Annotated in this window: 42 protein-coding genes and 1 pseudogene; 24 read left to right on the plus strand and 19 right to left on the minus strand. The window is 72.2% G+C overall.

The window, feature by feature from the left end:
- Positions 1-239: 239 nt before the first annotated feature.
- Positions 240-2456 carry a germacradienol/geosmin synthase gene (locus tag AB8A24_RS24340; RefSeq protein ID WP_369477662.1) on the plus strand — a complete coding sequence of 739 codons (2217 nt, stop codon included), beginning with the start codon at positions 240-242 and terminating at the stop codon, positions 2454-2456.
- A gap of 55 nt (positions 2457-2511) precedes the next feature.
- On the opposite strand, the gene AB8A24_RS24345 is transcribed toward AB8A24_RS24340, so the two are convergent.
- The 7 genes from AB8A24_RS24345 to AB8A24_RS24375 form a co-directional block, all read right to left on the minus strand.
- On the minus strand, positions 2512-3744 hold the full coding sequence (locus AB8A24_RS24345) for a GNAT family N-acetyltransferase (protein WP_369477663.1): 1233 nt from the start codon (positions 3742-3744) through the stop codon (positions 2512-2514).
- Positions 3745-3846: 102 nt separating this feature from the next.
- Positions 3847-5109: a YncE family protein gene (locus AB8A24_RS24350; RefSeq protein WP_369477664.1), complete on the minus strand. Its 1263-nt coding sequence runs from the start codon at positions 5107-5109 to the stop codon at positions 3847-3849.
- Between the two features lie 130 nt (positions 5110-5239).
- Positions 5240-6391, minus strand: a complete 1152-nt coding sequence (locus AB8A24_RS24355; RefSeq protein ID WP_328961078.1) for an XdhC/CoxI family protein — start codon at positions 6389-6391, stop codon at positions 5240-5242.
- 102 nt (positions 6392-6493) lie between these two features.
- Positions 6494-7957 carry an NCS2 family permease gene (locus AB8A24_RS24360; protein WP_328961079.1) on the minus strand — a complete coding sequence of 488 codons (1464 nt, stop codon included), beginning with the start codon at positions 7955-7957 and terminating at the stop codon, positions 6494-6496.
- 313 nt (positions 7958-8270) lie between these two features.
- Positions 8271-10673, minus strand: coding sequence for a xanthine dehydrogenase subunit D (gene pucD, locus AB8A24_RS24365; protein ID WP_328961080.1), 2403 nt, complete (start codon positions 10671-10673; stop codon positions 8271-8273).
- A gap of 2 nt (positions 10674-10675) precedes the next feature.
- Positions 10676-11293, minus strand: coding sequence for a (2Fe-2S)-binding protein (locus tag AB8A24_RS24370; protein WP_328961081.1), 618 nt, complete (start codon positions 11291-11293; stop codon positions 10676-10678).
- A 2-nt stretch (positions 11294-11295) separates the two neighbouring features.
- The gene (locus AB8A24_RS24375; RefSeq protein WP_030715117.1) at positions 11296-12192 is read right to left on the minus strand and encodes a xanthine dehydrogenase family protein subunit M; all 897 of its coding nucleotides are present in this window, start codon (positions 12190-12192) and stop codon (positions 11296-11298) included.
- Between the two features lie 253 nt (positions 12193-12445).
- Here AB8A24_RS24375 and AB8A24_RS24380 point away from each other — a divergent pair, with 253 nt between their 5' ends.
- Both AB8A24_RS24380 and AB8A24_RS24385 read left to right on the plus strand, forming a co-directional pair.
- Entirely contained in the window at positions 12446-14125 is a 1680-nt protein-coding gene (locus AB8A24_RS24380; protein ID WP_030715121.1) for a PucR family transcriptional regulator ligand-binding domain-containing protein, read from the plus strand.
- A gap of 165 nt (positions 14126-14290) precedes the next feature.
- On the plus strand, positions 14291-15082 hold the full coding sequence (locus AB8A24_RS24385) for a hypothetical protein (protein ID WP_266377914.1): 792 nt from the start codon (positions 14291-14293) through the stop codon (positions 15080-15082).
- Between the two features lie 144 nt (positions 15083-15226).
- Here the strand turns inward: AB8A24_RS24385 and AB8A24_RS24390 are convergent, their stop codons facing one another.
- On the minus strand, positions 15227-15892 hold the full coding sequence (locus AB8A24_RS24390) for a GntR family transcriptional regulator (protein WP_369477665.1): 666 nt from the start codon (positions 15890-15892) through the stop codon (positions 15227-15229).
- A 139-nt stretch (positions 15893-16031) separates the two neighbouring features.
- Between AB8A24_RS24390 and AB8A24_RS24395 the strand changes: the two genes are divergently transcribed.
- Together AB8A24_RS24395 and AB8A24_RS24400 are read left to right on the plus strand one after the other, a co-directional pair.
- Positions 16032-16892, plus strand: coding sequence for a (2Fe-2S)-binding protein (locus AB8A24_RS24395; RefSeq protein ID WP_328961082.1), 861 nt, complete (start codon positions 16032-16034; stop codon positions 16890-16892).
- A gap of 208 nt (positions 16893-17100) precedes the next feature.
- Positions 17101-18159, plus strand: coding sequence for a DUF2637 domain-containing protein (locus AB8A24_RS24400; RefSeq protein ID WP_030715134.1), 1059 nt, complete (start codon positions 17101-17103; stop codon positions 18157-18159).
- A 42-nt stretch (positions 18160-18201) separates the two neighbouring features.
- On the opposite strand, the gene AB8A24_RS24405 is transcribed toward AB8A24_RS24400, so the two are convergent.
- Both AB8A24_RS24405 and AB8A24_RS24410 read right to left on the minus strand, forming a co-directional pair.
- Positions 18202-18660 (minus strand): ATP-binding protein, encoded by a 459-nt coding sequence (locus tag AB8A24_RS24405; RefSeq protein ID WP_328961083.1) that lies wholly within the window; start codon positions 18658-18660, stop codon positions 18202-18204.
- Positions 18661-18789: 129 nt separating this feature from the next.
- Positions 18790-19404, minus strand: a pseudogene (locus AB8A24_RS24410) (thiamine pyrophosphate-dependent enzyme); the annotation flags it as partial.
- Positions 19405-19522: 118 nt separating this feature from the next.
- Between AB8A24_RS24410 and AB8A24_RS24415 the strand changes: the two are divergent.
- Entirely contained in the window at positions 19523-19738 is a 216-nt protein-coding gene (locus AB8A24_RS24415) for a hypothetical protein (protein WP_266377925.1), read from the plus strand.
- A 91-nt stretch (positions 19739-19829) separates the two neighbouring features.
- Here the strand turns inward: AB8A24_RS24415 and AB8A24_RS24420 are convergent, their stop codons facing one another.
- Both AB8A24_RS24420 and AB8A24_RS24425 read right to left on the minus strand, forming a co-directional pair.
- Complete coding sequence (locus AB8A24_RS24420; RefSeq protein WP_369477666.1) at positions 19830-21281, minus strand: protein phosphatase 2C domain-containing protein; 1452 nt, start codon at positions 21279-21281, stop codon at positions 19830-19832.
- Positions 21282-21383: 102 nt separating this feature from the next.
- Positions 21384-25154 carry a S8 family serine peptidase gene (locus AB8A24_RS24425; protein WP_369477667.1) on the minus strand — a complete coding sequence of 1257 codons (3771 nt, stop codon included), beginning with the start codon at positions 25152-25154 and terminating at the stop codon, positions 21384-21386.
- A 198-nt stretch (positions 25155-25352) separates the two neighbouring features.
- Here AB8A24_RS24425 and AB8A24_RS24430 point away from each other — a divergent pair, with 198 nt between their 5' ends.
- The 4 genes from AB8A24_RS24430 (at position 25353) to AB8A24_RS24445 (ending at position 27655) form a co-directional block, all read left to right on the plus strand.
- Positions 25353-26330 (plus strand): helix-turn-helix domain-containing protein, encoded by a 978-nt coding sequence (locus tag AB8A24_RS24430; RefSeq protein WP_328961086.1) that lies wholly within the window; start codon positions 25353-25355, stop codon positions 26328-26330.
- A gap of 24 nt (positions 26331-26354) precedes the next feature.
- Positions 26355-26837 carry a DUF456 domain-containing protein gene (locus AB8A24_RS24435; RefSeq protein ID WP_328961087.1) on the plus strand — a complete coding sequence of 161 codons (483 nt, stop codon included), beginning with the start codon at positions 26355-26357 and terminating at the stop codon, positions 26835-26837.
- Positions 26838-26954: 117 nt separating this feature from the next.
- Positions 26955-27140 carry a hypothetical protein gene (locus AB8A24_RS24440; RefSeq protein WP_328961088.1) on the plus strand — a complete coding sequence of 62 codons (186 nt, stop codon included), beginning with the start codon at positions 26955-26957 and terminating at the stop codon, positions 27138-27140.
- 143 nt (positions 27141-27283) lie between these two features.
- Positions 27284-27655, plus strand: a complete 372-nt coding sequence (locus AB8A24_RS24445) for a PPOX class F420-dependent oxidoreductase (protein WP_033217969.1) — start codon at positions 27284-27286, stop codon at positions 27653-27655.
- A 77-nt stretch (positions 27656-27732) separates the two neighbouring features.
- Here the strand turns inward: AB8A24_RS24445 and rsgA are convergent, their stop codons facing one another.
- From rsgA to AB8A24_RS24470, 5 genes are all read right to left on the minus strand, one after another.
- The gene (gene rsgA / locus AB8A24_RS24450; protein ID WP_328965815.1) at positions 27733-28824 is read right to left on the minus strand and encodes a ribosome small subunit-dependent GTPase A; all 1092 of its coding nucleotides are present in this window, start codon (positions 28822-28824) and stop codon (positions 27733-27735) included.
- A 94-nt stretch (positions 28825-28918) separates the two neighbouring features.
- Positions 28919-29059, minus strand: a complete 141-nt coding sequence (locus tag AB8A24_RS24455; RefSeq protein ID WP_328961089.1) for a hypothetical protein — start codon at positions 29057-29059, stop codon at positions 28919-28921.
- A 68-nt stretch (positions 29060-29127) separates the two neighbouring features.
- Positions 29128-29982 carry a hypothetical protein gene (locus tag AB8A24_RS24460; protein WP_328961090.1) on the minus strand — a complete coding sequence of 285 codons (855 nt, stop codon included), beginning with the start codon at positions 29980-29982 and terminating at the stop codon, positions 29128-29130.
- Positions 29979-30635, minus strand: a complete 657-nt coding sequence (locus tag AB8A24_RS24465; protein ID WP_328961091.1) for a response regulator transcription factor — start codon at positions 30633-30635, stop codon at positions 29979-29981. Before AB8A24_RS24465 ends, AB8A24_RS24460 begins: the two co-directional genes overlap by 4 nt.
- Positions 30623-31900 carry a histidine kinase gene (locus AB8A24_RS24470; protein ID WP_328961092.1) on the minus strand — a complete coding sequence of 426 codons (1278 nt, stop codon included), beginning with the start codon at positions 31898-31900 and terminating at the stop codon, positions 30623-30625. The genes AB8A24_RS24465 and AB8A24_RS24470 overlap by 13 nt, the downstream gene beginning before the upstream one ends.
- A 175-nt stretch (positions 31901-32075) precedes the next feature.
- Between AB8A24_RS24470 and AB8A24_RS24475 the strand changes: the two genes are divergently transcribed.
- Together AB8A24_RS24475 and AB8A24_RS24480 are read left to right on the plus strand one after the other, a co-directional pair.
- Entirely contained in the window at positions 32076-32516 is a 441-nt protein-coding gene (locus AB8A24_RS24475) for an LPXTG cell wall anchor domain-containing protein (protein WP_369477668.1), read from the plus strand.
- 186 nt (positions 32517-32702) lie between these two features.
- Positions 32703-33104, plus strand: coding sequence for a VOC family protein (locus tag AB8A24_RS24480; RefSeq protein ID WP_328961094.1), 402 nt, complete (start codon positions 32703-32705; stop codon positions 33102-33104).
- On the opposite strand, the gene AB8A24_RS24485 is transcribed toward AB8A24_RS24480, so the two are convergent.
- The gene (locus tag AB8A24_RS24485) at positions 33035-33784 is read right to left on the minus strand and encodes a helix-turn-helix domain-containing protein (protein ID WP_369477669.1); all 750 of its coding nucleotides are present in this window, start codon (positions 33782-33784) and stop codon (positions 33035-33037) included. The genes AB8A24_RS24480 and AB8A24_RS24485 overlap by 70 nt on opposite strands.
- Before the next feature lie 201 nt (positions 33785-33985).
- Between AB8A24_RS24485 and AB8A24_RS24490 the strand changes: the two genes are divergently transcribed.
- Positions 33986-34816 (plus strand): class I SAM-dependent methyltransferase, encoded by an 831-nt coding sequence (locus AB8A24_RS24490; protein ID WP_369477670.1) that lies wholly within the window; start codon positions 33986-33988, stop codon positions 34814-34816.
- Positions 34817-34874: 58 nt separating this feature from the next.
- Here AB8A24_RS24490 and AB8A24_RS24495 read toward each other — a convergent pair whose 3' ends face one another.
- On the minus strand, positions 34875-35990 hold the full coding sequence (locus tag AB8A24_RS24495; RefSeq protein ID WP_328961097.1) for a YihY/virulence factor BrkB family protein: 1116 nt from the start codon (positions 35988-35990) through the stop codon (positions 34875-34877).
- Between the two features lie 17 nt (positions 35991-36007).
- Between AB8A24_RS24495 and AB8A24_RS24500 the strand changes: the two genes are divergently transcribed.
- The 11 genes from AB8A24_RS24500 to AB8A24_RS24550 form a co-directional block, all read left to right on the plus strand.
- Complete coding sequence (locus AB8A24_RS24500; RefSeq protein ID WP_266481729.1) at positions 36008-37651, plus strand: acyl-CoA dehydrogenase family protein; 1644 nt, start codon at positions 36008-36010, stop codon at positions 37649-37651.
- A 359-nt stretch (positions 37652-38010) separates the two neighbouring features.
- A complete protein-coding gene (locus tag AB8A24_RS24505; protein WP_369477675.1) occupies positions 38011-39276 on the plus strand; it encodes a GAF domain-containing protein in 1266 nt (421 codons plus the stop codon).
- A gap of 5 nt (positions 39277-39281) precedes the next feature.
- Positions 39282-39845, plus strand: coding sequence for a GNAT family N-acetyltransferase (locus AB8A24_RS24510; RefSeq protein ID WP_369477671.1), 564 nt, complete (start codon positions 39282-39284; stop codon positions 39843-39845).
- A 287-nt stretch (positions 39846-40132) separates the two neighbouring features.
- On the plus strand, positions 40133-40216 hold the full coding sequence (locus AB8A24_RS24515) for a putative leader peptide (RefSeq protein WP_312847410.1): 84 nt from the start codon (positions 40133-40135) through the stop codon (positions 40214-40216).
- Positions 40217-40431: 215 nt separating this feature from the next.
- Positions 40432-42138 carry a nitrite/sulfite reductase gene (locus AB8A24_RS24520; RefSeq protein ID WP_328961099.1) on the plus strand — a complete coding sequence of 569 codons (1707 nt, stop codon included), beginning with the start codon at positions 40432-40434 and terminating at the stop codon, positions 42136-42138.
- Complete coding sequence (locus tag AB8A24_RS24525) at positions 42135-42323, plus strand: hypothetical protein (protein ID WP_328961100.1); 189 nt, start codon at positions 42135-42137, stop codon at positions 42321-42323. The genes AB8A24_RS24520 and AB8A24_RS24525 overlap by 4 nt, the downstream gene beginning before the upstream one ends.
- Complete coding sequence (locus tag AB8A24_RS24530) at positions 42320-43033, plus strand: phosphoadenylyl-sulfate reductase (protein ID WP_266377971.1); 714 nt, start codon at positions 42320-42322, stop codon at positions 43031-43033. The genes AB8A24_RS24525 and AB8A24_RS24530 overlap by 4 nt, the downstream gene beginning before the upstream one ends.
- A 35-nt stretch (positions 43034-43068) precedes the next feature.
- The gene (gene cysC, locus AB8A24_RS24535; protein WP_266481733.1) at positions 43069-43614 is read left to right on the plus strand and encodes an adenylyl-sulfate kinase; all 546 of its coding nucleotides are present in this window, start codon (positions 43069-43071) and stop codon (positions 43612-43614) included.
- Positions 43611-44549 carry a sulfate adenylyltransferase subunit CysD gene (gene cysD / locus AB8A24_RS24540; RefSeq protein ID WP_369477672.1) on the plus strand — a complete coding sequence of 313 codons (939 nt, stop codon included), beginning with the start codon at positions 43611-43613 and terminating at the stop codon, positions 44547-44549. The genes cysC and cysD overlap by 4 nt, the downstream gene beginning before the upstream one ends.
- A gap of 2 nt (positions 44550-44551) precedes the next feature.
- The gene (locus AB8A24_RS24545; protein WP_266377979.1) at positions 44552-45892 is read left to right on the plus strand and encodes a sulfate adenylyltransferase subunit 1; all 1341 of its coding nucleotides are present in this window, start codon (positions 44552-44554) and stop codon (positions 45890-45892) included.
- 215 nt (positions 45893-46107) lie between these two features.
- Positions 46108-46523: ABC transporter substrate-binding protein (locus AB8A24_RS24550; RefSeq protein ID WP_369477673.1), on the plus strand; the 416-nt coding region annotated here is incomplete at its 3' end.

The raw sequence follows: 46523 nt of genomic DNA on the forward strand, positions 1-46523 counted from the left end.
GCCCCATCTTTTTCCCGGCTCCCGTCCCGTGAAGGTCCCCCGCTCGACCAGCGGGGACCCTTCTTCGTCCCCACCGTTATCCGGTGCGAGACGCCCGCGCCGGCCGAAGCCCGGATCCTCACCTGAAGCGGTGAACTGCCCCTTATCCCGGGGTCACCAGGGGTAGGGCACTGCTGATCTCGTGCGGGGGTCCGGGTCGACCGGGCCCCCGCACCCATGGACGAAAGGCCGACCCCGCCGTGACGCAGCCGTTCCAACTGCCGGATTTCTATGTGCCCTATCCGGCACGACTGAACCCCCACCTGGAGGACGCGCGGGTCCACACCAAGAAGTGGGCGCGCGCCTTCGGGATGCTGGAGGGTTCCGGCGTCTGGGAGGAGAACGACCTCGACTCGCACGACTACGCGCTGCTCTGCGCGTACACCCACCCCGACTGCGACCGCGACGCGCTGGCCCTGGTCACCGACTGGTACGTGTGGGTGTTCTTCTTCGACGACCACTTCCTGGAGATGTACAAGCGCTCGCAGGACCGTGACGGCGCCAAGCAGTACCTCGACCGGCTCGCCGCCTTCATGCCCATGGACCTGTCCGACGGGTTCCCCGAGCCCACCAACCCGGTGGAGGCCGGGCTCGCGGACCTCTGGGCCCGGACGGTTCCCGCGATGTCCGCTGACTGGCGGGAACGGTTCTCCTTGTCCACGAAGAACCTCCTCGACGAGTCCATGTGGGAGCTCGCCAACATCAACATCGGGCGCGTGGCGAACCCGCTCGAATACATCGAGATGCGCCGCAAGGTGGGCGGCGCCCCCTGGTCGGCCGGTCTGATCGAGTACGTGTCCGCCGAGGTCCCCGCACGCGTCGCGCACTCCCGCGCGCTCGGCGTGCTGCGCGACTCCTTCTCCGACGCCGTGCACATCAGGAACGACATCTTCTCCTACCAGCGTGAGGTCGCCGACGAGGGCGAACTCTCCAATGCCATCCTGGTGTTGGAGACCTTCCTGGGCTGCACCACCCAGGAGGCCGCCGAGGCCTCCAACGACCTGCTCACCTCCCGCCTCCACCAGTTCGAGCAGACCGCGATCGGCGAGCTGCCGCAGCTCTTCGCCGACCACGCGCTGGACCCGACGGAGATCGCGGCCGTCCTCGCCTACGCCAAGGGCCTGCAGGACTGGCAGTCCGGCGGCCACGAGTGGCACATGGTCTCCAGCCGCTACATGAACAAGGAGGCCCGGCCCACCGCCCCCACCACCCTGCCCTTCCTGCCGTCCGGGCTCGGCACCACCTCGCTCGACCTGCGGTCCGTGTTCACACGGCGCTCGATGGAGCTGCGCCACCGCTCCTTCACCCATGTCCCCTTCGAGCGCACCGGCCCCTCCGTCATCCCCGACATCTACATGCCGCACCGGCTCACCCTCAGCCCGCACCTGGCGCACGCGCGCGAGGAGTCCGTGGCCTGGTCCCGGCGGATGGGCCTGCTGGACCCGCAGCCCGGCGACCCCGGCTCCGCGATCTGGACCGAGGAGCGGCTGCGGGGCTTCGACTTCGCCGTCTGCTCCGCCGGGATCGACCCCGACGCGACACCGGAGCAGTTGGTCCTCAACGCCTGCTGGCTGACCTGGGGCACGTACGGGGACGACTACTACCCGGTGGTCTTCGCCCAGAGCAGGAACCTTCCGGCTGCCAAGGCGACCACCGCCCGGCTGATCTCCATGATCCCGGTCGACCACGCCGAACAGCCCGAGCCGGTGACCGCGATGGAGCGCGCTCTCGCCGACCTGTGGGTGCGCACCAGCGCCGCCATGTCCGCCGAGCAACGCGCCGAGTTCCGGGCGACCTTGGTGAACATGCTGGAGAGCTGGCTGTGGGAGGTCGACAACCAGATCCAGAACCGCGTCCCGGACCCGGTGGACTATGCGGAGATGCGCCGCCACACCTTCGGCAGCCACCTCACGATGTACCTGTGCCGGCTCGGGCACCGGGGCCGGGGCATCCCCGAGGAGATCTACGCCTCCGGGACCATCCGTTCCCTGGAGAACGCGGTCGCGGACGCCGCCTGCATGATCAACGACATCTACTCCTACCAGAAGGAGGTGGAGGTCGAAGGTGAGGTCCACAACTACATCCTGGTCACCCGCACCTTCTTCGGCATCGACTACCCGCAGGCCCTGCGCATCTGTCATGAGCTGATGACCCGGCGGACCGAGGAGTTCGAGCACATCGTGGCGACGCAGCTGCCGCTGCTCTACGACGACTGGAAGCTCGACCGGCCGGCCCGGCAGGCCCTGGACGCGTACGTGGGCGAGCTGAAGGACTGGCACGCCGGCATCCTCAACTGGCACCAGAAGATCCGCCGTTACCGCCCGGAGGACCTGCACGCGCGGCCCGACCTGCTGTCCACGGCCGTCCTGGGCGCCGGCTTCGGCATGTCGGCCGCCCGGATCTCGCTGCCCGCCTGATCCCGGCGGTCGGGCCGGCGGGGCACGGGCACGCCCCCGCCGGCCCGGCCGTACGTCAGAACTCGTCGCTCGTGTGCGGCAGTACGGCCGTTCGCAGGGCCGCGTCCAGCGCCGCCGCCGAGCCGGGGGTGTGCTCCCGTACCAGCCCGGAGGCGACGAGTTCCTCGACGCGGGTCCCGCCGAGGTAGCAGGCGGCCAGTTCGCGTGCGTCCAGGGCCAGGTCGGCGGCGGAGTCGGCGTGCTCGTACGTGGCCCCGTCCGGCCCGGCCACCAGCCGGAACCGCCCGGCGTTGGCGGGCATGCGCACGTCGTGCACCTCCAGCACCACCTCCACCGGCGCCGCCCAGGAGCGCTCCGTCAGCGCCGCCCGTACGTCGACCAGGCGCAGCCAGAGCGCGGGGAACTGGGCGGTGACCCGCACCTGGTCCCGGTCCGCGGCGAAGTGCAGCAGCGGGTCGTCGACCGGACGGCCCCACGCGCGGACCTGCCCGGTGAGGTCGAGGGAGGCCACGCACTCCCAGAGCGCGGCGGCGACCGCCGGGGTGTCGGCCTCCAGCTCGTCGACCCGGACCAGGCCGGGCACCCGGGCGGCTCCGGCGCCGTCCTCGGGCTTCGTGCGGTAGAGCACGTATCCGGCGATGGGCTGGTCCGCTTCGCCCAGGACGATGATCCGCGGCGGGCTCAGTTCCTCGTCCTCCTCGTCCTGTTCGGCCAGCCACTCCTGGGACCAGCGCTCCGCACTGCGGGTGGGGCGGCCGGCCCGGCCGGCGCGGGCGGCCTCGTGGAAGGGTCCGACCACGGCGACGGCCTCCTCCGGGTCGACCAGGCGCAGCGGGCGCCGGTCCGGGTCGATGCGCAGGGCCAGCGGGCGGGTGGAGTCGATCTCGATGGTGAGGCCGGTGGTGGCGCTGCCGTAGCCGAACCGCCCGTAGATCGCGGCCTCGGAGGCCCAGAGGGCGGCGAGCGGGCTGCCCGCGTCGGCGGTCCGCCGCAGCATCTCGGTCATCAGCCCGGTGAGCACGCCGCGTCGGCGGTGGGTGGGGGCGACGCCGACGAAGGTCAGCCCGGGGCAGGGCAGGTCCGCCCCGGGCACCGAGAGCCGGAAGTCGTGCGCGGCCATGAAGCCGGCCAGGACCGTGCCGTCGTAGGCGCCGATCCGGTCGCAACTCGCGAGCAGCGCGTGGTGTTTCTCCCGGACCTCCTTCTCGGGCCGGTCGTGGAAGACCAGGTAGGCGAGCTCCAGAGCACGGTCGATGTCGGACTCGGGTACCTCGCGGATGTCCACCATGATCGCGAGACTAATCGGTCATCGCGGGACCGGTCACCTCATAGCATCCGGATCGGCCCGGTCGGCCGGATCGGCCCGGTCGGCAGGACGGCCAGGATCCCGCTACCGTGCCGCGGGGCCGGTCCAGCCGGTCGGGACGTGGCCGAGCCGGACGCGCTGCGGATGGTCGCCGACGGGTACGGAGACCCGCTTGGCGCCGGTGGCGAAGTCGATGGCCGTGACCCGGTCGGCGCCGCTCTCGGAGATCACGCAGGCGCTGCCGTCGCCGGAGACCGTGGCCCAGTACGGCTTGGCGGCGGGCACGAGCGGCCCTTCGGCGAGGGTGGCTCGGTCCACGACGGTCGCGTAGTCGTCCATGGTGCCCGCGACGCAGAGCTTCGCCCCGTCGGGACTCATGGACATGCCGTGGTGGCGGGAGTCGTTGACCCAGGTGGTGCGGTCGGTGCTGGTGGCGGGGTTCATCGGGAGGGTCTTGAGGCGGGTGATCCGGTCGGAGGGGACGTCGTACTCCAGGAAGCCGTTGAAGAAGGACACCTGGAAGTAGAGCTTCGACTCGTCGGGGCTGAAGGACACCGGGCGGACGGCGTCGGACAGGTCGCTGCGGCCGAAGGCGTCCAGCCGCTCCCGCATGTCGATCGCCCGGACGGTGCGGAAGGTCTGCGCGTCGACGACGGTGATCTTGCGGTCGCCCTTCGTCCAGTCCAGCCAGGGCGCGTCCAGGGCGGTGTTCACCTCGCCGATGGAGCTGTTCCACAGGAAGCGGCCGTCGCGGGTGAAGGTGTTCTCGTGCGGCTTGTCCCCGGTGCCGAAGGAGCCGACCTGCCGCCCGGTGGTGATGTCCAGGACGTGCACGGTGTTGGAGGTGGAGGCCGAGACGGCGACGCGGGTCCCGTCCGGCGAGACCGCCATGTGGTCGGAGCGGTATCCGGACACGGGGAAGCGCCAGTTGACGCGTCCGGTGGCCACGTCGATGGACACGACGTCGGCGAAGCTGGGGCGGGAGACGACGACGGCGGAGCCGTCCGGGGTGGTGAACATGTCGTCGACGAACTGGTCGTGCCCCTCGCCCGCGCTCTCCCGGATGCCGAGGAAGAAGGCGAGCTTCACGGGGTTGAGGTAGATCTCGCGCAGCCGCTCCGCCTTGTCGGGGACCACGTCGATCCGGCCGACCTTGGCGAGATCGCCGGTGGAGGCGAGGACGTCGGCGGTCCCCTCCCAGTTGTTCCCGACGAAGAGCACCTCGCGCAGGCCGCCACCCGCGGCACCCGCGGCGGCCGGGGCCGCGGGCGCCGCCGGGGCCGGCGTGAAGGCGGTGAGCAGGGTGGCCGCGGCCAGCAGGCCCAGGGTTCGCACGGTACGCAACATCCGCTCAACTCCGGTACGGGGAAGGGATGGAGAGGGTGCCTCCTATTACCGGCGGGTAAGATAGGGGGAACGCCGAAAGGGCGCAACCCCCACGGGGTGCGCCCTTTTCTCACGTTCGGCCGTCACGCCTTCAGGCGACGGAACCGATCCGGTCGAGCGTCGTGTGCGAGAGGTCCGGGTGGATCGGGATGTGCGCGCCGGTCAGGGCCGCGCCGGTGCCGCCGCGGCGGTTCGCGACGATCTCGGCGGCGATGGACAGCGCGGTCTCCTCCGGGGAGCGGGCGCCGAGGTCCAGGCCGATCGGGGAGCGCAGCCGGGCCAGTTCGAGCTCGGTCACCCCGACCTGACGCAGTCGCTCGTTGCGGTCCTCGTGGGTGCGGCGGGAGCCCATGGCGCCGACGTAGGCGACGGGCAGTTTGAGGGCCAGTTCGAGGAGCGGGACATCGAACTTGGCGTCGTGGGTGAGCACGCACAGGACGGTCCGGCCGTCCACGGCCGTGCTCTCCAGGTAGCGGTGGGGCCAGTCGACGACGATCTCGTCCGCCTCGGGGAAGCGGGTCTTCGTCGCGAAGACGGGCCGCGCGTCGCACACGGTCACCCGGTAGCCGAGGAACTTGCCGATCCGTACGAGGGCGGAGGCGAAGTCGATGGCACCGAAGACGATCATCCGCGGGGGCGGGACGCTGGACTCGACGAGGACCTTCAGCGGCTCGCCGCAGAGCCTGCCGTCGGCACCGATCTCCAGCACGCCGGTCCGCCCGGCGTCGAGCATGGCGCGGGCCTCCTCGGCGACGGTGCGGTCCAGCTCGGGGTGTCCGCCGAGGCCGCCCTGGTGGGCTCCTTCGGTACGGACGAACACGGCGCGGCCCATGAGCTCGGCCGGGCCCTGCGCGATCCGGGCCACCGCCGCGGCCTCGCCGCGGGCGGCGGCGGCCAGGCCGGCCGCGAAGACCTCCCGTGCGGGAGAGCCCACGCGGACCGGGGTGACCAGGATGTCGATGATTCCGCCGCAGGTCAGGCCCACGGCGAAAGCATCGTCGTCGCTGTACCCGAAGCGCTCGTGGACGGTTTCGCCGTCCTCCAGCGCCTGCCGGCACAGCTCGTACACCGCACCTTCCACGCATCCACCGGAGACCGAGCCGATGGCCGTGCCCTCGCTGTCGACGGCGAGAGCGGCCCCGGGCTGCCGGGGCGCGCTCCCGCCGACCGCCACCACGGTGGCGACGGCGAAGTCACGCCCCTGCTCGACCCACCGGTTCAGCTCTTCGGCGATGTCCAGCATGGGGGCCTCCTCGGAGGTTCGGTTCCAGTATCGGATACGCGCATCGGTTGCGCGGATCGGCTACGTGGAGGTGCGGTCACGTGATGATCAGATGGTTCCGGGTCAGCCGACCCCGAGCCAGTGCTCGATCGGGTTCAGGGCGAAGAACACCACGAAGATCGCGGTCAGTGCCCACATGAAGCCGCCGATCTCCCGGGCCTTGCCCTGAGCGATCTTGATGGCGACGTAGGAGATCACACCGGCGGCGACGCCGGCCGTGATCGAGTAGGTGAACGGCATGATCACGACGGTCAGGAAGACCGGGATCGCGGTCGCGCTGTCGGCCCAGTCCACGTGGCGGGCGTTCTGCATCATCATCGCGCCGATGACGACCAGGGCCGCGGAGGCGACCTCACCCGGGACGATCTGCGTGATCGGGGTGAAGAAGAGGCAGGCGGCGAAGAACAGGCCGGTGACCACGGAGGCGAGGCCCGTGCGGGCACCCTCGCCGACGCCGGTCGCGGACTCGACGAAGACGGTCTGGCCGGAGCCGCCCGCGATGCCACCGATGGCGCCACCGGCGCCGTCGATGAAGAGCGCCTTGGACAGACCCGGCATGCGGCCCTTGTCGTCGGCCAGCTTGGCCTCGGTGCCGACACCGATGATGGTGGCCATGGCGTCGAAGAAGCCGGCGAGCACCAGGGTGAAGACGATCATGCCGACCGTCATGTAGCCGACATCGCCCCAGCCGCCGAAGGAGACGTCACCGAAGAGCGAGAAGTTCGGCATCGAGACCGCGGAGCCGTCCAGCTCCGGCGGGCCGTTCTTCCAGGCCTTCGGGTCGATGTCCACGACGGCGTTGAGGATCGCGGCCAGGACGGTACCGCCGACGATGCCGATCAGGATCGCGCCGGGCACCTTGCGGGCCTGGAGCATGAAGATGGCGACCAGGGTGATGCAGAAGAGCAGCACGGGCCAGCCGGACAGCTCACCCACCGCACCGAGCTGGACGGGGGGACCGAACTCCGGACCCTTGCCGACGAAACCGGCCTTGAAGAAGCCGATCAGGGCGACGAAGAGGCCGATGCCCATGGTGATCGCGTGCTTGAGCGCGAGGGGGATCGCGTTCATGATCATCTCGCGGAGGCCGGTGACGACCAGGAGACAGATCACGACACCGTAGACCACACACATGCCCATGGCCTGCGGCCAGGTCATCTGGGGGGCCACCTGCGAGGCCAGCACGCCGGACACGGAGAGACCGGCGGCGAGGGCGAGCGGCACCTTGCCGACGAAGCCCATGAGGAGCGTCGTGACGGCTGCGGCGAACGCGGTGGCGGTGATGATCGCCGACCCGTCCATCACCGTGCCGCCGATGTCCTTGCCCGACAGGAGCAGGGGGTTGAGCAGGAGGATGTACGCCATCGCCATGAAGGTCGTGATACCGCCACGAACCTCGTTGCCGACGTTTGAGCCTCTGTGCGTTATATGGAAATACCGGTCGAGCCAGGACCGTCCGGCGGGCGGCTGGGAGCCGTCGCCGGCGTCCTCCGCGGTGGTCTTGGGCTCTACTGACGATTGGGTCATGGTGCCTAACTCCCAAGGTTCAAAGGGGCACCCGCTTGGAGATTGGAGACGCGGGATTTGGGATGCTGCGTTTGGCTGCACGACCCGGGGTGACGGCCCGAGGCGACGCGAATGTTCACTGCGTTTACTGCGGGTAGTGCGGGGGTGACCGCTGGTACTACGAGGGTTCTTGCAGGGGTACTGCCAGGTGAAGGGACCGCGAGCGGTGCGGTACTTCGTACGTCCTCCGGGCGGTGTGGCGTGAAGTGTGACGTTCCCATGCACACCGCCCGGAGAGTCTGAGGGGGCCGGGAGGCCCCCGGACCACGCCGTCCTAGAGGGTCCCGGTAAGGGCTTCCGGACGGATCGGCGTCTTGTTGATCTCCAGACCCGTCGCCTGCCGGATCGCCGCGATGACGGCCGGGGTGGACGAGAGGGTCGGGGCCTCGCCCATACCGCGCAGGCCGTAGGGGGCCTTCGGGTCGGCGAGCTCCAGGACGTCGACCGGAATGGTCGGGGTGTCCAGGATGGTCGGGATCAGGTAGTCCGTGAAGGAGGGGTTGCGCACCTTCGCGGTCTTCGGGTCCACGATGATCTCTTCCATGATCGCGACGCCCAGACCCTGGGTGGTACCACCCTGGATCTGGCCGACCACGGAAAGCATGTTGAGCGCCTTGCCGACGTCCTGCGCGGTCGCCAGCTCGACGACCTTGACCAGGCCGAGCTCGGTGTCCACCTCGACGACCGCGCGGTGCGCGGCGAAGGTGTACTGGACGTGGCCGTTGCCCTGGCCGGTGACCAGGTCGAAGGGCTCGGTCGGCGCGTGACGGAACTCGAGCTCGAGGTCGATGGCCTCGTCCTCCAGGATGTCGGCGATGTCCGCGAGGACCTCGCCGCCGTCGGTGACGACCTTGCCGCCTTCGAGGAGCAGCTCGGCCGTGGCCCACGCCGGGTGGTACGAGCCGTTCTTGCGGCGGCCGATCTCCAGCAGGGCCTCGCGGACGGCCTCGCAGGTGTTCTTCACCGCGCCACCGGTCATGTACGTCTGCCGGGAGGCGGACGTGGAACCGGCGGAGCCGACCTGCGTGTCGGCCGGGTGGATGGTCACCTGCGTGACACCCAGCTCGGTACGGGCGATCTGCGTGTGGACGGTGATACCGCCCTGGCCGACCTCCGCCATGGCCGTGTGGACCATCGCGACGGGCTCGCCGTTGATGACCTCCAGGCGCACGCGGGCGGTGGAGTAGTCGTCGAAGCCCTCGGAGAAGCCGACGTTCTTGATGCCGACCGCGTAGCCGACGCCGCGCACGACGCCCTCACCGTGGGTGGTGTTCGAGAGGCCACCGGGCAGCGCGCGGACGTCCGCGCTCTCACCGGCGGACTCCCACTGGCGCTCCGGCGGCAGCGGGCGGGCCTTGACCCGGCGCAGCAGCTCGGCCACCGGCGCCGGGGCGTCCACGACCTGGCCGGTGGGCATGATCGTGCCCTGCTCCATGGCGTTCAGCTGGCGGAACTCGACCGGGTCCATGCCCAGCTTCGCCGCGAGCTTGTCCATCTGGGCCTCGTAGGCGAAGCAGGCCTGGACGGCGCCGAAGCCGCGCATCGCGCCACAGGGCGGGTTGTTCGTGTAGAGCGCGATCGCCTCGATGTCCACGTCCTCCAGGACGTACGGACCCACCGAGAGGGAGGAGGCGTTGCCCACGACCGCCGGGGAGGCGGACGCGTACGCGCCGCCGTCCAGGACGATCTTGCACTTCATGTGCGTGAGCTTGCCGTCCTTGGTCGCGCCGTGCTCGTAGTAGAGCTTCGCCGGGTGACGGTGCACGTGGCCGAAGAAGGACTCGAACCGGTTGTAGACGATCTTGACCGGCTTGTTCGTGGCCAGGGCCAGGAGGCAGGCGTGGATCTGCATCGAGATGTCCTCGCGGCCACCGAAGGCTCCGCCGACGCCCGAGAGCGTCATACGGACCTTCTCCGGCGGGAGGCCCAGGACCGGGGCGATCTGCTGGAGGTCCGAGTGCAGCCACTGGGTGGCGACGTAGAGCTCGACGCCGCCGTCCTCGGACGGCACGGCCAGACCGGACTCCGGGCCGAGGAAGGCCTGGTCCTGCATGCCGAAGGTGTACTCGCCCTCGACGATGACGTCGGCGCGCTTGCGGGCCTCGTCCACGTTGCCGCGGATGATCGGCTGGCGGTGCACGATGTTCGGGTGCGGGACGTGACCGATGTGGTGGTCGTCGCGGCCCTCGTGGATCAGCGGCGCGTCCGGGGCGAGGGCGGAGGCCTCGTCCGTGACGAGCGGCAGCTCACGGTAGTCGATCTTGATCTTGGCGGCCGCGCGGCGGGCGGTCTCCGGGTGGTCGGCGGCCACGAGGGCGACCGGCTCACCGTGGTGACGTACCCGGCCGTTGGCGAGCACCGGGGTGTCCTGGATCTCCAGGCCGTAGTTCTTCATCTCGGCCGGCAGGTCGTCGTACGTCAGCACCGAGTACACGCCGGGCATGGCGAGCGCCTCGGAGATGTCGATGGAGACGATCTCGGCGTGGGCGACGGTGCTGCGCAGCGTCTGGCCCCAGAGCATGTCCTCGTGCCACATGTCCGAGGAGTAGGCGAACTCACCGGTGACCTTGAGGGTGCCGTCCGGGCGGAGAATCGATTCGCCGATGCCGCCCTTGTTGTGCTTCTGGGTGACGTTCGTCGGCGTACCGGCGGGCACGGTGCGGGTGTTCTGCGCCATGGTCAGACCGCCTCTCCCTGACGGGCGGCCGCGAGGCGGACCGCGTCGAGGATCTTCTCGTAACCCGTGCAGCGGCAGAGGTTGCCGGACAGGGCCTCACGGATGTCCTGGTCGGACGGGGAGGAGTTCTCCTCCAGGAGCGCGTCCGCCTGGATCAGCAGACCCGGGGTGCAGAAACCGCACTGGACGGCGCCGGCGTCGATGAACGCCTGCTGGACGGTGGAGAGCTCCACGCCCTCGCCGGTCTGCGAGTCAGCCGCTCGACCGGGCCCGTGCGCCTGCCACTGCTTGGCCGCGTCCAGGGACACGCCCTTGCCGCCGCAGCCGCCACCGGTGCCGCAGGCACCGCCGTGGCCGTGCTCGTCGCGCTGCTTGGAGAACTCCGCCAGGCCCTCGACGGTCACGACGTCGCGACCCTCGACCTGACCGGCCGCGACCAGACACGAACAGACCGGCACGCCGTCGAGACGGACGGTGCAGGAACCGCACTCGCCCTGCTCACAGGCGTTCTTGGAGCCCGGCAGGCCCAGGCGCTCACGCAGGACGTAGAGAAGGGACTCGCCCTCCCACACATCGTCGGCTTCCTGCTGACGGCCGTTGACCGTGAAATTGACGCGCATGATTACGCAGCCCCTTCAAGCGAGCGGCCGTTGCCGGTACCGCGGTACTGCTCCCAGGTCCAGACGAGCTGGCGGCGAGCCATGATGCCGACCGCGTGACGGCGGTACTTCGCCGTGCCGCGGACGTCGTCGATCGGGTTGGCCGCGCCGGAGGCGAGGTCACCGAACTGCTTGGCGATCGACGGGGTGATGACCTTGCCGGACTCCCAGAAGCCACCCTCTTCGAGCGCGGCGTTCAGGAACTCCTCGGCGGCCTTCGCCCGGATCGGGGTCGGCGCGGCCGAACCGATTCCGGTGCGGACCGTGCGGGTCTCGGGGTGCAGGGCCAGACCGAACGCGCAGACCGCGATGACCATCGCGTTGCGGGAGCCGACCTTGGAGTACTGCTGGGGGCCGTCCGCCTTCTTGACGTGAACGGTCTTGATGAGCTCGTCGGCGGCGAGCGCGTTGCGCTTCACACCTGTGTAGAACTCGTCGATCGGGATGAGGCGGGAACCGCGTACGGACTCCACCTCGACCTCGGCGCCCGCCGCGAGCAGCGCGGGGTGGGAGTCGCCGGCCGGCGAGGCGCAACCGAGGTTGCCGCCGACACCGCCGCGGTTACGGATCTGCGGGGACGCGACCGTGTGCGAGGCGAGCGCGAGTCCCGGGAGCTCCGTGCGGAGGTTCTCCATGATCTGCGTGTACGGGACGGAGGCGCCCAGGCGAACCACATCCTCGCCGACCTCCCATTCCCGCAGCAGACCGATGCGGTTCAGGTCCAGGAGGTACTCCGGCCGGCGGTGGTCGAAGTTGATCTCGACCATCACGTCGGTGCCACCCGCAATCGGCACAGCTGAGGGGAACTCGGCCTTAGCGGCGAGCGCCTCCTCCCAGCTGGCGGGGCGAAGGAAGTCCATGAGCGGCTCTCTTCTTCTTCATCGTGTCGTTTACTTCAAGCCAGGAGGCCTGAGAGTCCTCGACTGGTCGTTCACGTGCTGTTAACGCGGTGTGGACCCAGTACACAAGCCGCTCGCCCCCGGGTGCAGTCACTGAAACCATGAAGGAGTTGGCTGACGGCCTCCCTCGTCTTGTAGATTCGTATGAAAGGCAGGATGCGACGACCTGCCCGATTTCCAACGGCAACATTCGAGACAGATCGGCGGCGACATCATGCGGCTGCGCGCACTGCTGGAAACCGAGGCGCTGGGGCTGCGGCTGCTCGGCGGCGAGGGTGAACTCGACCGGACGGTCCGCGGGGTCATGACGACCGACCTACGCGATCCCAGCCGATATCTGTCAGGGGGCGAACTCGTCCTGACCGGCCTGGCCTGGAGACGAAATTCAGCCGACTCCGAGCCATTCGTACGAATCCTGGCGAGCGCGGGCGTCGCCGGGCTCGCCGCGGGCGAGGCGGAACTCCAGGCCATTCCCGATGATCTCGTTTCGGCCTGTGTGCGCAATCGGCTGCCGCTGTTCGCAGTGAACGAGGACGTTGCATTCGCCACGATCACGGAGTACGTCGTCCGGCAGGTCTCGGGCGAGCGCGCCGGGGACCTCGCGGCCGTCGTGGACCGACACCGCCGACTGATGACCTCGGGTCCGGCCGGCGGCGGCCCCGACGTGGTGCTCGATCTGCTCACCACCGACCTCGATCTCCGGGCCTGGGTGCTGTCCCCCACCGGCCGGCAGATCGCCGGGGCGGGTGAGCCGCTGGCGCCGGGCGTGTGCGCAGCACTGGCGAGCGAGCACCTTGCGGCGGTCCGGACGGGCCGTAGGGGGCCGCATCGGATCTCCATCCAGGGTATTACCTACTCGCTGTTCCCGATCAGGGGACACGGGCGCGGGGCCGCCGGTCCGGGCGCCCGGGACGTGCGCGAGACGGTGCTCTCGGACTGGCTGCTGGCGGTCGAGGCGGACGCGGGCGACTGGCCCGCCGAACGCCTTGACCTGCTGCAGGGCGTCACCCAGCTGATCGCCGTGGAGCGGGACCGGCGCGACGCGGCCCGCACCGTGCGCCGCCGTCTCGCACAAGAGGTGCTCGAACTGGTCCAGACGGGTGCCCCGCCCGCCGAGATCGCCGCCCGTCTGCGGGTCGCGGCCCCGGTGCTGCTGCCCGGACTGGGCGCCGCCCCGCACTGGCAGGTCGTCGTGGCCCGGGTGGACTGGGAGGGCGGGGACATCCCCGGCGGCCCGGTGGCCCAGTCGCTGCTGGAGGAGATCCTCGTCGACCCGTCCGTCTCGGGGCCCGAGCCCTCGGACCGGATCGCGGTCGCCCACGCGGGTGACGAGGCCATCGCCCTGGTCCCGCTGCCCTCGCTCTCCGGGGACGCCGGGGAGGACAAGGGCCCGGACTCCGCCCTGCACGCCGACGAGCTGCTCGCGACCGTACGGGACCCCCTGGCCGCCGGTCTGGCCGACGACGGCCGGCTCACGCTGGGCGTCAGCGCGGCCGTGCACTCCGCCGAGGGGCTGCGCGGGGCGCTGGAGGAAGCCCGGCACGCCCGCCGGGTGGCCGCGGCGCGTCCGGGCCGGGTCTGCGCGGCGGGTCACCACGAGCTGGCCTCGCACGTGCTGCTGCTGCCGTTCGTCCCGGACGACGTCCGCCGCGCCTTCACGGCCCGGCTGCTGGACCCGCTGCGGGACTACGACCGGCGCCACCGCGCGGAGCTGATCCCGACGCTGGAGGCGTTCCTGGACTGCGACGGTTCCTGGACCCGCTGCGCGACGCGGTTGCACTTGCACGTCAACACGTTGCGCTACCGCGTCGGGCGAATCGAGCAGTTGACGGGGCGGGACCTGTCCCGGCTGGAGGACAAGCTCGACTTCTTCCTGGCACTGCGGATGAGCTGAGAAGATCCGCCCCGGGGCCGCCGGGTTCGGCCACGGGGCGGCTGATGATCCGTCCGGACTTTGTGAAAGAGTTCACCCAACCCCTTGGCCGATGCCGTGGATCCGTGCTCTCATTTCGCCCCAGGGCTCAACGATGTGCTGCTTGCTTGCTTTGGGGAGGGCAATGTGGCGGACACCGCCATGTCGGGTGCCGGAACAACCGGAGGAGACGACCCCCTCCAGCGGGCGATATGGCGGCTGCGCTCGCGCGGCTGTTGGACCGATGCGGCGGCGCTGCTGACGCCGCACATCGGCAAGACCGGCAGTGCCGGGGCCGCCGTGCAACGGACCGCGCTGCTGGTGGAGCGCTGCCTGTTCACCGGGCAGGGCTGGGCCGAGGCCGAGGACGCGCTGCGGATCGCCGAGGCGGTCTCCCAGGACGACGACGACCGGGGCGCGGCCGCGTGCGAACGGGGCCAGCTGGCGTACGCCGCCACCGTGCTCGGCGTACGCGACCGGGCCGACGAGGCCCGCTCCGCGCTGGGCCGGGCCGCGGCCCTGCTGTCCCCGAACTCCCGGACCCGCCCGCTGCTGGACTTCCGGCGGGGACTCGTCGCCGAGCACCTGGCGGACGCGCCGCAGTCGGCCCGGCCCGCCTACCACCGGGCCCACGCGGGGGCGGAGGCGCACGGGGACACCCTGCTGCTGTCCTTCACCTGGCGGCACCTGGCCGCGCTGGCCCTGCGCGACGGGGAGGTGGCCGAGGCCCGCAAGGGCTTCGCCGAGTCCCTGCGCATCCGGGAGGACCTGGGCTTCCTGATCGGCACGGCCCCGGCGCTGGCGGCGCTGGCCGAGGCCGAACCGGAACCGGAGGCCACGCGGCTGCGCGCCGAGGCCCGCCGTCTGTTCCATCTGCTGGGCGGCATCCCCACCTGGCTGGCGGACCAGCTCCACCCGACCACCTCGCCTGCGGCGTAGCTTCCGGTACCCGCACGGCGCTCCGCGCCCGCGCCTCGAATGCCGGCGGGGCCAAAAGTGCGCGGCGCAGCCGAATCCAGCCTCACCGGCGGCCGATCCGGCCCCACCGGTGTTCGAGGCACGGGGTCCGGGGCGGTGCCCCGGTCAGGCCGGGGAGCCCGCGAAGTGTTCGCGGACCAGGGACTCCACCACCGGGAGGTCCCGCGCGATCAGCGCCTCCAGCAGCGCCGAGTGCTCCGCCGCGTCGGCGACGAGATCGGCCCGCCGGACCCGTGGAGCGCCCGGCAGGGGCCACTGGGCCCGGCGGTGGAGTTCCTCCGCCACCTGCACCAGCTGGTCGTTGCCGGCCAGTCGCAGCACCGCCCGATGGAAGTCCCGGTCCGCCTCCGCGTACCCCGGCAGGTCACCGGCCGCCGCTGCCTCGGCCGGGGCCGCGGCGCCCGGACGCAGGGCCTCCCAGTCGGCCGCGGGCACCGTGCGGGCCAGCCGGAGCATGACGGGGACTTCGAGCAGCGCCCGTACCTCGGCCAGCTCGGCGCATTCCCTCGGGGTGCGCGAGAGCACGCGGAAGCCCCTGTTCGGGAGGCATTCCACCGCCCCCTCCACGGCCAGCTGCTGCATCGCCTCGCGCACCGGGGTCGCGGAGACCCCGAACCGCTCCCCCAGGGCCGGGCCCGAGTAGATCTCCCCGGGCACCAGCTCTCCGTCGATCAGGGCCGCGCGCAGCGCGTCGAGCACCTGACCGCGCACCGAATGGCGCAACACCTTCTGCCTTTGTGCGGGTACCCGGGCGTGGGCCGTTTCGTGCACGCGGTCCTCCTCCGGGTCTCGACCTGCCCTTGAGAATAAGTGACGGGACCCGCCGGGAGGGGGTGCGGATCGATCCGAATCAGGTAAGGTAAGGCTAACCTGTTAATGATCGTGTGATTCTGTGATTCGGTGGCCCGTCATGACCGTCACGACCTTTCCGGCTGTCACATCCGCCCCGCCCGGCTCTGCGGTGACGGATGCGTTCGCCAGGCTGGCCGAGGCGTACAGCGGGCTGCGGGTGATCGAGCGAACCGCTGACGAACCCCTCCCTCGCGGTGCGGGATGGGTCGGCGCGGACGAGCTCGCCGCCGGCGGGCCGGCCCTGGACGCCTTCCTCGCCTGGGACAACGCCCAGGTCCTGAGGGACTACGGGACCCAGGCCCGGCCCGATGTGATCGCGGGCTTCGGGCTGCACCGGTACGCGTGGCCGGCCTGCCTGTTGATCACCCTCCCGTGGTTCCTGCACCGGCGGGTCCCGCGGTTCCCGGTCACCGAGGTGGCCTTCCACCGGACCCTCGGCCGGCTCAGCGTGCGCGTCGGGGAATTCGCCTGCCTGCCGGACGATCCGGCGGCCGCACTCCCGGGGGCCCGTGTCGTGCCCGACGAGGAGGCGCTGCGCGAGGAGGTGCGGGCTGCGGTGGCCCAGCACCTCGGACCGCTGCTGGAAGGTTTCGGCCCGCGCATGCGGCGTGGCCGCCGCGCCCTGTGGGGCATGGTGACCGACGAGGTCGTCGAGAGCCTCTGGTACATCGGCAACCTGCTCGGCGAGGAGCAGCGCGCCATGGCCGAGCTGGAGGCGCTGCTGCCCGGCTCGACGGCCCCGTACACCGGGGGCGCGGGCTTCCGTACGCTCACCGGACCCGAGGGCGAGGAGCTGCCCACCCGGGACCGGGCCGGCTGCTGCTTCTTCTACACCATCCGCCCCGAGGACACCTGTGTCACCTGTCCCCGGACCTGTGACGCCGACCGCGTCGCCCGCCTCGCGGCGACCGCCGCCTGAACCCACCCCGTACGACTGACCGCAATCGAACACAACTCAGCTCGTACGGGCTTCAGTTCGAGTCACAACACCCTATCCGGCGGGCCCCGCCCCCCGATGGCGTCCACTTGCCCCGAAACCCGCGTGCACGGCTCACCGGCTACGCCACTATGGCGCCCGGAAAGCCGCACAGCCGCATAGCCGCATACGCGAGGCAAGGGACATCCGCATGAGACTGACCGACATATCGCTGGACTGGCTGCTGCCCGGCAGCCTGCTGATCCTGGGCGTACTTGCGGCAGTTGCGGTACTGGCCCGTGGCAAGCGCGAGAGCGAGAAGGCCGCGGCCGACGACAGCTGGGAGCGCAGCGAGGAACGGCGGCGGCGCAAGGAAGCCGTCTACGGGACCGCTTCGTACGTTCTGTTGTTCTGCTGCGCGGCGGTCGCCGCCGCGCTCTCCTTCCACGGACTGGTCGGATTCGGCCGGCAGAACCTCAACCTCTCCGGAGGCTGGGAGTACCTGGTCCCCTTCGGCCTCGACGGCGCGGCGATGTTCTGCTCGGTGCTCGCCGTACGCGAGGCCAGCCACGGCGACGCGGCCCTCGGCTCGCGCATGCTCGTCTGGCTGTTCGCGGGCGCGGCCGCCTGGTTCAACTGGGTGCACGCCCCGCGGGGCATGGGCCACGACGGGGCCCCGCAGTTCTTCGCGGGGATGTCGCTCTCGGCGGCCGTCCTCTTCGACCGCGCCCTCAAGCAGACCCGCCGGGCGGCGCTGCGCGAACAGGGCCTGATCCCGAGGCCGTTGCCCCAGATCCGGATGGTCCGCTGGCTGCGGGCCCCCCGGGAGACCTTCGGCGCCTGGTCGCTCATGCTGCTGGAGGGGGTGCGCACCCTCGACGAGGCCGTGGACGAGGTGCGCGAGGACAAGAAGGAGCGGGAGCAGGACCGGCACCGCAGGCGCGATCAGAACCGGCTGGACCGGGCGCGCATCAAGGCGCTGGGCCGGCAGAACCGGGCGTTCGGGCGGTCGCGCGGCCGCCAGGTCGAGCTCCCGGAACTGACGCAGGGAGCGGGCTCCGCGCCGGTCGGCGCGGAGCCGGCCATACCGGAAACAGGACAACTGCCCCTACGCCGCCGGCCCTCCCTGCAAGCCGTCAACCGAACCGAATCCACTGACGTGACCGGCACCCGGACGGTGGACCTCACCGCCGAGGACGACACCCAGACCATTCCCCGGCTGGACTCGCTGGAGCGCAAACTGAAGGACCTGGAGCAGCAGTTCGGCTGACCCGGTCCGTGACATACGGGAAACCCCGTGGGGCCCGCCTGATCAGGCGGGCCCTGCGTCATGCCGTGCGTCATGCCGTGCGTCGAGCTCGAACCACACCACCTTGCCGCTGCCCAGGGCGAGCGCGTCCACACCCCAGTCGTCGGCGAGCGCCTGCACCAGCACGAGTCCCCGGCCGTGCGTACCGTCGTCGGCGGTCGGTACGTACGGCCGGGGACGGCGTGCGGCGTAGTCCCGGACCTCCACCCGTAAGCGGGTGGCGGCGAGACTCGCGTGCACCTCGGCGCCCCGGTCGGTATGGACGAGCGCGTTGGTGACGAGCTCGGTGATCAACAGTTCGGCCACCTCGGCGGCCTCGGTCCGGCACCGGTGGCGCATCAGCTCCCTCAAGGCCCGCCGGACTTCGCCGATCGCCTTCAGATCGGCCCGGCGTACGCTCTGGGTGATCCGCAGCGTGTCCACCGCTTCCCCGTCCCCGTCGGCGGACGGCTCACGCGGCACCGGCCTCCCTCTCCCCCACAGCTTCCCGTTCTTCGCCCCCACCCGCACGGCGATGTCCCTCCCGTGTCCACGCTCTCGAACAGGTCTACGGGATGCATGCCCCCCGGGCGGTTCCGCACTCCTGCGGGCTTACGGGCGGGGCACGTTGCGGAGGTTGGATCGAGCCATCCGGATCATGCGGCCCCCTTCGCCGCCCACACGATCTTGCTGGCGGACCGTACGCATCCGGTCGCCGTCCCGACCCTTTTCTTCGGCGGAATCGACAGGGCCGCCGGGTCCGTCACCACGCCCCCCGGAGCATGCCCCGGGTGCCGGAAAACGGGCCTCGAAGCGCCTGTGAGCTGCTCGGGCTTCGCCACCCGGACCCCGCACGCGCCCGCCGCCCGCGCGAGCGCCGCGAGGCCCGGGTCCGGGTGCGTCGTCCCGTGGGCGGGCAGGCCGGAAACCGACATCTCCAACTCGACGATCCCTAGGGCTGAGTTGATGAAGAGGACCACTTTGACGGGCAGGTGGTACTGCACCAGGGCGAGGAAATCTCCCCTCGGCATCGAGAAACCACCGTCGCCCGACATCGACACCACTTGACGGTCCGGCCGGTGAAGGGTGCGCCGACGGCCTGCGGAGGGCCGTTCGCCCTGGAGCCGTGGCCCGAGCAGCCGAGGATGCGCCGTTCGCCGTTCGGGAAAGATAGCGCGCCGCCCACACATTGCACATGCCGATGCCGACGGTGAACACGGCGCGCTCGCCGCCCGGCACTCCCGACAGGACTCACCCGAATGGAGTAATCCAGCGCGCCACCCAGATGGATGAAGATCAAGCTGGTGAGTGCCCCAACCGAGGCAATCCGTGAAAGGGAAACCACATGCGCATTCGACGAACTTTCGCCGCCGTCATCGCCACGGCAGCCCTCGCCGGACTCGGCCTCACTGGCGCTGTCACCGCGTCCGCCGCCCCTACCACCCCCACCATCGCCGTCACCGAAAACCCCACCCCTGGTGAGTGCATCGACGGCGGCGGAAAGGTCGGGGCGAACAACATCTGCGAGGGCGGAACGCGCAACGGGGAGTTGGTCGACTGAATCCCACGGTGCGCCCCGCGGCCACGCGCCGCGGGGCGCACCGGCGCGAGCATGCCGCATCGCCGAGACACCGGGGCCACGGGTGCGCCGGTTACGCCTCCCAGACCGCGGCGGCCGTGCGGTCGTCGGCGTACCCCTTGAGGCGGAGCTGGGTGTCCGCGAGGAAGGCCGCGAGCCCCGGCGGCTCCTGCGCGGCCCAGCGCGCGGCGAGCTCCGCCGGGAGGGCGGCCTCCTCCCGCATCGGTTCCGCCAGGCCCCCGGAGCACAGCAGCAGGGTGTCCCCCGGCCGGGCCACGGCGGCCCGGAAGCGGAAACCGCCCTCGGCACCCTCGGTGTCCTCGGCCGACCCGTCGGATTCCAGGTCCTGCCACTGCCCCGAGCGGAGCCGGAACAGCCCGCCCGCGCCGGCGCCGAAGCACACCCGGGTGCGGCACCGCGGGTCCACCGGGAGCAGCAGCCCGCGCAGCCCGGCGGTGTACGCCGACTCCGCGAGCCCGAGCTCGGCGGCGCGGGCCCGCAGTCGCCCGTAGCCCCGGTCGGTGAGGCGCTGGAGGCCCGACCGCAGGGCGTCGCGGTGCCCGGCGCGGATGTCCTCGGCCAGCCTGTCCTGGCTGCGCCCGACGGCGGACGCGACCGTGCGGCACAGTTCGGCGGCGGCCTCGGCGGCGCCGGGGGCGGCCCGGTCCCCGCCCGCGAGGGCCACCAGGATCAACGCGTCGTCGCCGCTGCCGAAGCGGGCGGTGAGCAGGAAGTCGCGGCGGGCCTCGCCGCGGTAGCGGGCCGAGTCCCCGCGCAGGGAGGCGGCGCGCAGCGTGTAGGTGCCGTAGCGGGCCCCCTCCAGGACGGTGTCCGGGGTCAGCCCGTCGAGGGCGGCCGGGTCGGCGGGCGGGAGGGCTCCCGGTTCGGGGGCGTACGTGGGGGCGCGGTCGCCCAGGTGGGAGACCGCGGGCCGGACGGCCTCCGACCCGGCCACCTCCGACCCGGCCACCTCCGACCCGGCCACCTCCGGTCCGGCCGCCACCGGCTCGGGCCCCCGCTCGGGCCCCCTTTCGGGCCCGGCTTCGGGCTCGGGCCCCCGCTCGGGCTCGGCGACGGGCCCCTGCCGCGGTGCCGGATCGAACCAGGCCTCCGGGCTGGGCGCCTCCGGGTGCCGCACCGGCAGCTCGGGCCCGCGCACCGGTGGTACGTCCACGCCCCCGAGCGCGTACCCGGTGGCGTCGCCCGCCCGGGGATCACGCGGCGGCGGGAGGCTGGGCAGGGTCGGGGTGGGCACCGGGTCCCCCTGCCGGGGGCCGGGCAGCAGCGGCTCCGGGGCGCGCGGAGGTTCCGGCGGGCCCGGGTCGGGTGCGAGGTCCGGTGCCGGGCCTGTGGCAGGGGCCGTGGCCGACGCCACCGCCGGCGCCGTAACCGGTGCCGGGTCCGTCGTCACCCCCGCCGCCGAACGGAACCGGTTGTCCAGGGTGTCCCCCGGGTCGGGTTCCGCTCCCGCGTCCGGGCCCTCGTAGAGCTTCTGCCACCAGTCGTCCGCGCCCTGCTGACTCATGGCTTCATTCTCGGCCCCCCATGGGGGCGGAAAACGCCGAATGCGGGAAAAGGGTCCACCGGACCACGGTCCGGTGAACCCCTCCCGTTCAAGCCGTACGGATCAGCGCACGTCGTACGCGCGCACGACCGTCTGGGTGACCGTGGCACCCTTCGCGTCGGTCAGTTCGACCTTCAGCGACACGGGCTTGCCGGAGGCTCCGGCGTGGTCGACGACCGCGCTCCACCGGCCCCCGCGCTCGCTCACCTTCGCCTGCGTCCAGTTCTCGCCGTCGTAGGAGTACGACAGCTTGGCCGACCTCAGCGCACCGGGCGTGTAGCCCGCGTGGCCGGTGACACCGAGCCCGATGCTCAGACCGTTCGCCGCCGCGACCGTCTTCGTCCCGTCCAGCGGGGCCGTGTACCGCGGGAAGAGGATCCCGAGCCCCTGCGAGTACGCCGACGCGTCGAGCTTCGAGGTGAAGCCCCACGTGGTCCGCACCGCGGTGGAGCGCTGCCAGACGCGGGCGGGCGGGCCGATCTTCTCGATGGACTGGGTCAGTTCGTAGCGGCCCTCCTCGGCGGGCACCTCGAAGACCCCGAAGGGGTACCAGCTCTCCCCGACGACCTCCCCGCCCCGCTTGAGCTCCAGTGACCCGATGTCGCCGAAGGAGCCCGGCTGGGCGGCGTGGGCGCTGTCGCCCCACATGGCGGGGGCGAAGCCGATCAGGTTGCCCTGCCGCTCGGCGGCCAGGGTCTCCCGGCCCGCCACGTCGCGCGGCGCCACCGGGCCGGTGACCCCGTCGTACCAGGTGGCGATGGTCCGCTGCCCCTTGGTGTAGGTGCGCTGCTCGCCGATCATGAACTCGCCCCAGGGGAAGCTGCTGGAGAGCAGCTGGTCCCAGGCGGTGTCCCCGGCGGAGTGGTACTCGGTGCGCGTGCCCGGTGCCGCGACGGTCTCGATGCCGCCGAAGTACACGGCGGTGCCGATCGGCCGGTAGGCGCCGGCCAGATCGATGAAGTCGGCCGCCACGCCCATGGAGTTGTAGGTGGATTCGGTCCGTCCGAGGTCGCGGTCGCGCACCCGGTAGGTGTGGCCGCCCTTGACCTCGCCCTTCTCGGGGAGGGCGAGGGAGTAGACGTACGGGCTGTTCGCCTCGGCCTTCCAGGACAGGGTGACCTTGCCGGTCGCGAGCCGGGCCCGCAGCGCCTTCGCCTCGGCAGCATCGATGGTCAGCGCGGGCAGCGCGCCTCCCGCGTAGCCGGTGAATCCGGTCCAGCGGCCGGGAGTGTCCCGGTGGGCGAGGACCGACTTGGCGCCGGCGTCCCGTGCGTTCTGCGCGACCTCGGAGAGCGAGCCGTCGACGGCCTTCACGAGGACGACCGCGTCCTTCGCGCCCGCCGCGGCGAGTTCCTCGGGGGTGCCGGAGCCGGCGTCGACCAGCGGCGCGCGGCCGGTTCCGTCGAGGTTGTCGCTGCCGGTGGACGCGGTGATCGGGTGCAGGACCGGACCGCCGACGACCTTCAGCTCGGAGACGAGCGGCGCGGCCGCCCGCCAGTAGGAGGCGAACTCGAACTCGCCGTCCTTCGCGCGGCCTTCGACGGAGGCGTAGAAGCCGCGGATGGTGCGGCCGCCCATGGCGGTGCCCGCGTGCAGCCACACGTCGTCCCAACTACGGGCGAATCCCAGGGTGGTGTTGCGGGCCTCGATCGGCCGGTCGGCGGCGATGTCCAGGCGCCCGGCCTTACGGGCGTCCAGGACGACGGTGGTGTCCTTCTTCAACTCGACCTGGGGGCGGCCGAGATAGGTGAGGGAGTCGATCAGTTCGGCGCCCTCGCCCGCATCAGGGGTGGCGACGAAGGCGGAGAGGAAGTACGCGCCGGGGCGCACCCGGTAGACCTGGTCGGTGGCGCCCTCGTTGAAGCGGCGCTCGCCGGTGGCGTCGTCGGTGCCGATCACGTCCAGCGAGGAGGGTCCGGCGGCCGGCTTGCCCGCTCGGTCGACGAGCTTGACGCGCAGGGTCACCGTCTCGGGCTCGACGTAGAGCGAGAAGGGGGTGGAGACCCGTACGCCGTTCGCGGTGGCGACGACGCGGCCGGTGACGTCCCCGTACTGGGAGCGCTCCAGCTTCGCCGCCGGGTCGAGGGCGAGCGGAACCCTGGTGGTGGCACCGGCCGGGACGGTGACCGTACGCCGCTCCAGGCGGGCCACTTGGGCGCGGACGGGCGAGCCGTCGTTGCCGGTGACCTTCTCGACGGCCAGGTTCAGGGTGACGGGGGTCTTGCCGGTGTTGGTGTACGGGACCTCGACGGTGGTGCGGTCGCTGCGGTCCTGCGGCCAGTTGTACGTGCCGCCCTGGACGGCGGGCGCACCGGTCACGGTGGCGTCGAGGGCGGCCTTCACGTCGAGGCGGCCGCCGCCGGTCTCCCGTACGTCCCCGGGGACTTCGGTGGCGGCCGAGCCGACGAGGGCGGCCTTGATCTGCTGCGCGCTCCAGTCGGGGTGGCGCTGCTTGACGATGGCCGCGGCGCCCGCGACGTGCGGGGTGGCCATCGAGGTGCCGGACATCGACCGGTACGCGTACACCCCGCGGCCGCCCGCGGCGGCGGCGGAGATCCCGACGCCGGGGGCGGCGATCTCGGGCTTGAGGGTGTGCTGGAGTCCGGCCGGGCCGCGGCTGGAGAAGGTGGCCGTGGTGTCGTCGCGGTCGACAGCGCCCACGGTCAGGACGGAGGCGGCGCAACCGGGCGAGGAGACCGTGTTGTCGCCGGGGCCGGAGTTGCCGGCCGCGATGACGAACAGCGGGCCCTGCTGGGAGAGCCGTTCGGCGGCGGCGGCGAGCGGGTCGTCGCAGGCGGTCTGCGAGGGGTCGCCCAGGCTCATGGAGACCACGTCGGCCTTGGCTCGGACGGCCCACTCCATGCCCGCGATGATCCACGAGTCGAGTCCGTAGCCCCCGTCGTTCAGGACCTTGCCGCTGAGCAGTTCGGCGCCGGGGGCCACGCCCTTCTTGGCTCCGCCGCTCTCGGCGCCGGAGCCACCGACGGTGGAGATGGTGTGGGTGCCGTGCCCCTGCCGGTCCGCGTCGGTGTCGGAGTCGGTGAAGTTCTTCGAGGCGGTGACCCGGCCCCTGAGGTCGGGGTGGTCCAGGTCGGTGCCGGTGTCGAGGACGGCGACCTTGGTGCCCTTGCCGTCGTACCCGGCGGCCCAGGCGGCGGTGGCGGCGACCTGCCGGGTGGAACGCTCCAGGTTCGCCCGGACCTTGCCGTCCAGCCACAGCTTCTTCAGTCCGCCCGCCACGGAGCGCGCGCGGGCGTCCGTACCCGTGACGTCGGACCAGAAGGCCGCGGCCTGCTCCTTGTCGGCGGCGAGGGCGACGGCGCCGATGGAGCCGAGGACGAGGGAGCGGTCGGCGCCGCGGGGCGTGGGCGGGGCGCTGCGCGCCACGTTCACGGATCCGTCGTAGACCGCGATGAGCGGAAGCTTCTTGGTGTGCGCGTCGTCGTAGCCCTGCCGGACGAGGCCGGTGACGTTGAAGAGCTCGGGGTCGACCGTGCCGGCGGCGAGGGCCCCCACCGCGCCTTCGGGGTAGACGTACAGGTCCTTGCCCGACTGCCGGGTCTGTACGAGCGGTTGCGACCCGTCCGTGCGGGGCATCGCGGTGGCCGCGGTGCGGCCGGCCGCGTCGGTGGACACCAGGATCCGGTCGCCGGTGACCAAGGTCACCGTGACCGGGGCGGTGGGCTGCTTTCCGGCGGCCTCGCTTCCGACGAGCGGTCTCTTCCCCGCTCCGGGCGCTCCGTCGGCCGGCTGTGCCGCCGTCGGGCCGACGGCGGTGACGGCCAGGACGGCCGCGGTGGCCGCCCCGAGTGCCGTACGCGATATCGGACGCATCGCTCTCCCCAGGTGAATTCCGGCCAACTGCTGCGTTGCACGACGAAAGCGCCGCGTAAATGGCTTCTGGCCGGCGGATGTTGGTGCTGCGGTGGCGTCACCTTGGCAGAGTGGCGGCAGGTGCGGCGATGATGTCCGCGGCGGGTTTGCGCCGTGGCCGCTTCCCGCCAGGCGCGTGTCGAAAGGTGGGTGGACGGGTTGCTGGGTGCCATAGGCCTGGACGAGGGCCAGGAGTCGGCGTACCGCGCGTTGGTGGCGCTGGGTGCCGCGGAGGTACCCGACCTCGCGCACCGGCTGACGCTGCCGGTGCCGCACACCGAACGGGCCCTGCGCCACCTGGAGCGGCAGGGTCTGGCGGCGCAGTCCTCGGCCCGGCCCGGGCGCTGGGTGGCGGCCCCGCCCGGCGTGGCCCTCGGGGCGCTGCTGACCCAGCAGCGGCACGAGCTGGAGCAGGCGGAGCGGGCGGCGGCGCTGCTGGCCGAGGAGTACCGGGCGGAGGCGACCGAGCCCGCGGTGCACGACCTCGTGGAGGTGGTGCAGGGCGCGAGCGCGGTGGCACACCGCTTCCACCAGATCCAGCTGGGCGCGGAGAAGGAGGTCTGCGCGCTGGTCACCGGTCGGCCGCAGGTGGTGACGGGGACGGACAACGAGGCGGAGGACCGGGCGTCGGTCCGCGGGGTCGACTACCGGGTGGTCATCGAGCGGGAGGTACTGACCCTGCCGAGCGGGATCCGGGAGGCGTCGACGGCGCTGGCGCGCGGCGAGCGGGTCCGGGTGACGGAGCGGGTCCCGACGAAACTGGTGATCGCGGACGGGACCCTGGCCATGGTCCCGCTGACGGCCCGCGGGGCGGAGCCGGCGGCGCTGGTGGTGCACGCCCCGGGGCTGCTGGAATCCCTGACGGGCCTGTTCGAGGCGGTGTGGCGGGAGTCGCTGCCGCTACGGCTGGGGGCGGCCGGTTCGGCGGAGGAGGCCGGCGGCAGCCCCGACGCCACGGACCTGGAGATCCTCTCGCTGCTCCTGGCGGGCATGACGGACGCGAGCGTGGCCAAACACCTGGAGCTGGGACTGCGGACGGTGCAGCGCCGGGTCAAGGGCCTGATGGAGCTGTCCGGTGTGACGACCCGACTGCAGCTGGGCTGGCACGCGTACGAGCGGGGCTGGGTGGCCCGATAGCCCCAGGTCGGTCAGGCTGAGCGCATGGATCTGCCTCAGCTGCTGCTGGTGGGGCTGGTGCTGCTGCTCGGGGTGGTCGGAGTACTGATCCCGGGTGTGCCGGGCACCTGGCTGGTGTGGGCGGGGCTGCTGTGGTGGGCGCTGCACGTGCGCTCGACGCTCGCCTGGTCGCTGCTGGTCGCGGCGACGGCCCTGCTGCTGGTGGTCCAGGTGGTGAAGTGGCTGCTGCCGCCCCGGCATGTGCGGGGGCTGGGCATCACGACACGGATGGTGGTGTTCGCGGGGGCCGGGGCACTGCTGGGCTTCGTACTGGTTCCGGTGGTGGGGGCGGTACCGGGCTTCGTGGGCGGCATCTACCTGTGCGAGCGGCTCCGCCTGGGCACCCGCGGCGAGGCCTGGGCGTCGGTGCGGGCGGTGATGCGGGCGGTGGGGACGAGCGTGCTGGTGGAGCTGCTCGCGTGCCTGATGGTGGTGGGGGCGTGGGTCGGGGCGGTGGTGGCGGAATAGACACCCGTCGGCCGGTGGACAAAGTGGACGCCGGCCTGCACGGGAGGTTCCGGGGTGCGCCCCGCACGATCGGGGGTTACGCTCTCAGCCCCTGACTCGATCAGTCGTGGAGCCGCCATGGGTACGTCCGTTCCGGACGAGCCGGCCTGCCCCGCCCCGCAGCCGGCGCCGGACGCCGGCGAGCCGGCCTGCCTTCTGCACCTCGTCTGCGACGCGTGCGGAGGCCTGGCCACCGAACACGACGCCGAGTGCTGCACCCGATGCGGCACCCCACGCGCCGACGGGAACCCGCTGGACCCGTAGCCCGTGGCGCCGACCGGGACGGGCCGTCGTACGCGCCGAGCACGCTCACGGCCGCCGACCGCATGATGACGAGCTGACGGGGCCCGATGGCCTAGGTCCGCAGCCCGATGCGGGGATCGGAAGGGGCTGCGAGGGTGGGCGGTATGACGGACTTCAAGGGTTTCAGCGAGGCCGAACTGGCGTATCTGCGTTCCCAGCACCTGGGCCGGCTGGCCACGGTGGACGCGGCCGGGCAGCCGCAGGCGAACCCGGTGGGGTTCTTCCCGCAGGAGGACGGGACGATCCTGGTGGGCGGGATGGCGATGGGCACGACCAAGAAGTGGCGCAACCTGCACGGGAACCCCCGGCTGTCCTTGGTCGTGGACGACCTGGTGAGCACCCGGCCGTGGCGGGTGCGCGGCATCGAGATCCGGGGGCGCGCCACGCTGGAGACGGGCCCGCACGAGCTCGGCCCCCATTTCAGCCCGGAGGTGATCCGGATCCATCCGGAACGCGTCCACGCGTGGGGGCTCTGACCCTCCCGGGAGCGCGCTCCGCCGGTGTGCGGGGTCGGGGTCCGGACTCGGCCGGCACCCCGCCCCGCGGTCGGGCCTCAGACCCGGCCGCCACGCTTCGCGGCGTGGTTGGCCCGGCCCTCCGCCGACTTCAGGCGCCAGTCGCGGCGGATCTCCGACCGCAGCCGGGCGTCCGTCTTGGCGACGATCCGCTGGTTCTCCCGCAGGAGCTTGCGGTAGCTCTCCAGGCGACGGTCCGCGAGCTCGCCGGAGTCCAGCGCGGCCAACACCGCGCACCCCGGCTCCGCCTCGTGCGCGCAGTCGTGGAAGCGGCAGTTCTCGGCGTACTCCTCGATCTCCGAGAAGACCTGGCCGACCCCGGTCTCGGCGTCCCACAGCCCGACGCCGCGCAGTCCGGGCGTGTCGATCAGGACGCCGCCACCGGGCAGGGCGAGCAGGTTGCGCGTGGTGGTCGTGTGCCGGCCCTTGCCGTCGACCTCGCGGGCCGCCTGCACCTCCATGACCTCGGCGCCGAGCAGCGCGTTGGCCAGGGTGGACTTGCCGGCGCCCGAGATGCCCAGCAGCACGCTGGTGCCGTCGCCGACGATCGCGGCCAGCACGTCCGTGCCCTCCCCCGTGACGGAGGAGACGGTCAGTACCTGGACGCCCGGAGCGGTGGCCTCCACGTCCTGGACCAGGTGGCCGAGCGTCGCCGCGTCCGGCACCAGGTCGGCCTTGGTGAGGACGACCAGCGGCTGCGCCCCCGACTCCCAGGCCAGGGCCAGGAAGCGCTCGATGCGTCCGAGGTCCAGCTCGACGGCGAGGGAGACCGCGATGATGGCGTGGTCGACGTTGGCGGCGAGGATCTGCCCCTCGGACCGCTGCGAGGAGGTGGACCGTACGAAGGCGGTCCGGCGCGGCAGGTACGCCTTCACGTAGCGGGGGTTGCCGGTCGCCTCGACGGCGGCCCAGTCCCCGGTGCAGATGACCCGGAGCGGGTCGTGCGGGGTGACGAAGGCGGTGTCGGCGCGGACGATGCCGTCCGCGGTCATGACATCGCACTGGCCGCGGTCGACGCGTACGACGCGGCCGGGCAGAAGACCCTGCTCGGCGTACGGGGCGAACTCGGCGTCCCACGCGTCGTCCCAGCCGAGGGCGGCGAGGGCGTGCGGGAGCGAGGTGTGCGAAATGGACGGGAAAGCGGAGAAAGACAAGGGAAACCCTTCACAGGGTGGCCCCGGCCGCGGGCGCTCGCTCGGTGGCGGCGCGCGAAGAGGTGTGAGGTCAGCCGGAGACCACGGAAGTGACATTGATGGTCTTCTGAGTGCGGGCAGCGCCCTGCGCGATGACAGTCATCAACGAACTCACCTCCGGGTCCATGCACATGCTGATCGTTTCCTCGCCGGTCGGCGGGAACTGATCCACCGTAACAAGACCGCTCCCGCCGGGGCCACTTCTTTTTCCGGGCCTCTTTTCCGGGCCCTTTTCCGGGCCTATGTGTCCGGGGTCGCGGAGTCGCCCGTGCCGGGGTCCGCCCAGGGCCCGTCGGGGTACGCCGCCTGGGCGCGGCCGACGCCCGCCTCGATGTCCAGGCTGTGGGGCGACGCGGGGTCCCGCAGGGCGTCCGGCACGTCGCAGCGGCCGGCTCCGGCCTCGCAGCGGACCTTGAAGCGGGTGGCCGCGGGCACGGTGAGGGCCAGCCGGCCGGAGCCGACGCGGGCCGTGATCCCGTCGGGCGGGGTGACGAAGGTGGCGACGGCCCGGCCCGAGCCGACCCGGATCTCGGCCTGGTCCGAGGCGAGTCCGGTGGCGTGCAGATGTCCCGAGCCGACCTTCGCGCGCAGGGCGCCGCGCAGCCCGACGATCTCGACCTGGCCGGAGCCGACCTCCGCGTCGACGGTGCCGCCCAGTCCGCTGAGCGCGATCCGGCCGGAGCCGGTCGTCACCTTCACGGGGACGTCCACGGGTACGGTCACCGCCAGCTGGACCGAACAGCCCGTCCCGCCGACCGGCCAGAAGTCCTCGCCGGGGCAGTGCGGGGTCAGCCGCAGGGTGTCGCCGAGCCGGCTCTGCTCGATGGTGGGCGTCCTGAGGGACCAGCTGACCGTGGCCCGGTAGCCGACCTGCCGGTCCGCTCGCGGGGTGACGGTGATGTCGGCGTCGCCGCCCACGATCTCCACCGCGGTCACCGGGCGGCCGTCGCTGCCGCCGCGCAGGGTGTCGTTCCGGGTGCTCCCCCAGGACCACACCTGCCAGGTGGCCGGTGCCACCACGAGGACCGCGCTGAGCAGGGTGGCGGTGATCCAGGCCAGGCGCTGCGTGCGGTGGGGACGGTCGGTTCGGGTCACGGCGTGCCGTCCAGGAAGCGCAGGACGGCGAGGACCCGGCGGTGGTCGCCGTCGGCCGGCGGCAGGTCGAGCTTGGCGAAGATGCTGTTGATGTGTTTGGCCACCGCGCTCTCGCTCACGACGAGTTCGGCGGCGATCCCGGCGTTCGAGCGGCCCTCGGCCATCAGGGCCAGCACCTCGCGCTCGCGCGGCGTGAGCCGGCCCAGGGGGTCGGGGCCGCCACCGCGGCGCAGCAGGAGCTGGGCGACGACCTGCGGGTCCAGCGCGGTGCCGCCCGCGGCGACGCGGCGCACGGCGTCGATGAACTCCTCGACATCGGCGACCCGTTGCTTGAGCAGATAGCCGACGCCCGCCCGGGTCTGGGTGGCCAGCAGATCGGCGGCGTAGCGCTCCTCCACGTACTGCGAGAGCAGCAGCACCGCGGTGCCGGGGCTCTCCTGGCGGATCATCAGGGCGGCCCGAACCCCCTCGTCGGTGAAGCCGGGCGGCATCCGCACGTCCACCAGGGCCAGTTCGGGGCGGTGTTCCTCGACGGCGGCGAGCAGACCCTCGGCGTCGCCGGTCTCGGCGACCACCTCGAATCCGGCCATCTCGAGGACTTTGACAAGTCCTATGCGCAGCAGGACGGAGTCCTCGGCGATCACAGCCCGCACGGCAGCTCCACGGTGATGACGGTGGGACCCCCGAGGGGGCTTTCGATCATGATGGTTCCGTCGACGGACCCTACGCGTTTGCGCAGGCCCACCAGGCCGGTACCGCGGGCGGGATCGGCGCCGCCCACCCCGTCGTCGGTGACGGTGATCCGCAGCAGGTCGCCGCCGCGGGCGGAGCCGTCGGGGGCCGGACCGCGTACGACGTGCACCCGACAGCGTTCCGCCCGAGCGTGCTTGGCCACGTTGGCCAGGGTCTCGGAGACCACGAAGTAGGCGACGGCCTCCACGGTGGCCCCGGGCCGCTGCCCGATGTCCACGGTCAGCTCGACGGGGAACGGGGCCCGGGCGGCGACCCCGGAGAGCGCCGCGTCGAGCCCGCGGTCCTCCAGCACGGCCGGATGCAGGCCCCGTACCAGGTTGTTCAGCTCCTCGATGGCCTCCTTCGCCTGCCGGTGCGCCTCGTCGATGACGGCCTTGGCCTCGGCGGGCAGGTCGGTGAGGGTGGCGCGGGCGATGCCGAGGTTCATGGCCAGGGCGACCAGTCGCTGCTGGGCCCCGTCGTGCAGGTCCCGTTCGATCCGGCGGCGTTCGAGGTCGGCGGCGTCCAGCACCCCGGCCCGGCTCTCCGCGAGGTCCTCGACCCGCCGTTCCAGTTCGCGGGCCCGGTTCGGGCCGAGGAGGGCGGCCGCGGCCACCGAGTCCAGCCGGGCGAAGAGGGCGGCGAGCCAGGGCGCGGCGAGCAGCAGCAGGACGCCGCCGACGGTGATGGCGTCGTAGTCGTTGGTCCAGCCGGGAGTTCGGGTATCGGCGGGCAGGATCCAGATCCAGCCGTAGACGCAGGTGGCGGCGGCGCCGAAGGCCCAGGCGAGCACCACCAGCGCGCCGGCGACAGCGGCGAGCGGGCTGACCAGCAGGTGGTAGCCGTACTGCCGCCAGGTCGCCTCGGAGCGTAGCCGCCGCACCAGCGCGAGCGGGGTGAACCGGCCGCCCTCCCGTTCGACCTCGGGCACGTCGAGGCCGAGCAACGTCCGGAACCGGCTGCGTTGGAGCCGGGTCAGGAGCGATCCGAGCAGCAGGATCAGGAGCGGTGGGATCGTGCCGGGCCCGGGCGCCATGACGGTGGCGGTGAGGCCGAGGAGCACGGGCAGGGCGGCCGGGATCGCGGCCGCGGTGAAGGCCGTGTTGCGCCATGCCCATGCCGACCACGGTGCGTGCGCCGTGATCCAGGTGTACGTACGCCTCGGCGCGCCCCCGCGAATTGCCATGCCCATACGGTAATCGCACTGATCAGAGGCCTGCCATCATGCGGGCACCCGCCCGGGGGTGTACCTGGTGCCACCCCCGATCCGGATCGAGGGGCTACTGATCCGACGGGCCCGGCCGACGAGGCTGGTGGTGTGCTCGGGGGACGGACCGCCGGGCCGGAAGGAGACCCTCGTCATGGCCCTCGTCGCCCCGCAGGCCCGTGCCTGGCGCACCTCCCGCACGCCCCGCACCGGTACCCGTGCCCGTACCGTCCGCACGCCCGGCACGGCCACCGTACTCACCGGCGCCGGACTGGTGTTGCTGCCCTGGGTGGTGGTGCTCGCGAAGACGATGCCGCAGACCGCCGAGGTCTCCAACTGGTCCACGGCGTGGATCGGCCTGGACCTGATGCTGGCCGCCGGGCTGACCGGGACCGGGGTGCTGTTGCGCCGGCGAGATCCCCGGGCGTCCCCGGTCGCCGCGGCGACGGCCGCGCTGCTCGTGATGGACGCCTGGTTCGACGTCACGACCTCGGCCGGGACCGGCGGTCAGGGGATGGCGCTGCTGCTGGCGGCGGGCGCGGAGCTGCCGTTGGCGGTCGCCTGCGCGGTGGTGGCGTCGCGCCGCCCGCGTTGACGCCGGACAACCGGGCGTGTCACCAGTCGAGTTCGGGCCCGCCCACGGCAGGGGCGGCCCGCCCTTTCCGGGCCGGGACACGACCCGACCCGGCGCAGCGCGGTGCCGTGCGGCCCGGCGGGACACGATCCGGCGCGTGTCCGATTCGTTCAAGACGGGCGCCCGGTGCCCGCCTAGCCTGCTGCCATGACTCCTCGATTCGACCTGATCGGCATGGTGGTCTCCGACATGGCCGCCTCGCTCGCCTTCTACCGCCGCCTCGGGCTGGACATCCCGGCCGAGGCCGACGGCCTGCCGCACGTGGAGGCCGTCCTGCCCGGGGGCCTGCGGATCGCGTGGGACACGGAGGACACCATCCGTTCCTTCGACCCGTCGTGGACCCCGCCCACCGGCGACGGCCGCCGGGACCTGGCCTTCCTGTGCGACTCCCCCGCCGAGGTGGACGCGCTCTACGCCGAACTGACCGCCGCCGGGCACACCGGGCACCTGAAGCCCTGGGACGCCTTCTGGGGCCAGCGCTACGCCGTCGTGCTCGATCCGGACGGCGGCGGCGTCTCGCTGTTCGCCCCGTCGGCTCCGGCGACATAGGCCCGCAGGGTCGTCCCGGCCAGCGCCCGCACCTCACGGGAGAGATGCGCCTGGTCGGCGTACCCCACGACACAGGCGACCTCGGCGAACGGCAGGCCCGCGCGGGCCAGGGCCAGGGCGCGGCGCAGCCGCAGGATGCGGCCGAGCGTCCGGGGCCCGTATCCGAAGGCGTCGAGCGAGCGTCGGTGCAGCTGCCGCTCGCCGAGTCCGACGGCGCGGGCGATCGCGGCCACCGCCTCCCCCGCGCGCAGCCGCGCCGCGACCTCGGCGACCAGCGGGTCGGGTGCGCCGGTCGCGGCGGCGCGGGTGCGGGCCAGCGCCTCGAGGCCCGCGCGGGCGTCCCCGTACCCGTCGACGTACCCCTCGACCAGCCCGGACGCCCGGCGCACCGCGCCGGCCGGCCACAGGTCGGCCAGCTCGACCCGCCGGTCCCGTAGCGCGTGCGCTGGCACGCCGATCAGCGCGGGCGCGGTGCCGGGCGCGAGCCGGATCCCCGCGAAGGCGCCACCGGGGACCTCCCCGGCCGGATGCGGCCCGGTGTCGGGGCCGGCCACCAGCAGCCGTCCGTCGGCCCACAGCAGGTCCATGCAGCCGTCGGGCAGCACCACGGCGCCGGTGCGGGCGGCGGCGCGCCACAGCACGGCGCCGGGGACGGCCGCGGACCGCGCTTCCTCGTACACCACTCCAGGTTAAGGACCGGGCGTCTCTTTCGGATCAGGCCCGGCGCGCCTCGGTGGGGCGGGAGGGCGTCGGTGGAGGATCGGGGGGCGGCGGACGCGGCCGATGCGGGCCGCGTCCGCCGCGCCCCTCGGATCCGCCGTATCCGCCGTATCCGCCACACCCACCGCAGCCCCTTTCCCGCCCCGTGAAGAGGTCCGGACGTGAATCTCCCCGACGACGACCCGGCGCGGCCCGACGGCGTGGCCGGCGGACGCTACGGCGAGGCGGTGTTCCGGCCCGAGCTGCCGGGCGAGGACGACCGCATCGACCTCGGCGCGCTCGCCTACGACGACTTCACCCTGGCCCGGCTGCGCGCGCTGGGCGCCGGGCCGGGCTGGCGCTGCCTGGACGTGGGCGCGGGAACGGGCACGGTCGCCCGGCTCCTCCTGGACCGGGCCGGGGTCTCGGAGGTCGTCGCCGTCGACCGGGACACGACCTTCCTCGCGGCGCACCCGACGCCCGGGCTCACCCCGCTGGAGGCGGACATCACGGCCCTGGACTTCGGTCCGGGACGGTTCCGGCTGGTGCACGCCCGGTTCGTGCTGATGCACCTGCGGAACTGGCCGCGGATGATCGGCAAGCTCGCCTCCCTGGTCGCCCCGGGCGGTGTCCTGGTCCTCGGCGACGCGGTCGACCTGACCACCCCGGCCGCGCCGACGACCACGTACGGCCGGGTGATGCGGGCCATGTGGCAGGGGCTGGGGGACAGCCTGGGCACCGACGTCTCCTGGGTGCCGGAGTATCCCGCGCACCTGCGGGAGGCCGGCCTGCTGTCCGTGGGGGCCGAGATCCTCGTGCCGCCACTGCTGCCCGGCAGCCCCATCAGCCGGTTCTGGGCCGGTACCTGGGAGCGCGCGCGGGAGGCGATGACGGCCACCGGGCTGGTCGACGACGCGACGATCGACGCGGCGATCCGCTACCTGGACTCGCCGGACTGCGCCGCGCTCTCCCCCGGCCTGCTCACCGCCTGGGGTGTGAAGGCCCCGGAATGACATCGGGCGGGCCGGGCGGGCCGGGACGGCCGGGCGGATCGGGCACCCCGGCCGTCCCTCAGTGCTTGCGCAGCCGGGAGTGGTAGTCCTCGGGCGGCAGGAACTTCGACCACCGCTCCGGGAACTCCGAGGGCATCCCGTCGTCCTCGTCGTCCTCCGACTCGCCCTCCGCCATCGCCCGCCAGGCGGCGGCCCGCGCGATCAGCTGGGCGGCCTCCTCCTCGCGGGCCCGCTCGTTCGCCTCGCGCGCCGCCGCCGTGGCCACGGAGGGCCAGACGCGGTCGATCGCGGCGTTGACGGCGGCCCCGACCAGCACCGCGAAGGCCGAGATGCCGATCCACAGCAGTACGGCCACGGGCGCGGCCAGTGATCCGTAGATCGTCGGCCCCTCCACCGTGTTGGTGAGGTAGATCCTCAGCAGGAACGAGCCCAGCACCCACATGGCGAGGGCCACCAGCGCCCCGGGCACGTCCTCGATCCACGGGGAGCGCACGGGCACGGACACGTGGTAGAGCGTGGTGAGGAAGGCGATGGACAGCAGGGTCACGGTCGGCCAGTACAGGACCGCGATCACTTCCGTGCCCCAGGGCACCAGCCGTACCACCGCGTCGGGCCCCACCACCATCAGCGGCAGCACGATCGCGCCGATCAGCAGGGCGATGATGTACAGCAGGAAGGCCAGCAGCCGGGTCTTGACGATGCCGCGCTGGCCGTCGAGCCCGTACATCACGGTGATGGTGTCGATGAAGACGTTGACGGCGCGCGATCCCGACCACAGGGCGAAGGCGAAACCGAGCGAGATCAGGTCGGGCCGGCCACTGCGGGTGACGTCGTCCAGGAGGGGTCTGGCGATGTCGTTGACGCCCCGGTCGGACAGGACCGTGCCGACCGCCGCCAGGATGTTCTCCTCGATGCTTTCGACCGTGCGGGTGTCCGTCCAGCCGTCCACGTAGCCGAGCAGACCCAGCAGGCCGAGGAAGAGCGGGGGCAGCGAGAGCAGCGTGAAGAACGCCGCCTCGGCCGCGAGCCCGAGGATCCGGTACTCGATGCACGAGTTGACGGTGTCCTTCAGCAGCAGCCAGCCCATCTTCCGCATCGAGACGTTGCGGTAGAGGGCGCGGGCCCGGTGGAGCCGTCCTGGGGTCCGCTCGGGTGTTTCTTTTGCTGGCTGCACGTCCTTACGGTATCCGCATGGCAGCCACCACCCACACAGTCAGCAACCAGGCCCCGCCCCTGGTGGGGTACGACGTCTACGGCGGCGATCGGGCCCTCACCGAGGGCGTCGAGCGTCACCTCGCGGCCGCGGAACCCGAACTCCTCGGCGAGGTAAGGCAGGAGCTCACCGACCTCGGTCGCGCGGCCGGTTCCGCGCAGGCCCAGGAATGGGGTGTGCAGTCGAACGAGAATCCGCCCAAGCTGCGGACGCACGACCGGTACGGGAACCGGATCGACGAGGTCGATTTCCACCCGGCCTGGCACCGGCTGCTCGGGCACGCGGTGACCTCCGGGCTCACCGACGCCTGGGGGCGGCCGGCCGGGCATCTGCGCCGGGCCGCCGGGTTCTTCATCTGGTCGCAGGCCGAGGCGGGGCACGGCTGCCCCGTCTCCATGACCCATGCGGCCGTGCCGGCGCTGCGCGCCGATCCGGCGCTCGCCGCCGAATGGGAGCCGCGGCTGACCTCGCACGTGTACGAGCAGGGCCTGCGGCCGGCCGCCGAGAAGGGCGGTGTGCTCTTCGGCATGGGGATGACGGAGAAGCAGGGCGGCAGCGACGTACGCGCGAACACGACGGCGGCGGTGCCGCTGGACGCGTCCGGCGAGTACCTGCTGACCGGGCACAAGTGGTTCTGCTCGGCTCCGATGAGCGACGGCTTCCTGGTGCTGGCGCAGGCACCGGGCGGACTGACGTGCTTCCTGGTGCCGCGGGTGCTGCCGGACGGTACGCGCAACGTCTTCGCGATCCAGCGGCTGAAGGACAAGCTGGGCAACAAGTCGAACGCGTCGAGCGAGGTGGAGTTCGACGGGACCTGGGCGCGGCGGGTCGGTGAGGAGGGCCGCGGGGTGCGGACCATCATCGAGATGGTCGCGGCGACCCGGCTGGACTGTGTCATCGGCTCGGCCTCGCTGATGCGGCAGGCGCTGACGCAGGCCGTGCACCATGCGGAGCACCGCTCCGCTTTCGGAGCGCCGCTCATCGACCAGCCGCTGATGCGCAACGTGCTCGCCGACCTCGCCCTGGAGTCGGAGGCCGCCACCACGTTGACCCTGCGCCTGGCGGCCGCCAACGACGCCGGGACCGAGCAGGAGAAGGCCTTCCTGCGCCTCGCCGTGCCCGCCGCCAAGTACTGGGTGACCAAGCGCTGTACGCCGATGGTGGCGGAGGCCCTGGAATGTCTGGGGGGCAACGGCTACGTAGAGGAGTCCGGGCTGCCGAGACTGCTGCGCGAGTCCCCGCTGAACTCCATCTGGGAGGGCTCGGGCAATGTGCAGGCGCTGGACGTACTGCGCGCCCTGCAGCGCGAGCCGCAGGCGCTGAACGCCTTCCTCCAGGAGGTCGGCCTGGCCCGGGGCGCGGACCACCGGCTGGATTCGGCCATCAAGGACCTGCTGACGGATCTCGCCGATCTGGAGGGCATCGAGGCGCGGGCCCGCCGGGTGGTGGAGCGCATGGCACTGGTGCTGCAGGGATCGCTGCTGGTGCGGTGGGCCCCGCCGGAGGTCGCGGACGCCTTCTGCGCCTCGCGGCTGGGCGGCGACTGGGGCACGGCCTTCGGCACGCTGCCGCACAGCCTGGATCTGCGCGCGGTGGTGGAACGGGCGCGGATCACGGGCTAGGAGAGAGCCCCCGTCGGGCTCCACGGCGGTCCCCAAACCGCTCCGAGCCGGGATCCGGGCCCATCACCGGTACAGAGGTGGCGCCGCGCCGACTCGGCACCACCCCTGATCCGAAGCCCCGAGGAGGAGCCGGCACGCCGCTCTGCGGCGTCCGGACAGTTTCGGTCGCCCGAACGGGACTTGGCGAGAGTTGCATACCGTTGCAACCTTTGAGTCGGCAGCCGCCCGTCGGGGTGCCTGGGGAAGCGGCACGCGCGGCCCTCCCGGGCGGCGGCTTGCGTCGTACGTCCTGTTCGCACGGGGAGGTTCCGGTGGCCGACACCACAGGCAGCACGGTCGATGTGGCCCGCATCTCGGCCATGGACGCGCGAGCGGCTGCACGTCTGCTCAAAGGCGTACGGGCGGCGGCGCTGGCCGGGGACCGCCCGCCGGCCGCGCCCCGGCCGGAGATCGCGGAGTCCTGGCGCCGGATGCTGGCCGGCGGGGTGCACCCCGATCGGGACGCGCGCTCGCGGATGCTGTCGGCCGCCGAGACCGAGGAGCGCCGGCACGTGTCGCCGCTGCGGGAGATCCTGCCGGTGCTGCGCGAGGGGCTGCTGCCCGCCCTGGACGAGGCCCTGCACATCATGGTCGTCGCGGACGCGGACGGGCGGCTGCTGTGGCGGGAGGGCCACTCCTCCATCCTGCGCAAGGCGGACCGGCTCGGTTTCGCGGTCGGGGCCGACTGGGACGAGGCCGTCGTCGGCACGAACGGGGTGGGTACCGCCCTGGTGGCCCGTCGCCCCGTGCAGGTGTTCTCGGCCGAGCACTTCGTCTCCAGCCATCACGACTGGACCTGCGCCGGGGCGCCCGTTCGGGACCCGCGCGACGGGCGGCTGCTGGGCGTGGTCGACGTCAGCGGGCCGCTGGCCACCATGCACCCGGCGACGCTGGCGTGGGTGAGTTCGGTGGCCCGGCTCGCGGAGCGGGAGCTGCGGCTGCGACACCTGGAGTCGCTGGAGCGGCTGCGGACGGTCGCGGCCCCGCTGCTGGCCCGGCTGCCGGGGCGGGCGCTGGCGGTGGACCCGAACGGCTGGACGGCGGCGGTGACGGGCCTGGCTCCGGCGGAGCGGATCCCGCTGCCGAAGACCTTCGGGCCGGGCCGGGTGTGGGTGCCGCGGCTCGGGGAGTGCGTGGTGGAGCCGCTGCCCGGCGGCTGGCTGCTACGGGTCGACCAGGACGGTCGCGGCACGGCGGCGGCGACCCGGATCGTCCTGGACCTCAGCCGGGCGGGGTGCTGGTCGGCGACGGTGTACGGGCCCTCCGGGAGCTGGTCGCAGGAGCTGAGCCCGCGCCACGCGGAGCTGCTGTTCCTGCTGGCGGAGAGCCCGCGGGGGCGTTCGGCGGCGGAGCTGGCCGGGGAGCTGTTCGGGGACCCGACGCGCACGGTGACGGTCCGCGCGGAGCTGTCCCGCGTACGCCGCCACCTCGCGGGCGTCCTCACCCACCGGCCGTACCGGTTCGCGCAGGACGTGGAGGTGGAGCTGATCCGCCCCGAGGACCCGGCCGCGTTGCTCCCGCACTCCACCGCACCCACGGTGGTCCGGGCCCGCCTGGGCCGTACCGGGCCCGGCATGATTCCCTGAGCTGCATGAGCACCATCACTCTCACCACCTGGTCGTTGGAGATGACCTCTCCCGCGGACCTCGTCCCGGCGGCTCCGGCGGGCCCGAAGATATCCATCGCGCGGGCGGAGGTCCCCTCCCCCGAGTTCAGCCGCTTCCTGTACGCGTCGGTGGGCGGCGACATCCATTGGACGGACCGGCTGGCCCTGACCCGCGCGCAGTGGGTGGAGCAGTTGGGCCGGCCCGGCGTGGAGACCTGGGTGGCCTACGACCGGGGCACGCCGGCCGGGTACGTGGAGCTCGACCCGCAGGACGACGGCGTGGTGGAGATCATGTACTTCGGTCTCCTCCCCGACTTCCGCGGCCGCCGCATCGGCGGGCACCTGCTGTCGGTGGGCATCGCCCGGGCGTGGTCCCTGGCGGAGCGCTGGCCGGAGCTGGAGCCGACCCGGCGGGTGTGGGTGCACACGTGCAGCCAGGACGGGCCGACGGCGATGAGCAACTACCAGCGGCGCGGCTTCAAGATCTTCAAGACGGAGACGGAGTCCAAGGTGGACACCCCGACCCCCGGCCCGTGGCCCGGCGCGTAGCGTATTCGAGCCCGGCTCCGCCGGGACCTGGGGCTCCGCCCCAGACCTCGCGCCTCAAACGCCGGCGAGGCTGAAAGATCCAGCCCCTCCGGCGTCTGAGGAGCGGGGGTTCGGGGGCGGAGCCCCCGCAGCGGCGCCGCGCCTCGAAAGCCTGCGAGGCCGCAATGCCCGCGCTCACCGGCGTTCGATGCGTGACCCCCGTCACGTCGTCCCGAAGTTCGAGACGAGTTCGTCCGAATCGTGGACAGTAGTGGACTCCTCCAATCGGCACATGACACGCTTCCGCCATGAATGGAGCTGGAATTGCCTTGGTGAGTCGGCGGCACGTCGACCTCGGCCGCATGTCCAGCGCCATCTGTCCGGCCCGCTGACGGAACCAGCCACGCCGCACATCGCCGTCGTCCCCGCCGCCGCGGACGCGCCGATCACCCGCTAGCCCCCTGAGGTCGTAGTACCGCCCTGCCCGCCGGCAACCCCGGCGCGGAGCGGGAATCAGCCACACCCGCTCGGAGTCGCCGAGCCCGCAGGGGAGCGCCGCCGCCTCCCCCTGCCCTTGCCTCGAGCCGCCGAAGAAGGACGTACCGCCATGGCCGCCACCCCCGAAACGCCCGCAGCCGCACCCGCAGCCGCCGCGCGCCGCAAGACCGGCCGTCACCGCGGTGAGGGCCAGTGGGCCGTCGGACACCACACGCCCCTCAACGGCAACGAGCAGTTCAAGAAGGACGACGACGGTCTCAATGTGCGGACACGCATCGAGACGATCTACTCCAAGCGCGGCTTCGACTCGATCGACCCCAACGACCTGCGCGGCCGTATGCGCTGGTGGGGCCTCTACACCCAGCGCAAGCCCGGGATCGACGGCGGCAAGACCGCGATCCTGGAGCCGGAGGAGCTGGACGACGAGTACTTCATGCTGCGCGTCCGCATCGACGGCGGCCGGCTGACCACCGAGCAGCTCCGCGTGATCGGCGAGATCTCGGAGGAGTTCGCGCGCGGCACCGCCGACCTCACCGACCGCCAGAACGTGCAGTACCACTGGATCCGGATCGAGGACGTCCCGGAGATCTGGCGTCGGCTGGAGGCCGTGGGCCTGTCCACCACCGAGGCCTGCGGTGACACGCCCCGCGTCATCCTCGGTTCGCCCGTCGCCGGCATCGCCCTGGACGAGATCATCGACGGCACCCCCGCCATCGACGAGATCTACCGCCGCATCGTCGGCAACAAGGACTTCTCCAACCTGCCCCGCAAGTTCAAGTCCGCGATCTCCGGCTCGCCGCTGCTCGACGTGGCGCACGAGATCAACGACATCGCGTTCGTGGGCGTGAACCACCCCGAGCACGGTCCCGGCTTCGACGTCTGGGTCGGTGGCGGACTGTCCACCAACCCCAAGCTGGGTGTGCGCCTGGGCACCTGGGTCTCGCTCGACGAGGTCCCGGACGTCTACGAGGGCGTCATCTCGATCTTCCGCGACTACGGCTACCGTCGGCTGCGCAACCGCGCCCGCCTGAAGTTCCTCGTCGCCGACTGGGGCCCGGCCAAGTTCCGCCAGGTCCTGGAGGACGAGTACCTGAAGCGCAAGCTGACCGACGGCCCCGCGCCCGCGCAGCCCAGCGGCCAGTGGCGTGACCACGTGGGCGTCCACCAGCAGCAGGACGGCAAGTTCTACGTCGGCTTCGCGCCCCGCGTGGGCCGCGTCGACGGCGCCACCCTGACCAAGATCGCCGACGTGGCGGCACGGCACGGCTCCGGCCGGCTGCGCACCACCGCCGAGCAGAAGATGATCGTGCTCGACATCGAGGCCGACCAGGTCGACTCGGTGGTCGAGGCGCTGGAGGCGCTGGACCTGCGGGTCAAGCCGTCCCCGTTCCGCCGCGGCACGATGGCCTGCACCGGCATCGAGTTCTGCAAGCTGGCCATCGTCGAGACCAAGGCGCGCGGCGCCTCGCTGATCGACGAGCTGGAGCGCCGCCTGCCGGACTTCGCCGAGCCGCTCACCATCAACATCAACGGCTGCCCGAACGCCTGCGCCCGTATCCAGGTGGCGGACATCGGTCTCAAGGGTCAGCTGGTCCTGGACGACGACGGCAACCAGGTGGAGGGCTACCAGGTCCACCTGGGCGGCGCCCTCGGCCTGGAGGCCGGCTTCGGCCGCAAGGTCCGCGGCCTCAAGGTCACCTCGGCGGGTCTGCCCGACTACGTCGAGCGGGTCGTCAAGCACTACGAGGAGCAGCGCGAGGACGGCGAGCGCTTCGCGGCGTGGGTCGCCCGCGCGGACGAGAAGAGCCTCTCGTGAGCGAGCGCGCCGCACCGTTCTACTGCCCCTACTGCGGCGACGAGGACCTGTTTCCCAACGAGACGGGCCACGGCGCGTGGGAATGCAGGGCCTGCAACCGAGCCTTCCAGCTGAAGTACCTCGGGCTGCTGGCCCGGGGCGTTCGGTCGGAATCAGCGGGATCAGCGGGAGGGGACGGGATATGACCACCACTCAAGACGTGCGTCTCACGGCCGAGGAACTGAAGGCGCTGGCCGAGCAGGCGGGCCGGGACCTGGAGGACGCCTCCGCGCCGGACATCCTGCGCTGGGCGGTCGACACCTTCGGCAAGACGTTCGCCGTGACCTCCTCCATGGAGGACGCGGTCGTCGCCCACCTGGCCTCGCGGGTCCTCCCCGGTGTGGACGTGGTCTTCCTCGACACGGGCTACCACTTCGAGGAGACCATCGGCACCCGTGACGCGGTCGAGGCCGTGATGGACGTCAACGTCATCACGCTGACCCCGCGTCAGAGCGTCGCCGAGCAGGACGCCGAGTACGGGCCGAAGCTGCACGACCGGGACCCCGACCTGTGCTGCGCGCTGCGCAAGGTCAAGCCGCTGGAAGAGGGCCTGACGGCGTACACCGCGTGGGCGACGGGGCTGCGCCGCGACGAGTCCCCGACCCGGGCGAACACCCCGGTGGTCGGCTGGGACGAGAAGCGGCAGAAGGTCAAGGTCTCCCCGATCGCCCGCTGGACCCAGGACGACGTGGAGGCGTACGTCGCCGAGCACGGCGTACTCACCAACCCGCTGCTGATGGACGGTTACTCCTCCGTCGGCTGCGCCCCGTGCACCCGGCGCGTCGCCGAGGGCGAGGACGCGCGGGCCGGCCGGTGGGCCGGGCGGGGCAAGACCGAGTGCGGACTGCACGGCTGATGACGACCGGCGAAGAACTTACGGAGACAGAGCAGATGAGCGTGAGCGACCAGGGCGCCACCGTGTGGCTGACCGGGCTGCCGAGCGCGGGCAAGACCACCATCGCCTACGCGTTGGCCGAGCGGCTGCGCGACGAGGGACACCGGGTGGAGGTCCTCGACGGGGACGAGATCCGCGAGTTCCTCTCCGCGGGCCTGGGCTTCACCCGCGAGGACCGGCACACCAACGTGCAGCGGATCGGCTTCGTCGCCGAGCTCCTCGCGAGCAACGGGGTCAAGGCGCTGGTGCCGGTGATCGCACCGTTCGCGGACAGCCGTGAGGCCGTCCGCAAGCGGCACGCCGCCGAGGGCACCTCGTACCTGGAGGTCCACGTGGCCACCCCGGTCGAGGTCTGCTCGGAGCGTGACGTCAAGGGCCTGTACGCCAAGCAGGCGGCGGGCGAGATCTCCGGTCTGACCGGGGTCGACGACCCGTACGAGGCGCCGGAGTCCCCGGACCTGCGGATCGAGTCGCACACGCAGACCGTGCGGGAGTCGGCTTCGGCCCTGCACGCGCTGCTCACCGAGAGGGGTCTGGCATGACGACGACCGTCGCACACGTCCACGACGAGACGGATGTGCCCTACGCGCTGTCGCACCTCGACGCCCTCGAGTCCGAGGCCGTGCACATCTTCCGCGAGGTGGCGGGCGAGTTCGAGAAGCCGGTGATCCTCTTCTCCGGCGGCAAGGACTCCATCGTCATGCTGCACCTGGCGCTGAAGGCGTTCGCGCCGGCGCCGGTGCCGTTCACGCTGCTGCACGTCGACACGGGTCACAACTTCCCCGAGGTGCTGGACTACCGCGACCGTACGGTCGAGAAGCACGGCCTGCGCCTGCACGTGGCCTCCGTCCAGGAGTACATCGACGCGGGCAAGCTGCGCGAGCGCCCGGACGGCACCCGCAACCCGCTGCAGACCGTGCCGCTGACCGAGGCGATCCAGAGCCTGAAGTTCGACGCCGTCTTCGGTGGCGGCCGCCGCGACGAGGAGAAGGCCCGCGCCAAGGAGCGGGTGTTCAGCCTCCGCGACGAGTTCTCCCAGTGGGACCCGCGCCGCCAGCGCCCCGAGCTGTGGCAGCTCTACAACGGCCGCCACGCCCCCGGCGAGCACGTGCGCGTCTTCCCGCTCTCCAACTGGACCGAGCTGGACGTCTGGCAGTACATCGCCCGCGAGGGCATCGAGCTGCCGGAGATCTACTTCGCCCACGAGCGCGAGGTGTTCCTGCGGGGCGGCATGTGGCTGACGGCCGGCGAGTGGGGCGGCCCGAAGGAGAGCGAGACGCCCGAGACGCGGCTCATCCGCTACCGGACCGTCGGTGACATGTCCTGCACCGGCGCCGTCGACTCCGACGCCGCCACGTTGGACGCCGTGATCGCCGAGATCGCCGTCTCCCGTCTCACCGAGCGGGGCGCGACCCGCGCCGACGACAAGATGTCCGAGGCCGCGATGGAAGACCGCAAGCGCGAAGGGTACTTCTAGACATGACCAGCACCACCGAGCAGTTCGCCGATGTGTCGGCGACCACCCTGCTGCGCTTCGCGACCGCCGGCTCCGTCGACGACGGCAAGTCCACCCTGGTGGGCCGGCTGCTGCACGACTCCAAGTCGGTCCTGACCGACCAGATGGAGGCCGTCGAGGCCGTCTCCGCCCAGCGCGGCCAGGACGCCCCCGACCTCGCGCTGCTGACCGACGGCCTGCGGGCCGAGCGGGAGCAGGGCATCACCATCGACGTCGCGTACCGGTACTTCGCCACCGCGCGCCGCCGGTTCATCCTCGCGGACACCCCGGGGCACGTGCAGTACACCCGGAACATGGTCACCGGCGCCTCCACCGCCGACCTGGCCGTGGTCCTGGTCGACGCCCGCAACGGTGTGATCGAGCAGACCCGCCGGCACGCGGCGGTCGCCGCGCTGCTGCGCGTCCCGCACGTGGTCCTGGCGGTGAACAAGATGGACCTGGTGGACTACCAGGAGTCCGTCTTCGCGGCCATCGCCGAGGAGTTCACCGCGTACGCCTCCGACCTGGGCGTCCCGGAGATCACCGCGATCCCGATCTCGGCGCTGGCCGGCGACAACGTGGTGGACGCCTCCGCCAACATGGACTGGTACGGCGGCCCGACGGTGCTGGAGCACCTGGAGACCGTCCCGGTCAGTCACGACCTCACGGCCTGCCCGGCGCGTTTCCCGGTGCAGTACGTGATCCGTCCGCAGTCCGCCGAGCACCCCGACTACCGCGGCTACGCGGGCCAGATCGCCTCCGGCGTGCTGCGCGTCGGCGAGGCCGTGACCGTCCTGCCGTCCGGCCGGACCTCGGTCATCGAGGGCATCGACGCGCTCGGCGAGAGCGTGGACATCGCCTGGGCCCCGCAGTCGGTGACGCTGCGGCTGAAGGACGACATCGACATCTCGCGCGGCGACCTGATCGCGCCGTCCGCGAACGCGCCGGCCACCACGCAGGACGTCGAGGCGACGGTCTGCCACGTGGCCGACCAGCCGCTGGCCGTCGGCGCGCGGGTGCTGATCAAGCACACGACGCGCACGGTCAAGGCGATCGTCAAGGAGATCCCCTCGCGGCTGACCCTGGACGACCTGTCCCAGCACCCGAACCCCGGGCAGCTGGTGGCCAACGACATCGGCCGTGTCGTCGTCCGTACCGCCGAGCCGCTCGCGCTCGACGCGTACGCCGACTCGCGCCGTACCGGGTCCTTCCTGCTGATCGACCCGGCCGACGGAACCACCCTGGCGGCGGGCATGGCGGGCGAGTCCTTCGCCTCCCAGGCGGAGACGACCGTCCAGGCCGACGAGGAAGGCTGGGACTTCTAGCTCATGCTTCCCGACATCTACTCGACCTTCGCGAAGGAGGGCGGCCGCGTAGGCAGCGGCGCCCTCGGCAGCGGCCAGGGAGGGGTTGCGCGATGTGCGCGATGACGTACGCGCACCGCATGCGCGCCCACACCCCCCACCGGCCGTATCCGCCACCGCTCCACAAACGAAGACGCGCGTCATGAGATGACGCCGTCACGAGAGGAAGTCCTCCCGTGCCTGCCACCGCCAGCACCCGCACCGCCCTCCGCCGCGGCATCGTCGCCGCTGCCGCCCTGCCGCTCCTGATCGGTGCGCTCGCTTCCTGCGGCTACGGCTCCGAGGCCAAGAAGGACGAGCCGAAGGCCGCCGACGCGGCCGATGCCGGCAAGAAGCTCTCCGCCTCCGAGGTGCGGATCGGGTACTTCCCCAACCTGACGCACGCCACCGCGCTGGTCGGCCTCCAGGAAGGCCTGATCGAGAAGGAACTGAACGGCACCAAGGTCAAGCCGCAGTCCTTCAACGCCGGCCCGTCCGAGATCGAAGCCCTCAACGGCGGCTCTCTCGACATCGGGTTCATCGGCCCCTCGCCGTCCATCAACGGCTACGTGAAGTCCAAGGGCTCCAACCTGCGGATCATCTCCGGATCCGC

Source organism: Streptomyces sp. BF23-19 (assembly GCF_041106355.1).
Lineage (GTDB): Bacteria > Actinomycetota > Actinomycetes > Streptomycetales > Streptomycetaceae > Streptomyces > Streptomyces virginiae_A.

Coding starts and splice junctions, on each gene's coding strand:
- AB8A24_RS24345 (WP_369477663.1), bottom strand. CDS start 3,744: ATGGTGGACATCCGCGAGGTACCCGAGTCCGACATCGACCGTGCTCTG.
- AB8A24_RS24350 (WP_369477664.1), bottom strand. CDS start 5,109: ATGTTGCGTACCGTGCGAACCCTGGGCCTGCTGGCCGCGGCCACCCTG.
- AB8A24_RS24355 (WP_328961078.1), bottom strand. CDS start 6,391: ATGCTGGACATCGCCGAAGAGCTGAACCGGTGGGTCGAGCAGGGGCGT.
- AB8A24_RS24360 (WP_328961079.1), bottom strand. CDS start 7,957: ATGACCCAATCGTCAGTAGAGCCCAAGACCACCGCGGAGGACGCCGGC.
- pucD (WP_328961080.1), bottom strand. CDS start 10,673: ATGGCGCAGAACACCCGCACCGTGCCCGCCGGTACGCCGACGAACGTC.
- AB8A24_RS24370 (WP_328961081.1), bottom strand. CDS start 11,293: ATGCGCGTCAATTTCACGGTCAACGGCCGTCAGCAGGAAGCCGACGAT.
- AB8A24_RS24375 (WP_030715117.1), bottom strand. CDS start 12,192: ATGGACTTCCTTCGCCCCGCCAGCTGGGAGGAGGCGCTCGCCGCTAAG.
- AB8A24_RS24380 (WP_030715121.1), top strand. CDS start 12,446: ATGCGGCTGCGCGCACTGCTGGAAACCGAGGCGCTGGGGCTGCGGCTG.
- AB8A24_RS24395 (WP_328961082.1), top strand. CDS start 16,032: ATGACCGTCACGACCTTTCCGGCTGTCACATCCGCCCCGCCCGGCTCT.
- AB8A24_RS24400 (WP_030715134.1), top strand. CDS start 17,101: ATGAGACTGACCGACATATCGCTGGACTGGCTGCTGCCCGGCAGCCTG.
- AB8A24_RS24415 (WP_266377925.1), top strand. CDS start 19,523: ATGCGCATTCGACGAACTTTCGCCGCCGTCATCGCCACGGCAGCCCTC.
- AB8A24_RS24420 (WP_369477666.1), bottom strand. CDS start 21,281: ATGAGTCAGCAGGGCGCGGACGACTGGTGGCAGAAGCTCTACGAGGGC.
- AB8A24_RS24425 (WP_369477667.1), bottom strand. CDS start 25,154: ATGCGTCCGATATCGCGTACGGCACTCGGGGCGGCCACCGCGGCCGTC.
- AB8A24_RS24435 (WP_328961087.1), top strand. CDS start 26,355: ATGGATCTGCCTCAGCTGCTGCTGGTGGGGCTGGTGCTGCTGCTCGGG.
- AB8A24_RS24440 (WP_328961088.1), top strand. CDS start 26,955: ATGGGTACGTCCGTTCCGGACGAGCCGGCCTGCCCCGCCCCGCAGCCG.
- AB8A24_RS24445 (WP_033217969.1), top strand. CDS start 27,284: ATGACGGACTTCAAGGGTTTCAGCGAGGCCGAACTGGCGTATCTGCGT.
- AB8A24_RS24470 (WP_328961092.1), bottom strand. CDS start 31,900: ATGGCAATTCGCGGGGGCGCGCCGAGGCGTACGTACACCTGGATCACG.
- AB8A24_RS24475 (WP_369477668.1), top strand. CDS start 32,076: ATGGCCCTCGTCGCCCCGCAGGCCCGTGCCTGGCGCACCTCCCGCACG.
- AB8A24_RS24480 (WP_328961094.1), top strand. CDS start 32,703: ATGACTCCTCGATTCGACCTGATCGGCATGGTGGTCTCCGACATGGCC.
- AB8A24_RS24500 (WP_266481729.1), top strand. CDS start 36,008: ATGGCAGCCACCACCCACACAGTCAGCAACCAGGCCCCGCCCCTGGTG.
- AB8A24_RS24505 (WP_369477675.1), top strand. CDS start 38,011: ATGGACGCGCGAGCGGCTGCACGTCTGCTCAAAGGCGTACGGGCGGCG.
- AB8A24_RS24510 (WP_369477671.1), top strand. CDS start 39,282: ATGAGCACCATCACTCTCACCACCTGGTCGTTGGAGATGACCTCTCCC.
- AB8A24_RS24515 (WP_312847410.1), top strand. CDS start 40,133: ATGAATGGAGCTGGAATTGCCTTGGTGAGTCGGCGGCACGTCGACCTC.
- AB8A24_RS24520 (WP_328961099.1), top strand. CDS start 40,432: ATGGCCGCCACCCCCGAAACGCCCGCAGCCGCACCCGCAGCCGCCGCG.
- AB8A24_RS24530 (WP_266377971.1), top strand. CDS start 42,320: ATGACCACCACTCAAGACGTGCGTCTCACGGCCGAGGAACTGAAGGCG.
- cysC (WP_266481733.1), top strand. CDS start 43,069: ATGAGCGTGAGCGACCAGGGCGCCACCGTGTGGCTGACCGGGCTGCCG.
- cysD (WP_369477672.1), top strand. CDS start 43,611: ATGACGACGACCGTCGCACACGTCCACGACGAGACGGATGTGCCCTAC.
- AB8A24_RS24545 (WP_266377979.1), top strand. CDS start 44,552: ATGACCAGCACCACCGAGCAGTTCGCCGATGTGTCGGCGACCACCCTG.